We start from the raw sequence: 42027 nt of genomic DNA on the forward strand, positions 1-42027 counted from the left end.
GCCACAGATCGTAAATGTAGGTGAACGGCGTTCGCGCGTTGAATCCCATGAAGACATGGCCGAGCAGGGTGGCCGCGCCCTGGACCGGGTGGGCAAGGTACCACTCCAGCCACCCCCCGGCCGGCAGCGGCGGGGTGAAGAACGGATTGATCGTGTTCCAGGGGGCGGGCAAATTCCAACGCGCCGTTCCGCCGGACACGGTCATGATGGTGTCGTACTTCCACACCAATATCCCATACGCGCCCTGGAAGGCCCCCAGGCGGCAGGCGGGCAGGATCGCCCATTCGCCGACCGACCGGGCCGCATAGGCCGCCTGCGGCCCCCAGACGAGCAGCCCGGCGCCGACGAAGGAGAGGATGGCGCAAGCCGCAAGCCGCCGCCGGACGCCGGACCAAGCCGGCGAGACCACCAGGGCGAGGGCCACAGCGAGGTGCCAGCCGATGGTGACCGGCAGGTTCCCGGGACGGACCATCAGCGCAAGGGCGGCCAGCATGGCCCCGGCGACGAGGGCCGCTTCGCTCCACACCGGGCGATAGCGCCCCGATGCCTGCACGGCCAGGGCGGCCAGGGCGACCGCGATCGGCAGGGAAAGCCCTTCCGTGAGGACGTCCGTGACCAGGGCCAGCCCGAGCGGAAGGAGGAGGAGGCCGCTTACGGCTCCGAGCGCGGCGGCTTCGCCGACACGCCGCAATGCGGCGCCCAGCCACAAGGTGGCGCCGGCGTAGAGGATCCACTGCACGCCCCCCGCCACGGCGGCCAGCCGATCGAACGACCATCCGGAAAGAAAGCTGAGAGCGTACAGGAATAGGGGGTAGCCGTATGTCCGGATGGTCCCGAAGTCATGCATCACCCCGTCTATCCGAAAGCGGAACGCCAGGAACCTGTACACCACGGAGTCGGCAGAAGAAGGATATAGCGCGTACTTATAAATAAAAAGAACTGAAGATATCGCCGATACCACCAGAATGGCCGATAAACACTTTCTGTAATTCATTTCAAGTCCATAACTGGATGGATGGTATGGATCGGGGCACTCCATCTCCGCAAGCTGGTCAATGGGCGGGCCTACACCACGTCGGCGAAGGCCTTGCGGGTCTTCATGAACCAGGCGAAGCCGAGCCAGGCGATCCCATAGGCGACCGCGGTGGACAGCAGCCACTCCAGGGGGTTCGGCACCGTGCCCCAGAACAGCACGTCGCGCGCGCCCTCCAGCAGCAGCGTCAACGGGTTCAGCTGGATGATCGGCCGATACGCCTCGGGGATCGCCGACACCGGGTAGAAGATCGGGCTGATGAACATCAGGATGGTCACCAGGACGCTGACCATCTGCTTGATGTCGCGCAGGAACACGCCCAGCGACGACAGGAACCACGTGACGCCCAGCGCGAACAGGCACAGCGGAAGCAGGATGAGCGGAAAGAGCAGGATGGTCAGGGGCGGCAGGCCGAACACCGCCAGGGCGAAGGCCTCCAGGATGATGAAGCCGATGGTCGCGTTGGCGAGCGCCACCAGCAGGATCACCGCCGGCAGGATCTCCAGCGGAAAGACCACCTTCTTGATGTAGCTGACATTCTCGAGCATCAGCCCGGGCGCCCGGGCCAGGCATTCCGAGAAGATGGTGAACAGCACCAGCCCCGAGAACAGCAGCAGGGCAAACTCCGCCTTGCTTCCCGTGGAGGCTCCCCAGCGGGCCTGGAAGACGACGGTGAAGACGAAGGTGTAGACGGTCATCATCAGGAGCGGCGTCAGCACCGCCCAGACCAGGCCCAGCAGCGACCCCCGGTAGCGCGCCTCCAGGTCGCGCTGCGCCAGACGCAGGATCAGGCGGCGGTGCTGCCAGAGGGATGCCAGGGGAGCCGCGGCCCCCGGGAGGCCGCGGGAGGCGGAGGCCGTGCGTGGTGGCGTGGCGATCACTTCGGAGGGCCTTTTTCAAACGGAACCGAGCAAACCGGACGAGTCCCCGCCGGCTCCCCGACCGGGAGGCGCACTCTAGAATCCCGCTCCCGCAAAGGCAACACACCCCCATCCCCGGCCCCATCCCGGCACAGCCACCGGGCGGGGGCCGCCGGGCAGGATCATTCCGGCGCCGCGACCAACCCCCTGGCGCCGAGAAGGCCCAGCTCCTCCTTCAGGGTCCTGATCTTCTCCTGCGCCTCCCGCCACTGCCGCCGGTTCTCCTCGGCACCGGGTCCGTAGGACTGGACGGTGTTGGAGCCGTCGATGCGCCAGTAGTAGGTGCCGACGAAGCGGTCCAGCCCCTCGAAATCGGCCGGGTACTTGGCGCAGGTGCGCAGCAGGAAGTCGTAGTCCTCCAGCCGCGTCATGGTTTCGTCGAAGCGCAGGTCCTCCGCCGCGATCTTGCTGCGGTCGAGCACGAAGCTGTGGATCGGGCAGAAGTTGTCGAGGAACAGGTCGCTCAGCCCGGACCCTTTGAAGTTGTTGCGCGTGGTGGCCAGCACGAACTCGTAATGCTTCAGGGGCATGACGTGCTTCACCGCGATGCGCCCGAAGGCAATGGCCGCCTCCGACGCCTGCAGGCGGCCGATCAGGTGCGTGTAGGCGTGGGAATAGATGACGTCGTCGTAGTCGAGGATGGCGATGTAGCGCCCCGTCCCGATCCGGAACCCCTCGTTGATGAGGCGCGAGCGGTGGTCGCCCGGCGCCGGCGGAACGTAGTTGTGGACGATCGGCCGACGGTGCCTCTCGTTCCAGGCGAAGCGCGACACCAGCCGCTCCACGGCCTGCACGTCGTCATTGGAGAAGCCCTGCAGCACCAGGATCGGCTGCACGGCCGGATGGGTCTGCCCGTGGAGGCAGAAGAGCGCGCGCAGCAGCGTCTCGCCCTTGCTGGCGTCGTGGAAGCGGACGATGACGTCGATGGTGTGGTTGTCGTTCGGCATGGGGGCGCGGCGGTTCTTCACCAACGGGTAAGGGCAAAGCTGAAGGCGTGGTCGAAGTCGGGAATGTCCCCCGGCGCCTCGATCACGGGCAGGCTTTCCAGGTCGGGCAACTCGGCGGGGCTGCTCGCCACGCCGTTGCTGACCAGCAGCTGTTCGGTGTACTCGCGGAAGGCCGGGTTGCCCCACTTGCGCGCCAGATAACGGCCGGCCAGCAGCATCTCCTTGAAGCGCCACGGTTCATGCCCGCGGTCGGAGACGTCGTGGTGGAAGATGGCGGTCGGGCAGATGCGCGTGCGGAAGCCGGCCAGCCGGACCCGCCAGGAGAGATCCACGTCCTCGCAGTACAGGAACATGTGCTCGTCGAAGCCCTGGGTCGCCTCGAAGATGGCGCGCGGCATCAGGAAGCAGGCGCCCGACACCCAGGGCGTGTCGAACGTGTCCGGCTCGTACCACTTCGGATGCTCCTCGGGAAACTGGATGGCTTCCAACAGGCTTTCGCCCTGGTCGGCCACCGCCATGCGCAGCAGCTGCACCAGGCAGTCCGGGTGCAGCAGGCCGTCCGGGTTGACCCCCAGGTAGAAGTCGGCGCCCGCCTGGAAAGCGCGGCGCATCAGCGCGTTGTGGCCCTTGCCGAAGCCCAGGTTGGCGTCGGGCTTTTCGTAATGCACGGCCTCGGGCAGGGCAGCGGGGTCGAAGGGAGCGCCGCCGTTGTCGAGCAGCGCCACGTCCACCGTGATTCCGTCCGGCAGGGCCGAGGCCGCGAGGCGGATCGAGCCCACAAGCTCGGCGATCTGAGGGGCCTCGTTGTCGTACAGCACGATCCCCGCGGTCAGCCGCAACGGCCCCTTCAGCTCGGTCCCCACACCGAGCGCCGCCGCCACCACCGTCTCATCCACCGTGCCGGGCAGGCAGAAGCCCTTCACCGGACCCTTGGTCAGGTAATGCAGCAGCGGGTTGTCCACCCCGTCCGGCGTGATCTGCGCGTACAGCCTCATGTCGAAGCGCGGGTTCGGGTTGCGCAGTTCGGCGGCGCCGGACTCGATGAAATGCACCAGGGGATTGGCGCCGGACGCCGCCACGTCGGGGTTGGTGCTGAGATAGTAGACGCTGTCGAACAGCGGGTGCGGATCGCGGTTCGCCCAAGCGCCAATGGTCAGGTAGTGCACGAGCGGGTTGACTCCGCTGGCCACCACACCGGGGTTGGTCCGCAGATAGTAGGCGCTGTCGAACAGCGGGTGCGGGTTGCGCCCCTCCCAGGCCCCGTGCTCCAGATAATGCACGAGCGGGTTGGCCCCGCCGGCCGCCACGTCGGGGTTGGTGCGCAGGTAATAGGCGCTGTCGAACAGAAGATGCGGATTGCGCTTCTCCCAGGCCCCATGCGCCAGATAATGGACCAGCGGATCCATGCCGGTCGCCGCCACGTCGGGGTTGGTGCGCAGGTAGTAGGCGCTGTCGAACAGCGGGTGCGGGTTGCGCCCCTCCCGCGCGCCGTGCGCGATGTAGTGGAGCAGCGGATGAGCCCCGCCGGCCGCCACGTCGGGGCTGGTGCGCAGGTAGTAGGCGCTGTCGAACAGCGGGTGCGGGTTCCGGCCTCCCCAGGCACCGACGGCCAGGTAATGCACCAGGGGATTGGCGCCGCTGGCGGTCACATCGGGGTTGGTGCGCAGGTAATGGGCGCTGTCGAACAGCGGGTGCGGGTTGCACCCTTCCCACGCGCCGTGCGTGATGTAGTGGAGCAGGGGGTTGATCCCGTCGGCCGCCACGCTGGGGTTGGTGCGCAGGTAGTGGGCGCTGTCGAACAGCGGGTGCGGGTTGCACCCTTCCCGCGCGCCGCGCTCCAGATAATGGAGCAGGGGGTTGGTCCCGTCGGCCGCCACGTCGGGGTTGGTGCTGAGATAGTAGGCGCTGTCGAACAGCGGGTGCGGGTCCCGCTTCTCCGAGGCGCCGACGGCCAGGTAATGCGCCAGGGGGGTGGTCCCGTCCGCCGCCACCTCGGCCGCCGCGCCGGGGTTGGCGCGCAGGTAATGGGCGCCGTCGAACAGCGGGTGCGGGTTGCGCCCCTCCCGCGCGCCTTGTTCGATGTAATGCACCAGGGGATTGGCACCGCCGGCCGCCACGTCGGGGTTGGCGCGCAGGTAATAGGCGCTGTCGAACAGCGGGTGCGGGTTCCGGTTCTCCCAGGCACCGATGGTCAGATAGTGCACCAGGGGATTGACGCCGGCCGCGGCCACGTCGGGGTTGGTGCGCAGGTAATAGGCGCTGTCGAACAGCGGATGCGGGTTCCGGTTCTCCCAGGCGCCGACGGCCAGATAGTGCCCCAGGGGGTTGACGCCGGCCGCCGCCACGTCGGGGTTGGTGCGCAGGTAATAGGCGCTGTCGAACAGCGGATGGCTCGTACCACCCTCCCGCAAGCCGTGCCACAGCTGCCGCAGCGACGACGACGGGTTGCAGCGCACGATTTCGGCCCAGAGGATCAGGCGGTCGCTCTGCCTTGTCCAGCCGCTCCGGCGCAGCCGTGCGGCAGCCCTGCCCATGCGAAGGGCGGCGGCGTCGTTCCAGCGGCGCTTCGGCAACACCGGCGTGACGGCACCCCTTGAGGCGCCGCTGGACGCTGGGACCCGGCCCGACCCGGCATGTCCGGCTTCGGCGACGAACGCGCGCAGGCGGTCGATTTCCCTCTTGGCGACGAGAAGCACCTCGTGGGTTTCCGCCAGGGCGGCCAGCTCCCGGTCCTTCGCGGCAATGCTTCCGTTCAGCGCCTTGATGCTGGTGTCGCGCTGCTCCAACGTGTGGTTCAGGGCGTCGACGTCGCCGTTGCGCGCGATCAGCGATTGGGTGAGCGTGGCGATGTCGTTGTCGCGCTGTTGCAGGACGGCGGTCAGATGCTCGGCCTGCTCGGTCAGATGGCGCAGGCGCAGCTGGTCGTTCAGCGGCGCGCCGAACCGCGCGAAGATCCGGCGGACGCTGTCGAGGCGCTCCGGATCCTGGGCGGCCTCCATCAGGCGTTTGAAAGGCTCCGGCAGATTCCGGCCGACGGCGAGCACGCCCAGCCCGTTGGAATGCAGGAACAGGAAACCCGGATGGTTCCGGCTGACCTCGTCCCAGAATTGCCAGACGCCGAAGCCGCGTTCGCGCACGTTGGTGTCGTGGAACAGGACCACGGCGCGGTCGCTCAGCTTGGGAAGCCACGTCTCGAAGTCGTGGCGGACCGCCTCGTAGGTGTGCAGCCCGTCGATGTGCAGCAGGTCGACGCTGCCATCGGCGAACTGCGGCAGCGCCTCGTCGAAGGTCGTGCGGACCAGACGCGAAAAGCGGCCGTATCGCGGGTTGTGATAGGCCGACAGCCTTTGATAGATGGCGTCGGCGTAGAAGCCGGCGTGCTCGTCGCCCTGCCACGTGTCCACCGCGTAGCAGGCGGTTTCCACCCCAAGCGCGTCCACCGCCTGACAGAAGGCGAGGTAGGAATTGCCGGTGTGCGTGCCGAGTTCGACGAGCGTGCGCGGACGCAGCGCATCGATGGCCCAGAAGGCGAAGGGGATGTGCCCCACCCAGGCGTCCGGATCGCTCAGGCGCTCCGGAAACCAGAAGCAGGGATCGGACAGCAGGCTGTGAAGATCCCCGCCTTCCGCGCGGTCGGTTTCGGGCAGGGCGGGGGTTTCAGGCATTCTCGGCAAACCCTGACTGATGGTCCGGCTGGTGGACGACGAGGTCGATGGCGTGCATCGGCAGGCCGACGAGGCCGCGCGACACGTGGCTCGACACGACCTTGAGGAACAGGGCCTCGTCGATCCAGTGGTGCTGGACGTGATCGTCCCGCGTGCCGGCCGCGATGGCCACGCTCATGGCGTAGTCGCCGGCCGGCAGGTAGGGGAACTGGAACTGGAAGCTGGCGGAGAAGCCCTGCCCGGCGCGCACCGTGACGGGCGTCTCGCGGAAGGTGATGTAGGTGTTGTCGCCGAACAGCGTCTGCCCCAGCCGGTCCTTGACGACGAAGCCGACGATCGGGCTGTCGATGTCCGTGTGCGCGGCGGCGTCCACGCGCAGGATCACCTCCTCGCCGCCGTAGAGCGCGTCCAGCCTGGCGCCGGCGGGATCCTGGAGGCGCACGCCTTCGATGGTGGCGCCGCGGCTGCCGAACCAGGGGGCGTCCGGGTTGAAGTCGAAAAGCTCGATCTCGTTGCGGGCCGTGGATTCCTTGAGGACGTCGTGCCGCACGTCGGGCTTCGCCCTGACCGGCCCCTCCGGCGGGCGGCGGCTGCCGCCGATGCGGAAGGAGGTGTCGTCCTGCTCGCTGTACAGCGCGGCGAGGTAGCTGTGGCAGACCTCCTTGGCCGGTCCCGTCTCGCGCAGGAAGCCGCGGTCGATCCACACCGCGCGGTCGCACAGGTTGATGACGCTGGAGGCGTCGTGGGAGACGAACAGCAGGGTGCCGCGCTCCTTGAACTGCCGGATGAAGCGCATGCACTTCTGCGTGAAGGCGACGTCGCCGACCGACAGGATCTCGTCCACGATCAGGATGTCGGCGTCCACATGGGCGGCCACCGCGAAGGCGAGCCGGGCGTACATGCCGCTGGAGTAGAGCTTGACCGGCTGGTCGATGAAATCGCCGATGCCGGCGAAGGCCTCGATGGCGGCGTAGCGCTCGTCGATCTGGCTGCGCTCCAACCCCAGCACGGAGGCGGCGAGATAGACGTTCTCGCGGCCGGTGAATTCCGGGTTGAAGCCGGCGCCGAGTTCCAGCAGGGCGGCGATGCGCCCCGTCACCGCCACCTCGCCACGGGTCGGGGTCAGCGTGCCGCAGACCATCTGCAGGAAGGTGGACTTGCCCGACCCGTTGCGGCCGATGATGCCGACCGTTTCGCCGCGCCGGATCTCCAGATCAACGCCCTGCAGTGCCCAATACTCGTCGTAGAACTTGCGACGGTTGCGCCAGAGCATCTGCTTGATGCGGTCTTCGGGCTTCTTGTAGATGGTGTACGCCTTGCCCAAGCCCTTGACGCTGATCGCGATGTCAGACGGCATCCAAAAGGTCCGATTGTGGCGGGGTCGCGGCGGGCGGCCGACGGGTTCGATCCATGGCGTTCGCACATTTATCGAAGCTTGCCTGCCAAGTCCACTCCGGATCATCCAGTCCGGATCACGGGGCAAGGCCGGCCCCCCTTCCACGTCGCGACACCCGCGCCCCGCCGGGGCGCGGGCGCTCGGGATCAGGCCGACCTGATCCAATAGACACCGATTCCGTCGATGTCCTTGATGCTGTCCTCGATGCCGCGGGCGGCGCGGAAATCGTGCACCGCCTGCTTGCAGGCGGCCACCGCCCCGTAGTCGTCCACGATGATCACGCCACCGGGCGACACCTTGTCGTACAGGGCCTCGAAGGTCTCGATGGTGGACTGGTACATGTCGCCGTCGAGGCGCAGCACCGCCAGCCGCTCGATCGGCGCGCCCGGCAGGGTGTCCTTGAACCAGCCCTTGAGGAAGCGGACCTGGTCGTCGAGGAGGCCATACTTGCTGAAGTTGGACTTCACCTCGTCCAGGGACACCGCCAGTTCGGAGAAGGTGCTGTGCACGTCCCCTTCATCGACGGGATAGTGTTCCGGGTCGGGCGGCGGCAGGCCTTCGAAGGAATCCGCCGCCCAGACGAGGCGGTCCGTGACGCCGTAGGCCTTCAGGATGGCCCGCATGAAGATCGTGGTGCCGCCCCGCCAGACGCCGGTCTCGATGAGGTCGCCCGGAACACCGTGCTTGAGCACATGCTCGACGGCGGTGCGCACGTTGTTCATGCGCAGTTCCCCGATCATCGAATGGGCCTTCAGCGGCCAATCGAGGCCACCCCGGCGCCGTTCCGGAGCAAATGTGGGTTCGGACCAGGGATCGTGCGAAGGATCCTCATAGATGGCGCCAACCAGGCACCGGACCATCAGATCCAGGTACAGCGAACGACTCTCGTCCATCATGCGCTCTTTCAGCCGGCAATGTCGGGCAAACGCCCATTCATGGTCTCAGTTGGCGGCACGTTAGCCCGAACGCTTGTCTTTGGTAAGGCCTGAAACGGCGTCCGCAAGCCGGGAACGGACGCGGTCCTCACCGGCCGGGCCGATGCTTCCCATGCACGCGCGTGCGAAGGGTCGCCCTTGTGGAACGCCCCCTCGCACGGCTGTCTCCGTTGGGTTCTTGGCAAGCCGGTCCTGACGAATGCGGCGGCCCGCGCCGTCCCTATTCGGTCAGGCTCAGCAGGTAGCGGCCGTACTCGTTCTTCTTCAGCGGCTCGGCGAGGCGGCGCACCTGCTCGGCGTCGATCCAGCCGGAGATGAAGGCGATCTCCTCCGGGCAGGCGATCTGCAGGCCCTGCCGGTGCTGGATGGTGCGGACGAACTCGGCCGCCTCCAGCAGGCTGTCGTGGGTGCCGGTGTCGAACCAGCCGTAGCCGCGGCCCATCTGCTCGACCGACAGGCGGCCGGCCTCCAGGTAGGCGGCGTTGACCGAGGTGATCTCCAGCTCGCCGCGCGGCGACGGCTTCACCGCCGCGGCGATGTCCAGCACGTCGTTGTCGTAGAAATAGAGCCCGGTGACCGCCCACTTGGAGCGCGGGTTGACCGGCTTCTCCTCGATGCTGAGCGCGCGGCCCTGCTCGTCGAACTCGACCACGCCGTAGCGTTCCGGGTCGCGGACGCCGTAGGCGAAGACGCGGGCGCCCTGGGTGTTCTCGCCGGCGGCGCGCAGCAGGTTGGTCAGGCCGTGGCCGTAGAAGATGTTGTCGCCCAGCACGAGCGCGCAGCTGTCGTTGCCGACGAACTCGCGGCCGATGATGAAGGCCTGGGCCAGCCCGTCGGGCGAGGGCTGCACCGCGTAGGTCAGGTTGATGCCCCACTGCGCGCCGTCGCCGAGCACGGCCTGGAACAGCGCCTGGTCGTGCGGCGTGGTGATGATCAGGATGTCCTGAATCCCCGCCAGCATCAGCGTGCTGAGCGGGAAATAGATCATCGGCTTGTCGTAGATCGGCAGGAGCTGCTTGCTGACCGCCCGCGTCACCGGATAAAGCCGGGTGCCGGACCCGCCGGCCAGGATGATGCCCTTCATGATCGCGCCGCCTGTCGTGAAGTCTTCTTAGGATGCCGGGGAGGAGAGCAGCTCGTCGAGCACGCGGTCCAGGCTGTCTTCCCAGCGCGGGGCCTCGATGCCGAACGCGGTCCGGATGCGCGCGCAGTCCAGCCGGGAGTTGGCCGGGCGGCGGGCGGGAGTGGGATACTCGGCCGTGGTGATGGCCAGCAGCCGCGGACGCCGGCCGGTGGCCGCCTCCAGCCGCTGGAAGACGCGCTCGGCGAAGCCGTGCCAGGTCGTCTCGCCGGTGCCGGTGAAGTGGTAGGTGCCCCAGGGAACGTCGCGTCCGGGGTCCTTGGCGGCGGCGATGCGCCCGGCGATGGCCACGATCGCGGCGGCGATGTCGGACGCCGCCGTCGGCGCGCCGTGCTGGTCGGCGACCACGCGCATCTCCTCGCGCTCGCGCCCGAAGCGCAGCATGGTCTTGACGAAGTTGGCCCCGTGCGCGGCGTAGACCCAGGAGGTGCGCAGGATCACGTGGCACGGGCAGGCCGCGCGCACCGCCGCCTCGCCGGCCTCCTTGCTGGCGCCGTAGGCGCCGAGCGGGGCGACCGGGTCGTCCTCCGTGTAGGGCGCCGGCTTGGTGCCGTCGAACACGTAGTCGGTGGAGATGTGGACCAGCGGCACGCCGCGCGCGGCGCAGGCCGCGGCCAGCCGGGCCGGGCCGTCGCGGTTGACGGCGAAGGCCGCGTCGCGGTCGCTCTCGGCCTTGTCCACGGCGGTGTAGGCGGTGGCGTTGACGACGAGGTCGGGGGCGTGCGCCGCCACCGCCGCGTCCACCGTCTCCGGCCGGGCCATGTCGACGTCCGGACGGGCCAGCCCGACCAGTTCCGTGCCCGGCGGCCAGGCGGCCCGCATCAGCTCGGTGCCGACCTGCCCGCTGGTGCCGAGGACGAGGATCTTCATGCCGCGTCGAGCCCCAGCCGCTCGCCGCGGTAGGAGCCGTTCAGGATGGCTTCCCACCAGGACCGGTTCTCCAGGTACCATTCGACCGTCTTGCGCAGGCCGGTCTCGAAGGTCTCCTGCGGCTTCCAGCCCAGCTCGCGCGTGATCTTGGAGGCGTCGATGGCGTAGCGCTTGTCATGGCCCGGGCGGTCGGCGACGAAGGTGATCAGCCGGTCGTGCGGCGCGCCGGCCGGGGCCAGCTCGTCCAGCAGCGCGCACAGGGTGCGCACCACGTCCAGGTTGGTGCGCTCGTTGTAGCCGCCGATGTTGTAGCTCTCGCCGATCACGCCCTTCTCCAGCACCAGCCGCAGGGCGCGGGCGTGGTCCTCGACGTAGAGCCAGTCGCGGACGTTGTCGCCCTTGCCGTAGACCGGCAGCGGTTCCCCCTTCAGACCCTTCAGGATCATCAGCGGGATCAGCTTTTCCGGGAAATGGTAGGGGCCGTAGTTGTTCGAGCAGTTGGTCAGGACCACCGGCAGGCCGTAGGTCTCGTGCCAGGCCCGGACGAGATGGTCGGAGGACGCCTTGCTGGCCGAATAGGGCGAGTTCGGGCTGTAGGCCGTCGTCTCGGTGAAGAAGCCCTCGTCGCCCAGCGTGCCGAACACCTCGTCGGTGGAGATGTGGTGGAAGCGGAAGGCCGCGCGCTCCTCGGCCGGCAGCCCCATCCAGTAGCCGCGCACCGCCTCCAGCAGGCGGAAGGTGCCCACGACGTTGGTCTGGATGAACTCGCCCGGCCCGTCGATGGAGCGGTCCACGTGGGACTCCGCGGCCAGGTGCATGACGGCGTCCGGCCGGTGCTCCGCGAAGACGCGGCGCAGCTCCTCCCCGTCGCAGATGTCGACCTTCTCGAAGGCGTAGCGGGGGTTTTCCGCAGCGCCCGGCAGCGAGGACAGGTTGGCGGCGTAGGTCAGCTTGTCGACGTTGACGACGAAGGCGTCGGTCTCGGCCAGAAGTTGACGCACGACGGCCGAACCGATGAAACCGGCTCCACCCGTGACGAGGATACGCTTCATCAAGACACCTGCCCCCTTTACCAACAAGTCGTCAACACCGCGTCAGAAACACTCGCCCAGTTCCGCCAGCCGCGGATGCTTGAGATCCTTGTCCGACAGCAGGGCCTTGTCCGTCGCGACCGGCCAATCGATGCCCAGATCCGGATCGTTCCACAGCAGACCCCGGTCATGCGCGGCCGAATAGAAGTTCGTGACCTTGTATACCACTTCGGTATTAGGTTCCAGTGTGCAAAATCCGTGCGCAAAGCCGATGGGAACGAAAATCTGGTTCCATTCCTCGGCGCTGATGACCGCGCTGACGTGCTGGCCGAAGGTGGGCGAGCCCCGGCGGATGTCCACCGCCACGTCCAGGATGGCGCCCCGGACGACGCGCACCAGCTTGTCCTGCGCGAAGGGCGGCAGCTGGAAATGCAGGCCGCGCACCGTGCCCACCTCCGCCGAGAGGGACTGGTTGTCCTGCACGAAGTCGTAATGCAGCCCGGCCGCCTCGAACGCCTTCTTGCTGTAGGTCTCCGAGAAGAAGCCGCGATGGTCACCGAACTTCTTCGGCCGGATGATCTTCACGTCGGGGATGGCGAGAGCGGTGACATCCATGGGTCAGGTGCTTTCCTTGTCGAGCCAGGGCTTGAGGACGCGGGGAGGAAAGGCCAGTCCGAAATCCTCGGCGTCCAAGGACAAATTTGGGTTGTAATACGGATCCTGCGCCAGACGATCGCCCCAGCGCCGGCGCATGTAATTGACCTCGCTCATAAAGCGCTGAACTTTGTCGGGCGCCGTGTCGGGACCGCGCGACGCGGATTCCAGATGGTACAGCTCGGCGAAGGGCGTCCAGACGACCAGATAGCCCCGGTCGCGGATGCGCAGGCAGAAGTCCACGTCGTTGAAGGCGACGGCCAGGTTCGCCTCGTCCAGGCCGTCGACCTCCTCGAACACGGCCCGGCGCATGATCAGGCAGGCCGCGGTGACGCAGGACAGGTTCTGCGTCAGCTGGGCGCGGCTGAAATAGCCGTGGGCGTCGCGGGCCAGCCCCTTGTGCCCATGCCCGGCCACGCCGCAGATCCCGGTGACGACGCCGGCGTGCTGGACCGTCCCGTCCGCATAGTAGAGCTTGGCGCCGACGGCCCCCACCTCGGGGCGCAGCGCGTGGCTCACCATCTCCTTCAGCCAGTCGGCCCCGATCACCTCGATGTCGTTGTTGATCAGGCCGATCACCGAGCCGGTCGCCTGCGCCACGGCGAAGTTGTTGATGGAGGAGTAGTTGAAGGGCGCCTCGTAGCGCAGGATCCGCACCCGCGGCTCGTCCTTCAGCGTGTCGAAGTAGGCGAAGGTCTTCGCCTCCTCGCTGTTGTTGTCCACGATGATGATTTCGAGGTCGGGGTAGTCGGTGCGCTGGAGCAGCCCGTCCACGCAGCCCTTCAGCAGGCCGACCTTGTCGCGCGTCGGCACGATCAGCGACACGCGGGGCAGCGGGTCGGGCAGGGCGTAGCGGATGCGGGTGAAGCGGTGGGTGGAGGGCGAGGTCTCGACGCTGGCCTGGACGCCGCGCCGCTGGAAATGCTCGGTCAGCGCGCGGTGGGCCGCCGCCGTGGCGCGCGGCAGGTCGACCGTGGAGAAGGCGGCGGACTCCGCGAAGACCCGCCAGTGGTACAGGATCGCCGGGATGTGGCGGATGCGGGCCGGCGTGGTGGCCTCCACCGCACGCAGGGTCAGGTCGTAGTCCTGGCTGCCCTCGAACCCCTCGCGGAAGCCGCCGATCCGCTCGATCAGCGAGCGGCGGAACACGCCGAGGTGGTTGACCATGTTCTGGCCGTGCAGCAGGTCGAGGTTGAAGTCCGACTTGAAATGCGGGTCGTGGCGCCGCCCCCTGGCGTCGATCTTGTCCTCGTCGGAATAGAGGATGTCGGCGTCGGGATGGCGGTTCAGCTCGACCGCGACCATGTAGAGCGCGTGCGGGGTCAGGCGGTCGTCGTGGTCCATCAGGGCCACGAACTCCCCGGTCGCCAGCTCCAGGGCGCTGTTGCTGGCGGCCGAGATGTGGCCGTTCGCTGCCCGCCGGACCACCTTGATGCGACGGTCCCGGGCCTGGTACTCGGCGAGCAGCGGGGCGATGTGCGGCGCCGTGGAGGCGTCGTCGGCGATGCACAGCTCCCAGTCGGGATAGAGCTGCGCCAGCACGGAGTCCAGCGCCTCGCGCAGGTAGGCTTCCGGCGTGTTGTAGACCGGCATGACCACGGAGATCAGCGGACGCCGCGCCAGCCGCGCCGCGTCGGCCCGGATCGCCGCAAGCTCCTCGGGATCCAGCGTGTCGTACAGCCGCACCCAGGTCTCGTAATCGGCCGCCCGGTCGCCCGGCAGCAGATCCTGGGCGACCTGCTGCTTGGTCGCCTGCCAGCCGTGCCGCACCAGATGCGCCAGCAGGCGCCGCGGGTTGCGCCGGGCGTAATCCAGCAGCAGGTGGGTCCGCCCGATCTCGCGGATCGTGAAATCGGCGATCTCGAAGGACATCGGCCGGGTGGCGGGGTCGAAGCGCAGCGCGAGGGTCTTCGGCGGCAGCAGGGCGAGCTGGTTGACCTCCCCGATGGTGTCGACCGGCAGGCGGATCGCCGTCCGCTCGTCGAAGCCCTGTCCGCCGTCGGCGTAGAGAAGGGGCGTCAGCGGGGCGGACGCGCGCAGCACCTTGTAGGAGATGACGCACCAGCGGCTGGGCAGCCGCCCGCGGCTGGACTGCAGCAGGAAGGCGGGGTCGCCGCCGGTGCTCTCGTAGCCTCCGCCGTCGGCGGGCTTGATGTCGCTGTGCGGCACCAGGGTCATCCGGTGGACGCAGCGGCGGTAGGCACGGTTCACCTCCTGGTAGACGCGGCCGCATTGGCGCACGGGGGCCGACAGCCTCCAGGAGGTCGAGGAGAGGAGGGAGCCGATCTGGTACTCGCGCTGCGCCAGGAGGTCGCGCAACTCGTCGGTCGTCCGCTTCTGCACGGCCAGCTCCAGATCCTGCCGGCGCAGGCGATCCTCGGCATCGGCCAGGGCGCGGGCGCGGTCGGCGGCCTCCGTGTCCAGATGCCGCAGCCGCTCTTCCAGCTCCTGGACGGCCTCGGCCTGGACCGCGCCTTCGCCCAGCCGCTCGAACAGGCGCCGCACCGTGTCCAGCGCTTCGCCGCCCTCCGCCTGCACCGCGAACAGCGCGCGCACCGCGTCGGGCACGTCCTCGCCGAGGCCGAGCACGCCGAGCCCGTGGGCGTGCAGGAAGGCGAAGGACGGATGCGCCGCCGACACGTCCTCCCACAGCCGCCACACGCCGGCATCGCCCCGTCGCTCCGCGATGCCGTGGAACAGCACCACGCCGCGGCGGCTCATCTTCGGCCGCCAGGTCTCGAAGTCGTGGCGCACCGCGTCGTAGCTGTGCCGCCCATCGATGTGCAGCAGGTCGATCGAGCCGTCGTCGAATTCCGAAACGGCCTCGTCGAAGGTCATCCGCATCAGGCGCGAGAAGGCGCCGTAGCGGGGGTCATGGTGCGCGGCGAAGGTCCGGTAGACCTCCTCGCCGCCATGGCCGGCCTGCGGGTCGCCGGTCCAAGCGTCGTTGGCCCAGGCGTCGTCAGCCCAGGTATCGACCGCGGCGCAAGCCGTCGGCAGGCCAAGATGCCGCACCGCCTGGCAAAAGGCGGCGTAGGAGTTTCCGCTGTGCGTTCCAAGCTCGACGAAGCGCGCCGGGCGCAGCGCGTCCATGATCCAGAAAGCAAAAGGCGTATGACCAAGCCAAGGCGGCGGGGCAGTAACGAGTTCCGGGGAGAGCAGGCTGATCGACCGGAACAAGCGGCCCGGAGCATCGGAAGCCGGAGCCTTCACACGCAAATCCACAGTCGCCTCTTGTTCTGCCCTGCCCCACACGGCAAACGGAGCCCTTGCGGTCTCTGATGGGTATGACGATCACATATCCTGTATTGAAAGGTGCGCTGTCAAACCCGATCGCCTGCCCCTTGCGTCTTCCCGCAGCGGCCGGCGGCAGACATACGCTGACACTCAGGGGAATGCAAGGCGGTGGTCCGCACCCTTGCTGCGATGCGGCATCCGGCCGGCTCAGCCCCCGTTCCCGCCCCGCGAGGCCGCGTCCCGCAAGGCGTCGGCCAGCTGCGGCGCGGTGACGGAAAGCGCGTAGCGGTCTTCCACCAGCCGCCGGCCGGCGGCGCCCATGCGGGCGCGCAGTTCCGGATCGGCGGCCAGCCGGCCAAGCGCGTCGGCCCAGGCGTCCTCGCCCTCGGCCAGGAAGCCGTTCACGCCATGCCGCACCAGGCTGGTGTTGACGCCGACCGGGGAGGCGACGACCGGCCGGCCGGCCGCCATGTACTGGATCAGCTTGTAGCCGCACTTGCCGCGTTCCCACGGGCTGTCCGGCAGGGGCATGATGCCGATGTCGAGGCGGCCCAGCTCCTCGGTCTCGCTCTCCTCGCGCCACGGCACGCAGACCGCCGGCACCGGCATGATGGGGGGCAGGGCGGCCTCGGACGCCCCGATGACCCGCAGCCGCACGGCCGGCCCGAGCCGGGCGAGCGCATCCCCGACCATGCCGAGATAGCGCGCCGTGGACGGCGAACCGATCCACCCCACGGTCGCCGGGCCGTCAGACGTGCCGGGGAAGGGAAGCAGCGGGTAGCGCGCGGGATCCACCACCGTCGGCAACAGGCGGACGTCGGGGCAGCCGGCGCCGCGCGCCCAGTCGGCCAGATAGGGGTTGCCGGCCAGCACGACCCGCGCCTTGCGGGCGAGCGTCGCGAACTTGCCGCCGAGCACAGCCCGCACCGGCGCCAGCCGGTGGCCGGCGTAGCGTTCGAACCAAGCGTCGTCGATGTCCATGACGTAGGGAACGCGGCCGAGCCCCGCCGCCGCTTCGGCCGCGAAGGGCAGCCAGGGCAGGGCTTCCTTCTCCAGCCAGACCAGGTCGTGGCGCCGCGACGCCCGCAGCGCCGTGATGCGCCGGGCGTAGGCGGCGGCGATCCGGCGCCGGTCGGCCGGCCCCCCGCTGTAGAGCCTGCGCAGGTAATCGTCGTCGAGCAGCGGGGCTTCGGTCACCTGGAAACCCGCGTCGCGCAAGGCCGGCAGGTAGGCGAGGAAGCGCAGCCGGCTGCTCGCCCCCAGCCGGCTGTAGCGGGTCAGCATCAGGATCGATGGACCGGTCACCGCGGGCGGTTCCCGTGCCGTCCGTTCCGTTGCAAACCGCGCTTGGTCATCATGGGGGACCGGGTGGAGTTTCTGTTGGAAAGGGCGGTTCGATCGGGCCGTCTGGGGCGGGCCGCCTGGAATGTTGTCGCGACCGGACGGGGGGAGCGCTTGGAGTCTTGTCGCGTCCCCCCGCGGTGGCGGTCAGCGCATCAGTTGCGCCATCTTGCGCTCCGGAATCGGCGGGGGCGAGGGGTGCAGGAGAAGCCCGTGCTCCTCCACGTCGACCCGCGCGTCGGGGTAGACGGCAAGGGCCAGTTGCAGAGCCTCGATGAAGCGCTTCCGGAAATCGCGCAGCCGGGCGTAGCCGGCGCCGAACTGCTCGAACACCGCCGGCCAGGTGATGGTCGTCGACTTGCTCAGGCTGTGCAGCCGGTAGGCCAGCCAGATGTAGATGTCGATGCTCGTGCTGTTGTTCTGGATGTGCCGCAGCGCCGGTTCCCAAATGGGCACCGGATGAGCCTTCAGTTCGCGGAAGAAGGCTTCGGAGAGCAGGACGCGGTCTTCCCACAGCGTGCCTTGCGGGGAATTGTGCTCCGACGAGAAATGGATGCCGCCCTTGACGATCGAGTCCTTCTCGAAGCCCAGGCTGTTGGCGTCCTCCCAGGCGAAGGTCAGGTTGCAGGCGGCGATGCGCGAGGCCTGTTCCCGGATGTCCCGGTAGGTCTGGCCGCCCACGGACAGGCCCATGCGGTCCAGCCAGTCGTGCATGCTGCGGCCCAGCTCGACCTCGCGGCTGTCGGTCTGGAGGGCGCGGGTCTGCAGGTAAAGCAGGATCATCCGCGCACGGCTTCCATAAGGAACGCCGTAGAGCTTGAAGCCGCCGCCGCGAACCGGCAGTCGACCGGGCTCGATCAGCAGACGAATCCGGTGGCCTCGCCTTTCCCAAGGCTGGTCGTCCGGCAGGCGGCGGTGCGGAAGAGCGGTCAAGGCAAAGCCTGAATAGGTAATGCCAAGCTCTTGCCGTTCTTCCTCCAAGACCGCCGCAGCGATGTCGATCAGCGAGCGCTGCTCCGGATCGGTCTGGAGTGCTTTCGCCTGCTCGCGACCCACCTGACTGATCAGGCGATGCAACTGGCCCATAGCGCGCTGTTCTCGCCGTTTGTTCCAGGTCAACTTAGGTTTCGATCCATAACACGGCAGGTAGACGGCGGCAATTTGGAATCTTGTCGCGCAGACTATTTGTAAGGTTACTAGATTCACCTATTTGTTTGAGCGACAAGACTCCAGTAGAGAATCGCGAGTCGCGCGACAAGAGTCCAGGAATCCCGCGACAACACTCCAGGGGATAACCCGTTCCACCTGTGGAAGCTTGGGGTGACGCGACAAAACTCCAGATTTAGCCTTGCGAATCGCGGGTTTGCGGCGACTCGGCCGCTCCGGCGATTCGCCGCGCGACTCGCCGGAGCGGCCGGCGGGCCGCGCGGCGGCCCTGTCTGGCGCGGATTTACCGCGGCAGCGGTCCGGCCGGGCGGGGGAGACGGGGGCGGGGGCGCGACAAGACTCCAACCCTCTCCGCCTCCCCGGGGCCTGCGGCGGCGTCTGGTTTCAGGCGAAGAAGCGGCGGCGGAAATCGGCGATCGTGCGCGCCAGCCCCTCGCGCAGCGGCACCGTCGGCTCCCAGTCCAGCAGGGCCTTGGCCTTGGTGATGTCCGGGCGGCGCTGCCGGGGGTCGTCCTGGGGCAGCGGGCGGTGTTCGATGGCCGAGCGCGAGCCGGTCAGCGCGATCACCTGCTCGGCCAGCTCCAGCATGGTGAATTCGCCGGGGTTGCCGATGTTGATGGGGCCGGTGATCGCCGGATCGCTGTCCATCAGCCGCACCATGCCGTCGATCAGGTCGTCGACGTAGCAGAAGGAGCGGGTCTGCGCGCCGTCGCCGTAGACGGTGATCGGCTCGCCCCGCAGCGCCTGCATGATGAAGTTGGAGACGACGCGGCCGTCGTTGGGGTGCATGCGCGGCCCGTAGGTGTTGAAGATGCGCATCACCTTGATCGCCAGCCGGTGCTGGCGGTGGTAGTCGAAGAACAGCGTCTCGGCGCAGCGCTTGCCCTCGTCGTAGCAGGACCGCGGGCCGATCGGGTTGACGTTGCCCCAGTATTCCTCCGGCTGCGGGTGGACGACGGGGTCGCCGTAGACCTCGCTGGTCGAGGCCTGGAGGATGCGCGCGTTCAGCCGCTTGGCCAGCCCCAGCATGTTGATGGCGCCGTGCACGCTGGTCTTGGTCGTCTGCACCGGGTCGTGCTGGTAATGCACCGGCGAGGCGGGGCAGGCGAGGTTGTAGATCTCGTCCACCTCCACATAGAGCGGGAAGGTGACGTCGTGCCGGATCGCCTCGAAGTGCGGGTTGCCCAGCAGGTGCGTGATGTTGCTCCGCGACCCGGTGAAGTAGTTGTCGGCGCACACCACCTCGTCGCCGCGCGCCAGCAGGCGCTCGCACAGGTGCGAGCCGAGGAAGCCGGCCCCGCCGGTCACCAGGACGCGTCGATTGTAGCTGCGAATTCCGGCCATGGGGCCCCTCTCGGCAACGGTTTGGACCATTCCGGCCGCGCCGTCGTCGGGGACGGCGGCCGGGACTCCGAGGGGGAGGAATGCGCGCGCCGGCGGCCGGATGTCCAGATGTTTGGGCCGCGATATTTTGCGGCGGGATCAGGCGCCGGGGATGCCCCCGGGGATGTCGTCGAGGATGCCCCGGGCGCGCAGGTCCTCCACCACCCGCAGGGCGAGCGCGTCGGCGTCCTCCGCCGTGGTATCGAGCCGCAGGTCGGGCGCGTCCGGCCGCTCGTAGGGGGAGTCGACGCCGGTGAAGTTGCGCAAGGCGCCGGACCGCGCCTTGGCGTAAAGCCCCTTGGGGTCGCGCCGCACGCACTCCTCCAGCGGCGTGTCCACGAACACCTCCAGGAACAGGCCGTCGGGGAACAGGGCGCGCAGGGCCTCCCGCTCGGCCCGGAAGGGGGCGATGAAGGCGCAGAGCACGATCAGCCCGGCCTCCGTCATCAGCTTCGCCACCTCGCCCACGCGCCGGATGTTCTCGACCCGGTCGGCATCGGTGAAGCCCAGATCGCGGTTCAGCCCCAGCCGGACGTTGTCGCCGTCCAGCATCATCGTGTGGTGGCCGAGCGCGTGCAGCCGCCGCTCCACCCGGTTGGCGACGGTGGACTTGCCGGCGCCGGACAGGCCGGTGAACCACAGGACCGCCGGGCGCTGCCGCTTGGCCGCGGCGCGTTCCGCCGACGACACGGCCAGTTCCTGGCGGTGCAGGTTGGCGGCGCGGCGCAGCGGGTGCAGGATCATCCCGGCGCCGACCGTCCGGTTGGAGAAGCGGTCCACCAGGATGAAGGAGCCGGTGTGGCGGTTCGCCGCATAGGCGTCGAAGGCGATCGGCGCCGCCGTGGACAGGTTGCACAGCCCGACCGCGTTCATCACCAGCGTCGCGGCGGCGGTGTGCTCCAGCGACTCCACGTTCACCGCGTGGCGGAGCGCGGTGACGGTCGCCGGCACCCAGCGGGCCCCGGCCCGCAGCAGGTAGGAGCGGCCGGGGATCAGCGGCTCCTCCGCCATCCACAGCAGGTGCGCGGCGAACTGGTCGGCCACCTCCGGGCCTTCTTCAGGGCCGCTCAGCAGGTCGCCGCGCGCGGCGTCCACCGCCTCCTCCAGCGTCACGGTCACCGCGTCGCCGGCCCGGGCCAGGGGCACGTCGCCGTCGAAGGTGACGATGCGGGCGACGCGCGCGCGGCGACCCGACGGCCACACCGCCACCGCGTCGCCGGGCGCCAGGTGGCCCGACAGCACCGTCCCGGACAGGCCGCGGAAGTCCGGATCCGGACGGTTCACCCACTCCACCAGGAAGCGCAGCGGCCCGGCGGCACCGTCCGCGCCCTCGCCCTCCACCGCCGCCGTCTCCAGATGCTCCAGCAGGGCAGGGCCCTGATGCCAGGGCATGGCGACGGAACGCCGGACGACGTTGTCGCCGCGCCGCGCCGACAGGGGGATCGCCGTCACCGCGGCGAAGCCGAGCGGAGCGGCGAAGGCCGCGAAGTCCCGCGCGATGGCGGCGAAGACCGCCTCGTCGAAGCCGACCAGGTCCATCTTGTTGACCGCCAGAACGACGTGGCGGATGCCCATCAGGGAACAGACGACGGCGTGCCGCCGCGTCTGGGTCAGCAGGCCCTTCCGGGCGTCGACCAGCAGCACCGCGAGCGCCGCGTTGGAGGCGGCGGTGGCCATGTTGCGGGTGTACTGCTCGTGCCCCGGCGCGTCGGCGACGATGAAGCTGCGCCGGTCGGTGGCGAAGAAGCGGTGGGCGACATCGATGGTGATGCCCTGCTCGCGCTCGGCCTCCAGCCCGTCCACCAGCAGCGAGAAGTCGATCCCGCCCTCCTCGTCGGCGCGGCCGCGGCTGTCGCGCCGGGCCTGCGCCAGCTGGTCGTCGGGCACCAGCCCGGCGTCGTGCAGCAGCCGGCCGATCAGCGTGGACTTGCCGTCGTCCACCGACCCGCAGGTGAGGAAGCGCAGCAGCCCCCGTTCGGGAATGGGCGCGGCGGCGGAGTTGGAACCGGCCGTCATCAGAAATAGCCCTCCCGCTTCTTGCGCTCCATGGAGGCCGGCTCGTCGCCGTCGATCAGGCGCCCCTGACGTTCGGAGGTCCGCGACGCGCGCATCTCCGCGATGATGTCCTCCACCGTCGCGGCGTCGGACTCGATGGCCCCGCTCAGCGGGTAGCAGCCGAGCGTGCGGAAGCGGACCCGGCGCATCTCCGGCACCTCGCCGGGGTTCAGCGGCAGGCGGTCGTCGTCCACCATGATCAGCGTGCCCGCGCGGTGGACCACCGGGCGCTCCGCCGCGAAGTAGAGCGGCACCACCGGCAGCCCCTCCGCGGCGACGTAGCGCCAGACGTCCATCTCCGTCCAGTTGGACAGCGGGAAGACGCGGACCGACTCCCCCGGCCGGAGGCGCGTGTTCCACAGGCTCCACAGCTCCGGCCGCTGGTCGCGCGGGTCCCAGGCGTGGGCGGCGGTGCGGACGGAGAAGACGCGCTCCTTGGCGCGGCTCTTCTCCTCGTCGCGGCGCGCGCCGCCGATGGCCGCGTCGAAGCCGTGCCGGTCGAGCGCCTGGCGCAGCGCCTCCGTCTTCATGACGCGGGTGTGGACGGCGGAGCCGGAGCGGATCGGGTCGATCCCCCGCGCCACCCCGTCCTCGTTCCTGTGGACGATCAGGTTCAGCCCCAGCCGGCGCGCCGTCTCGTCGCGGAAGGCGATCATCTCGCGGAACTTCCACCCGGTGTCCACGTGCAGCAGCGGGAAGGGCACCGGCCCGGGGTGGAAGGCCTTGCGCGCCAGGTGCAGCAGCACGCCGCTGTCCTTGCCGATGGAATAGAGCAGGACCGGCCGGGCGAAGGCCGCCGCGACCTCGCGCAGGATGGCGATCGATTCCGCTTCGAGCAGCCGGAGGTCGTTTGGCAGGGTCGGCATCGCGTTCCCGCATTCCAAGGGGCAACCCGGCGGCGAACCGGGACGCGTGTGGGCTTACCGCAACCCCGGCCCTCCTGCCAAGGCCCCCGGCGGGGTGCTCAGCTTTGTTCTCGGGCCGGGCCGGTGCGGTCGGACGGCGGCGGGTGCAGCCGGGCCAGAAGGCCCGTCAGCCGCCCGATGGCGAGGCCGGTGAAGAGGCGCGCGGCGACTCCGCGGAAGGCCCGGCCGCGCGGCCCGCGCCGGACCAGGGCGGCCAGCAGGCGGCGGCCAGGGTGCGGGCCGGGCAGGAAGGTGGCCGTCGCCGCAGCTGTCGCCGTGACCGCGGCCGTGCCGCAGGGCGGGACGCGCCGGCGCAGCGTCTCGGCGAAGGCGGCGCGGCAGACCAGCTCGGCATCGGGCAGGCCGATCAGCAGGTGCAGCGGCCCGGCCAGCCGCCGGCGGGCCGTCGCCGACTGGGCCGCGAGCGCCAGGGCCGGGGCAAGCGCGAGCGAGGCCGCCAGCTTGGCCGCCAGCCGCAGGCCGGGCCGCCGCCGGTAGCCCAGGCTGTTCGACCCGTGCTGGACATAGTCGCCCAGCGACTGCGGCAGGTAGGCGATCCTGCCCTCCGCCGCGGCGCAGCAGGCGATCCAGTGGTCGTGGTAGGCGATCCGGCCGAGCGCCGGGAAGGGCAAGGCCAGCCGCAGCAGCGAGGCCCGGAACAGGCAGGCGCAGCCGGTGACGGCGTTGGCCATCAGAAGCGCGTCGAGGCTGTCGTGGCGGCTGTCCAGGCCGGGCCAGAAGGTTTCCGACACGACCCGGCCCGCGCCGTCCACCACCCGCATGTTGCCGAAGGCCAGGACGGCGCCCCCTTGCCCACCATCATCCTTCAGGGCGCCGATCAGGGCGGCGATCCGGCCGGGCGCCCAGCGGTCGTCCTGGTCGGCCAGGGCGACGAACTCCGCCTCCGCCGGGACGCGGCCCAGCGCGCGCTCGAAGTTGCGGTAGAAGCCGAGGTTGACCGTGTTGCGCACCGGGCGGAAGCGGCCGTCGCCGGAGGTCGCCTCCAGGATGTCCCGCCAGTGGGCGTCGTCGGAGCCGTCGTCTTCGATCAGGCAGACCCAGCGTTCATGCGTCTGGGCGCGAATGGAGTCGACCTGCGCCCGGAACAGCGCCGGGTCGGGGTTGTAGGTGGCCATGGCGATGGCGACGAGCGGGCCGTCGCCGTGTGGCAGTGCGTCACTGGAAGCCGTCGCCGCGGGCTCCTCCACGGCGACCGTTCCCGCCGGCCACTCCTCGCGCGCGCCGTCCGTCCACTCCAGAACCAGGGTGGGCCGCAGCGCCTCCCCCGCGCGTGTCCCTGGGAGCGTGGGCGGGAGCGTGGCCAGCCCCCAGAAGCCGCAGGCGAGATCCGGGGCCAGCCCGTGGCGGCTCTGCGCGGCCTCGGCGTCGAGGCGGACGGTGTTCAGCCCCGTGGCCGGGAAGCGCGTCCCGCCGACCGTCACCGCGGCCGCGCGCAGCCGGGCACCCGGACGGGAGGCCCAGCCGGAAAAGCCCCAGATCAGATCATGGGGCGGTGAAATGCGGGGAGGCAGGCCGGGATCGAGATGCAGGAGGGTGGCGGGCATTCCTCGGCCTTTGGCCTTCGGCGGGACCGGTGCGGCGTTGACGGGGTGGACGGGGCGCGCACTGTAACAGCCCTCCGGGAGCGTGGCGAGGACGCTTCGCCATTCCGTCATTCCACCATTCCCAAGGCAGCCCGCCTTGTGGTTCTGTCCGCCGTGGCCCGCCCCGGATCGCGGCCGCCCCACGGAAAAACGGAACAGGGATCGGCGGATGTCCAGCCGTAAGCTCATCGGCCGCGGCTTTGTCGAGCGGGTCTCCATGGCGCCCGCCGGCGCGGCCTTCCGGCTGGAGCCGATCCTGATCGCGGTGCTGGCCGTCGCCTACTTTGCGCTGTTCGGCGGGCTGCTCCTGGCGCGGACGCCGCCCTTCGCCGCCCAGGACGAGGCCTTCCACTGGCAGCGCGTCCTGCAGATCGCCGACGGCCATCTGCTGGCGCAGACGCTGGGCCCCAATTCCTGGGGCGGGCCGATCGACCGGGCCGGCTATCTCCAGATGCTCTACCACATCGACCGCATCCAGAAGCACGGGCCGGTCGACCCGGTGGAGGCCCACGCCCTGTCCGACCACCTCGCCGCCCAGCCGCCGGCCGTCGAGGTGGTGTCCTTCCCCAGCTCGGCCAGCTTCGCGCCGCTCGCCTACCTGCCGCAGGCGGCGGCCGTCGCCGCGGCGCGCGCCGCCGGGCTGGGGCCGCTCGGCCAGATGCAGGCGGGGCGCGTCGGCAACCTGGCCGTCTACGGCCTGATGGTCGCCGCGATCCTGCGGGCGCTGCCGGCCGGGCGGGTGGCCGTCCTGGCCCTGGCGCTGTCGCCGGTGGCGCTGCAGAGCGCCTGCTCGCTGAGCGCCGATCCCCTGAACCTGACGCTGCCCGTCCTGATGCTGGCCCTGGTCTGGCGTCTGCGCGACCGCGGCATGCCGCTCGGCCGGGGGGAAGGGGCGGGGCTGGTCGCCCTGTCGGCGGCGCTCGGCCTGCTCAAGCTCACCATGGCGCCCTTCGCCGGCGCGGTGCTCTACCTGCCCGCGGCGGTCGCGGGGGGCAGCTGGCGGTCGCGTGTCACGTTGGGCGGCCTCTGCCTTGTGGTGGCGGTGGGCATCGCCGTCCTGTGGAACGCGGCCTATCCCTTCGTCCCCGGGCCCTACTGGGGCACCGGCGCCGACCCGGCGGCGCAGCTCGCCCGGCTGCGGGCCGACCCGACGGAGGCCCTGCGGGTGTTCGCCGCCACGGTGCGCGACTGGGCGGTGATGTGGTGGCGCGACGGCTACGGGCGCTACGGCGGCCACCCCCCGCCCTGGCACGGCTACGCGTCCGACCGCTGGGTGCTGCCGGCTTTCTGGGTGCTGATGGGCTTGGCGCTGTGCGACGGCCCATCCCGGCGGGACGCCGGCGACAGACCATCCCGGCGCGACGCCGGCTTCGCGGCCGGCTGCCTTGTCCCGGCGCCGGCCTACGCGCTGCTGGTCCTGGCGGCCTTCTGGGTCGGTTTCACGCCGGTGGGCTCCGCCACCGTGGACGGCGTCCAGGGCCGCTATTTCCTGCCCATGCACGCGCTGGTCCTGCTGGGGCTCGCCGCCGCGGCCGGCGCCTGGCGCCCCGCCGGGCTGCGCCGGGGCCTGCGGCTCGCCCTCTTCGCCGCCGCCCTGGCCCTGGGCGGCGCCGTGCTGGCGGAGGTCCTGGACGTCTGGAAGGGGCTGTGGCCTGTTGGCGGCTGAGGGCGGCGGCCGGCCCCAGTGGCTGACCTCCGGCGGGGACTGCTTCGAAAGGCGGTGGAAAATCGATCTCCGCGGGCATCCTGCGGCGGCGGGTGACGTCAGCGCGGTTGCCTGTCCGGCGATTATTCTGCTATTGCGGCGGTACTTTCCCCGCCGTCCGACACGATCGCCGGCCGGCCCCTTTTCAGGTTGTGAGCAGGATGCACATCGACTGGACCACCAGCAGCGCCGCGACCATCGACGCGGTTTGTCCCGCCTGCACCGATGCCAGCCCGAAGTCCGTCCGCCTGAACGTCCACTCGGCCGTTCCGCCCAACCCGCTGCTGCCCCTGGCCCTGTGCGGCCGCTGCGGCACCGCCTTCTTCCCGACGCTCCAGCAGCCGGAGTATGAGAGCGCGCAGGCGACCGACGCGGCGCTCGCCTTCTACCTGGAGCAGGGTGCGGGCATCGACGTGATGGCCGAGCCGCTGGCCGCCATCGACCCGTCCAAGGTCCGGCGCTACCTGGAGATCGGCTGCGGCTTCGGCTTCTCGCTCGACGTCGCGCGCACGGTCTTCGGCTGGTCGGTCCAGGGCATCGACCCCGGCTTCGCCGCCCGCGCCGGGCGCGAGCTTCTGGGGCTGGACATCTCGTCCATCTACCTGCGCACCCCGGCCGACGCCGGGCCCGAGCCGTTCGACCTCGTCCTCTGCTCCGAGGTGGTCGAGCACATCTTCGAGCCGCTGGGCTTCCTGTCCATTCTGCGCGGCGTCCTGGCGCCGGGCGGCACGCTGCTGCTGACCACGCCCAACGCCGGCGAGATCAAGCCCGAGACCTCGGCCGGCGTCCTGGTGCCGCTGCTCAGCCCCGGCTACCACGTGACCCTCTACAGCCGCGAGGGCTTCGAGGCGCTGCTGCGCCGGGCCGGCTTCACCGCCGTCTCGGTGGTCGAGCACGGGCCGACGCTGCGCGCGACCGCCTCGATGACGGAGGGGACGGCGGACCTGTCGCGCCGGCTCGACCGGGCGCGCTACCTCGACTACCTCGCCGAACGGTCGCGGACCGTCGCCGCCGACACCCCCCTGGGCCTCGGGCTGCGCTACCGCCGCTTCAAGGAGCTGACCCACGCCGGGCGCTTCGCCGAGGCACGGGAGGCGGCGGTCCCGGTGATCGAGGCGTGCCGCGCGCGCTGGGGCCTGGAGCTGGACAAGCCGGACGCCCTGCCGTCCATGGCCGACTGGCCGGCCGACATCGCGGGCTTCCACGACCGTGCCCCGTTCAGCCTGTGCGGCATCCTGTATTGCCTGGGCATGGCCGCATGGCTGCACGACGACGATCGCGAGCGGGCGCGCCTCTACTTCCAGGCGGCGGGAGAGGCCGGCGAGCGGGCGCGCGCCGCGTTGCAGGCGGCCGGCGCCGACGACGGCGAGACCGACGACCTCGCCTGGCGCGCCCGCGGCTACGCCGCCGGGATCCTGGCCTGGAGCGACCCGCTGGCGGCGGCCGGCGGCATCGAGCGGCTGGAGCGCGAGCCCAGCCCCGTTCTGGGCGAGCGCATTCCGCCCGCCATCCTGGGTGGCCTGCGCCGGCAGACCTTCACGGATCTGGTCAATCTGGGGCAATACGCCGCAGCCGACCGGCTCGCCCTGGGCGTCGAGGACGACCTCGTCCAGTGCGGACCGGAGGAAACGGCCTCGGCGGCCTTCGCGCTCGCCATCCTGTCCGTCAACCACCGCAAGGCGCTGAAGACGGCCGCCGGCTGGTTCGGAAAGGCCGCCGAGGCGAGCCGGGAGCGGGGCGGCCCGCTGCTGTGGCCGGCGCTCTACCACCAGGCCGAGGCCCTGGCCGCAGCCGGGCAGAAGCCGGCGGCGGCCGACGCGCTGCGCGGCCTCCTCTCCCCCGCGGCCGGCCTGCCGGCGGTGCCGGCCGACCTGCGCGCCCGCGCGGAGAAGCTGGCCCGCTCCCAACGGCTTTCCCTTTGACCACGCCCCCGTTTGGCCCCGTCCCCGTTTCTGTTCCCGTTTGACCGCGCCCCCCGTCTGATAGCGCCAAGGATGGCACCGTCCCGATGACAAGCACTCTGGTCCGCCTTCTTGTGCGTCTGCGCATCGGCTGCTTCTGGCTGGTCGCACAGATCAAGCTGCTGGGGGGCTGGTTCTCCTACGCGGCCAGCTTCTTCCGCAAGGAAAGCTACGTCCGCGAGCGCTGGGACGGGCACCGGCCGCTGGCCGGCGCGCGGCGGGTGGCGGTGTTCGTCCATTACGACCGCCAGGGCGTGGTGCACGACTTCGTGCGGCATTACCTGCGCCAGCTCCACGACATCGGCTTCGCCATCGTCTTCGTGAGCAACGCGCCGCGGCTGGTCCAGGTCGAGGCCTTGCAGGAGATCTGCGCCCTGGTCATCCGGCGCGACAACGTCGGCTACGACTTCGGCGCCTACAAGGAAGGGATCGCGGCCATTCCCGAGCTGGGCGCCCTGGACGCGCTGCTGCTCGCCAACGACAGCGTCTACGGCCCCTTGTACCATCTGGCCGGCCTGCTGGACCGGATGAGCCCGGAGGAGGCGGATGTCTGGGGCGCGTCCGACAGCTGGGAGCGGTCCTTCCATCTGCAAAGCTATTTCCTGCTGTTCCACAAGGCGGCCCTGACCGCGCCGTCCTTCGCCGCCTTCTGGCGCCAGCTGCGCTACGTGCAGTCCAAGATGTGGATCGTGCGCAAGTACGAGATCGGGCTGACCCGCGCCCTGCGGCGGTCCGGCCTGCACTGCCGGGCCGCCTTCCCCTACCGGCAGGCCGCCGCCGCCCTGATCGAGGCGGTGGTGGAAGGCGACGTCACGGGCGATGCCCTGAAGGACCCCGTGCGCAAGCGCTTCATCCAGCAGGTCTTCCATACGATCAACGCGGGCGTGCCGCTGAACGGGACGCATTTCTTCTGGGACTACCTGATCGCCCGGATGGAGTTCCCGTTCATCAAGCGCGACCTGCTGCAGAAGAACCCGGCGCGCATCCCGCTGCTGAACTACTGGGAGCGGGTGGTCCGGACCTCCACCGACTACGACACCGACCTCATCCTGCGGCATCTCGAGATGTCGTTGAAGAACCGCAGCGTCTGATACCGAAGGTGTTTGATGGCTTCCATCAAACACCTTCGGTTCAAACCCGGCAGCACATGGCGCAGCCATGTGCGAAAGGGGCATACGGCCGGCCGATCATGGAACTGTTCATGCGCCGGCCGTATGATACGGCCGGACACGGATCGTTTCCGTTGGGATCGTTTGCGTTGGTTTTGGTCATGCCGACGGAACCTTCCGGTCCGCCGTTTGTGGGGAGGGCGCCGATGGGGAACCCATTTTGGCCAAGTTGACAGGGTTCCGGCGCCTCCTTTAGTCACCAAGGGTTGCCGTGCGGGAAGCCGGGCGGCAACCTTTTCCGACGCACACGATCGGCGGCCATGACCAACGCTCCGCAGAACGCCCGCATCTTCCCCGTCATCCTGTCCGGCGGCTCCGGGGTCAGGCTCTGGCCGATGTCGCGGGAACAGTATCCCAAGCAGTTCCTGCCGCTGTGTTCGGAACGCTCCATGCTGCAGGAAACGGCCCTGCGGGTCGCCGACCCGGCGCGCTTCGCGCCGCCGCTGGTCGTCTGCAACCAGGAGCACCGCTTCGTCATCGCCGAGCAGATGCGCCAGATCGGTCAGGGGGGCAATCAGGGGGCCGTGCCGGGCGGGGCGCGGATCGTGCTGGAGCCGGTCGGCCGGAACACCGCCGCCGCCGCCGCCATCGCGGCGCTGATCGTCGCGGAGCAGGACCCCGACGGGCGCCTGCTGCTGCTGCCGGCCGACCACGTCATTCAGGACCGGACGGCCTTCCTGGAGGCGGTGTCCGTCGCCGCCCGGGCCGCGGACGCCGGATGCCTCGCCACCTTCGGGATCGTGCCGACCGCGCCGGAGACCGGCTACGGCTACATCCGCCGGGGCCTGCCCCTGGACGGACCCGTGGACGGTCCGGAGGGCGCCTACCGCGTCGCCGCCTTCGTGGAGAAGCCGCCGCGCGCGGAGGCCGAGCGGTATCTGGCCGAGGGGAACGTCTTCTGGAACAGCGGCATGTTCCTGCTGCCCGCGCGCCGCTACCTGGAGGAGCTGGAGCGCTGGGAACCGGCCGTGCTCGCCGCCTGCCGCGCCGCGCTCGCCGGGGGGCGCGCCGACCTCGACTTCTTCCGGCTGGAGGAGGAGGCCTTCGCCGCCGCCCCGTCCATCTCCATCGACCACGCCGTGATGGAGCGCACCGACGCCGCCGCCGTGGTGCCCTGCGCCATCGGCTGGACCGACGTCGGCGCCTGGTCGGCGCTGTGGGAGATCGGCGCCAAGGACGAGGGCGGGAACGTCTGCCACGGCGACGCGATCGCCTGGGACAGCCGGAACTGCTACGTCCGCAGCGAGGACGGGGCGCTCGTCGCCCTGCTCGGCATGGAGGACGCGGTGGTCGTCGCCACCGAGGACGCCGTCCTGGTCGCCGCCAAGGACCGGGCGCAGGACATCAAGCCGCTGGTCGAGCATCTGAAGGCGCAGGGGCGCGACGAGCCGCGCCAGCACCGCCGCGTCCACCGGCCCTGGGGCTACTACCAGTCGCTGCACGCCGGCGACCGCTTCCAGGTGAAGCGGCTGACGGTGGCGCCCGGCGCCCGCCTGTCGCTGCAGAAGCACTTTCACCGCGCCGAGCACTGGGTCGTGGTGAACGGAACCGCCCTGGTCACCCGCGGCGAGGAGCAGATCCTGCTGCGCGAGAACGAGTCCGTCTACATCCCGCTGGGCACGCTGCACCGGCTGGAAAACCCGGGAAAGGTGCCGCTGAACCTGATCGAGGTGCAGTCCGGCGCCTATCTGGGCGAGGACGACATCGTCCGCGTCGACGACCGTTACGGCCGCCCCTGAGGTCGTCGTTCGATTTTTGCAGCGATTTTTTAACGCCGAGGCCCCATAGGATGGGTCTTCCGCCACGGAAGGCCCGTCCAGAAGCCCCGGCATGCGTCCGACACCGATCAGCCCGCCCGACGATTCCGCCATCCTGACCCTGACCTCGCCGGCCTTCGACGCCGCCTACCCGCGCGTGGTCAACAAGGAGCTGATTCCCCAGCCGATTCTGCAATCGATGGAATGGGCGTGGAACACCCCGCGCTTTCCGGAGCGCCCGGTCCGCGTCCTGCGCCTGGCCGATGTGTGGGTGGCCAAGGAAGGGCTGGTCTTCGACCGGGAGGGAAACCTCTACCGCGAGACCATCACCCAGCATTCCGAGGCGGAGGTCGACCAGGCCCACGCGGCCGTGCTGGAGGTGATCGGGCGGGGCGAGGAGGCCGATGCGGGCGGGCCGGTCCTGCTGTGCAAGAAGCGCGGCATCGGCAACTACGGCCACTGGATGATGGAGATGCTGCCCAAGGCGCAACTCGTCCACCGCCACCTGCCGGACCTCGACGCGCGCTTCCTCGTCGCCCACGCGCCGGGACATCTGAACGACAGCATGGCCCAGTCGCTGTCCATGCTGGGGATCGACCTGGCCCGGACCATCGTCGCCGACGACACGCCCCGGCGCTTCGCCGACCTGCTGGTGGTGGACGGTTTGAGCGAGCATGGCGGCTACATGTCGCCGCTCGTCCTCGACAGCGTGGACGCTCTGGTTGCCTGCGTTCCGGCGGCGGGGGCGGAGCGGCTGTTCGTCACCCGCCGGACGGCCGGCTTCCGCCGCGTCGTCGGCGAGGACGCGCTGATCGCCCAGGCCCAGGCGCACGGCTATACGCTGGTCGATCCCGGCACCCTGACGCTGCCCCAGCAGGTGTCCCTGTTCAAGGGGGCCACGCGGATCGTCGGCGTCATGGGGGCGGCGATGACCAACATCGCCTTCGCCGCGCCCGGCGCGCGGGTCGTGACCCTGACGCCCGCCGGCATGCCCGACACCTTCTTCTGGTTCATCGCGACGCTGCGCGGCCTCGACTACACCGAGGTCCGCTGCCCGCAGAGCGGTCCCGTGCGGGGCGTCATGCCCTGGGACACCGACCTGGTCCTGTCCGCGCAAGACCAGGACCGGATTTTCGCGGACTGAGGACGGGGTGGGACGGGAGCATGATGCGATGACCACGCGCGGGACCTTCGCCTTTTTCATCGAGCGCATCGAGGTCGGCGCCGAGCTGCGGGTCGAGGGCTGGGCGTTCCACGACCGGCACGGTCCCTGCGGCTTCGACGTGGTGATCGACGGCGGCCGCCGCCCGCCGGCCATCCACGTCCAGCGGGGCATCGGCCGCCGCGACGTCGCCCTGGCCCGCGGCACGCCGATGGCGGAGCGGTCGGGCTTCGTGGTCGTGGCGGCGCTGCCCCCCGGCACCTCCGCCGTCGTCCTGCGGCTGACCGCCGGGGACGAGCAGGAGGTCGTCCCGCTGATGCTGCGCACCGGCCTGTCGCTGCGCAGCTGGGAGGTGGGCTGCGAGCATTCGGTGCCGGCGGTGGAGCACCGCTTCCTGACCGAGCGCGGCCTGCGCTACGCCACCGCCCTGCCGGCACCGCTGGCGCGGGCGCGCGCTGCGCTCGGCCTGTTCGCCGAAACGCCGCCCGCCGTTCCCCCGCTCACGGCGCCCGTCTCCATCGTCGTGCCGGTCTACGGCGGCAAGCGCTTCCTGACGCCGCTCGTCCACGCCCTGCTGGAGACGGTGGAGCCGCGGCACCGCATCGTCTTCGTCGACGACGGCAACCCGGACCGCAGCATCACGGCCTTCCTGGTGGGGCTCGGCGTCTCGCACGACCATGTGACGGTCGTGGCCAAGCCGCGCAACGAGGGCTACCTGAAGGCGGTCATCGACGGGGTGGAGACGGCGACCCGGCTCAACCCCGACGGCCACGTCGTCCTGCTGAACACCGACGTCGAGGTGCCGGCTGGCTGGCTGGAGCGGCTGGTCGGGCCGATCGAGCGCACGCCGTCGATCGCCAGCACCACCCCCTTCACCAACGCCGGGACCATCTGCGGCTTTCCCGCGATGCCGGAGGACAACGCGCCCTTCCTCGACGCTCCGGTCGGGGAGATCGACGCCGCCTTCGCCGCCCTGGCCGGCGTGGTCCCGGTCGAGGCGCCGACCGGCGTCGGCTTCTGCATGGCCCTGAACCGCCGGGCGCTGCGGGAGATCGGCTTCTTCGACCAGGCGGCCTTCGGGCGCGGCTACGGCGAGGAGGTGGACTGGTGCCGGCGGGCCATGCGGCATGGCTTCACCAACGTGATCGTGCCCAACCTCTACGTCCACCACCGCCACGGCGGCAGCTTCCCGAGCGCCGAGAAGGCGGCGCTGGTCGAGGCGTCCGGCGCCGTCATCCGGCAGCGCTACCCGGAGTTCGACGCGGAGGTGCAGGACTTCATCCGCGCCGACCCGCTGCGCCCCGTCCGGGCCGCGGCGGCCGTCCGCATCCTGGGAACGCGGGGGGCCGGGGGCCGGCCGCGGACGGTGCTGCTGTTCGACCATCCGGGCACGGGCGGGGCCGCCACCTTCCGCGCCAAGGAGATCGCGCGCCTGCAGGCGCAGGGGCTGGCCGTCCTGCTGGTGCGGCCGACGGTGCAGCCGGTCCTCGGCATGCCCGAGGCCGCGCTCGACGTCGAGCTGCTGCACCGCGATGCGGCTTCCCACACCGCCGTCCGCTTCCCGGCCAACGGCCTGGACGATCTGGCCGCCCTGGTCGCCGCGCTGCCGCTGGCGGAGGTCGTGGTCAGTTCCCTGGTCGGCTACGCCGACACGGGCGCGGTCATGGCCTTCGTCCGGGGGCTCCGGCAAGGCGGCGGGGACGGGCGGGGCGTGCTGCTGCGGTTGCTGCACCACGACTATTTCCCGGTCTGCCCGTCCCTGAACCTGATCGACGCGGAGGACCGCTTCTGCGGCGTGCCGCCGCTGGAGCGCTGCCGGGCCTGCGCCCCGGCGAACCCGCATTTCCGCTGGCGGGAGGGGAGCGCCGCCGGAACGGAGTCCGCGGCGGCGGATTCCGCGGCGGTCCCCGGCGTCGACGTCGCCGCCCACCGCCGGTCATGGCAGGCGCTGTTCGACCTGGCCGACCGCCATGTCGTCTTCTCGCGCAGCGCGCTCGCCGTCCTGCGCCGGGCCTTCGCGCTGCGCGACGACCGGGTGCGGATCATCCCGCACCTGGCCGATCATGTGGCCGTGGCGCCGCTGCCGCCGGCGCCGCCGGGCCCCGTCGCCCGCGTGGCCGTCGTGGGCGGGATCAACGTGGCCAAGGGAGCGCGGATCCTGGAAGCCATGGTGCGCCTGGCCGAGGCGCACCGGCTGCCGGTCCAGTTCGAGCTGTTTGGCAACATCGACCGGCTCCTGGACTCGGCGCACTTCCACGACAACGGCTCCTACGAGCCGGAGCGGCTTCCCCGGCTCCTGGCCGAGCGGGGCTGCCACGCGGTCTTCCTGCCCTCGATCTGGCCGGAAACCTACTGCTACGTGCTGGACGAGGTGGTCGGGCTGGGGCTGCCGGTCGTCGCGTTCGACATCGGCGCGCCGGCCGAGCGCCTGCGGTGCTGGTCGAACGGTGTCCTCGTCGCTCCGACCACGCCGGAGGCCGCCCTGTCCGCCCTGCTGCGCGTCACCGGCGCCGTCGTCCGGGGAACTCCGGGACCGCAGCTCGCGCAGATCGATGGATAATCAAGCATTCCGGACCGCAAATAAATAGCGCATTTTTCGATTTCGAAACAATCATGTATTCTTGATAACAAAGCAGCCGGCATCGGCCGGGCCGTTAGGAAGGCGTTGACATCAGAAGGTGAATAGAGCACTGATCTGCCGGTCATGCGCGAGAATTGATACGCCTGCTGAGTGCCGAATATTCTTATATTTCTGAAAATAATTTGGGGTCATTTCCGATGATCCAGCGAGGAATAGTTCGTGATCAGGCGCAGCAGATTTGGGGGAACCCCCAACCGTTGCTGAAATTGATCCCGTTTCCCCTGTCTTCTCGCTTGGCCTCTCGCTGATGCTTATTTGTTTCAAATTCTTCTCGCATTTCGATATTATAAGGAAATTTCGCCCGCTCGGATTTGGGGATTGTCAGATGGGGGCTTTGTCTTGAGGCGTGAGGCTGGCATTGCAGCGATTTCTTCGGAGGTCCCGCTCTGCCTGGCTTGTCTCCCTAAGGTTGTGGCGCCGGCGCTCCCGCGGCTGGCCAGCGTGCGTTGCGGCTAAGACGGCATCTTTGAACAGGGTCAAAGGCATATGGCACGGAAGACGATTGGCAGCCTCGATGCGGTCAACATCAACAAGGGCTTCGGCTTCGTCCTGTCCGGCTGGGCCATCGACATCGGAAACCCCGACACGAAGGTCGGCATCGGCGTCGTCATCGACGGCCAGTGCGTCACGACATCCTGGGCCCGCTATTTCAACCGCGACCTGTTCGCCAGCGGGCGGGGCGGCGGGTTCAACGCCTTCTCCGTCCTGGTGCCGCTGGAGCATTTCTCCCAGGACGTCCGCACCGTCCATGTGGTCGGCAACGGCGAACTGATCGGCAGCGCGTCCATCCGGCTGCCGGAGGACGGCCGCCCGGTCGGCCTGGCCGAGGCCGGCGCGCAGCCGGAGGACATGCCGGTCGACGTCATCGGCGACGTGGCGATGCTGCGCGGCGGCGGCATCTTCGACGCCCATTGGTACGAGCAGGTCTATCCGGGCGTCCTCGACTGGTGCCGCGAGACCGGATCCTCGCCCTACCACCACTACCTGCTCCTCGGCCGCCCCCGGAACCTCCTGCCGCACGTCCCCATGAACGGGACCTGGTACCTGGAGCGCTACGGCGCCATCATCCGCAGCATGCGCGGGGTCGATTGCCGGAGCCTGATCGACCATTACTACAACGCCGGCAGCATCTTCGGCTTCGACGCCGTTCCGGGCTTCGACGAGCAGACCTACCTGCACATCAACGACGACGTCCGCGCCTCGGTGGAGGAGCGCCTGCTGGTCAGCGGCTACCGCCATTACCTGATGTACGGCGCCGCGGAACAGCGCCAGGCGCCGCCGGGCGGCGCGCTGCCGCCGCTGCCCGCCCATGCGTTGCTGGAACGCCCCGAACTGGTGGCTCTCTTCGAGGGCACCGGCCCGCTGCCCGGCCCGACCGGCCGCAACTGGGCGGAGGTCAACGCCCGGCGCTTCCCGCCCCAGACGCCGTCCGACGCCTTCGCCGAGGATCTGTACCGCGCGCTCCGCCCCGACGTGAGCAGCGCGGTCTCCAGCCGCCACATCGCCTCGGCCTGCGAGCACTGGGTGACGTACGGCGTGACGGAGGACATGGCGGGCACCGCCCCGCGCCTGACCGGCTATTGCGAGCACCGCTACCTCGTCAACAACCCGGACGTCTCGGCGGCGGTCGACCGCCGCGCGATCCCGTCCGGCTATCACCATTTCCTCAGCCACGGCCATCGGGAAGGGCGCAAGGGCGGCCTGGACCTCGGCGAGCCGCCCGCGCGGACCATCGCGTCCAACGACATCCTGAAGCGCATCGCGGAGCGGGACCGCTGGCCGACCATCTCCATCGTCATGCCGGTCTACCAGACGCCGGAGCGGTGGCTGCGGGCGACGGTCGAGTCCGTCCTGGGCCAGCTCTACCCGTTCTGGGAACTCTGCATCGTCGACGACGCCTCGCCCAGCCCGCACGTCCGGGAACTGCTGGCCGAGTTCGCGGCGCGCGACGGCCGCATCCGCGTGGCGAGCCTGCCGGCCAACGGCGGCATTTCCGCCGCGTCGAACGCCGCGCTGTCGCTGGCGAAGGGCGAGTGGATCGCGCTGCTCGACCACGACGACCAGCTGACGGCGGACGCGCTGTACGAGATCGCCGCCGCCATCGTCGAGCAGGACCCGGACGTGGTCTATTCCGACGAAGACAAGATGACCGTCGACGGCCGGTTCTACGACGCGACCTGCAAGCCCGGCTGGTCGCCCGACCTGCTGCGCAGCACCATGTACATCGGGCACCTAACCTGCTACCGCGCCTCCGTCGTCCGCTCGGTCGGCGGCTTCCGGAGCGAATGCGACGGGACGCAGGACTACGACCTGGCGCTCCGCGTCGCCGCGGTGACCGAGCGCTTCGTCCACGTCCCGAAGATCCTCTACCACTGGATCGCCATCCCGGGATCGACCGCCGAGGTCCTGTCGGCCAAGAGCTACGCGATCGAGCGGCAGAAGACGGCCATCGAGGGCGCCCTCGCGCCGGGCGCGGCCACGCCCTTCGAGGTGCGGCCCCACTGGTCCACGGGCAACTGGCGGGTCGTCTACGCCCCGCCGTCCCCGGCCCCGCTGGTCAGCGTCGTCATCCCCAGCGCCGGCCGGATGGGCGAGGTCTTCGGGATGCAGGTCGACATCCTGAAGAACTGCGTCGCCAGCCTGTTCGGCAGCGAGTGCTACGAGAACTTCGAGGTCGTCGTCGTGCACAACGGCGAGCTGGAGGCCTCGACCCTGCGCTTCCTGCGCGCCTTCCCGAACGTGCGCGACGTCAATGCCCAGCGGACGAGCTTCAACTTCTCCGACCGCGTCAACCTGGGCGTGGAGCACGCGCGCGGCGACTACGTGCTTCTGCTCAACGACGACATCCAGGCCATCTCGAAGCATTTCCTGCGCGACATGGTCGGGCTGGCCAGCCAGCCGGGCGTCGGCATCGTCGGCCCGCGGCTGCTGTTCGCCAACGGCACGATCCAGCACGTCGGCATCCTGCTGCTGAACGGCTCGCCGACCCACGCCCTGATCGGCGAGCACCGCCTGACGCCGGGCCCGCAGGGGATCGGCCAGCTGGTGCACAACGCGGCCGCGGCCACCGCCGCCTGCATGCTGGTGTCCCGCAAGCTCTACCAGGAGGTCGGCGGCTTCGACACCGGCCTCTGGCTCAACTACAACGACGTCGATTTCTGCAACAAGGTCCGGGCCAGGGGCCTGCGCATCGTCATCGACCCGGCGATCGAGCTTTACCATTTCGAATCCCTGTCGAAGGAAGGCACCTTCAACTGGGAGCTTCAGAACTTCATCCGGCGCTGGGGCATTCCGGCGGATCCCTACGTCAACCCGGCCTACGCGGCCGACAGTCCCTTCTACGAGATCGACCGCTCCCCCGCCGCCCGCCCGGTGCGCGACGTCCAGGAGCAGATCATGGCGCGCATCGCCGCGTCGCGGACCCGGCCGCCGGTGGAGGAGTCGATCCGCTTCTCCTTCTTCATGAGCACCTACAAGCAGCCCATCCGGTTCCTGCGCGAGATCGAGAAGACGATCCTGAACCAGTTCTACCGGAACTTCGAATGGGTGATCGTCAGCGACGGCGACCACCGGCCGGAGCTGCTCGACTGGCTGCGCGAGGTGTCGGCCCACGAGAACGTCACGGTGATCGTCGCCCCGGAGAACCAGGGCATCATGGCGGGCTACGGCCTGGCCTTCCGGGCCACGTCCGGCGACTACGTCCTGCCGGTGGACGCCGACGACTTCCTGACGCTGGACGCCCTCCAGGTGATGGCGGAGCATATCCACGCCCATGGCCGCCCGGCGGTGCTGTATTCCGACGAGTTCAAGAGCAACCCCGAATCCCGGCTGTTCTCGCCCTTCCACAAGCCGGAGTTCGACTGGGTCCTGCACATGAACATCTGCTTCACCTGCCATCTCTGCGCCCTGCGCCGGGACGTGGCGGTGCAGATCGGCGCCTACACGGACCTGAAGGCGACCTGGAGCCACGACTGGGACACCTTCACGCGCGTCGAGCGGGCCGGCCACGCGATCGTCCACGTTCCGCACCTGCTGTACGCCTGGCGGATCAACCCCGGCTCGACGGCGTCGGTCGAGAGCAGCATGAAGCCGGAGGCCCTGCACAGCCAGCGGCACGTCCTGGAGCAGCACCTGGCCCTGACCGGCCGGGACCGGGCCCTGTCCGTGGCCGAGAACACCCTGTTCCCCCATCCCGGCATCTGGCGGCTGGCGCCGGAAGCCGGGGAGCCCCGCCGCGTGGCGATGGTGATCGCAGGCGGCGCGCTGCGCGGGGAGGCCAGGGCCGCGGCGGTGGCCGCCGTGCTGACGCAGCGCGGCCGGACGGCCCAGTCGGTCCGGATCCAGCTGGCGCCGGGCGACGGGGCGGCGTTCCAGGAAGCCCTGGAGCGGCTGGTGGTGGGCTACCACGCCCTGTCCGGCGTGACGCTGCACGACGCCCCCCTCGCGGTCCTGCTCGCGGATGCCGGCGCGGAGGCCGACCAGGTGGTCTTCGTGCAGGCCGACTGCGTGCCGGAGCAGGCCGGCGGCGTGGCGGAACTCACCGGGCTGCTGGGCGGCGTGGACGAGGCGGTGGCCATCGGCGGGCGTGTCCTGGACACCGGCGACCGGGTCGCCTGGGCGGGCGGATTCTTCGGGATCGGCGGCTTCCTGGCCACCGCCGACTATGGCCGCGAGGCCGGCGACAGCGGCTACCACGGCATGCTCTTCTGCCAGAGGTTCGTGGACGGCGTGTCGCCCAGCCACTGGGCGGCCCGCAGCGGCTTCCTGCGCGATCTGCTGAAGACCGTCGGGCCGGACGTCTCGGCGGCGCAGATCGCAACCGCCATCGCGCTGCGCGCCCACGCCGACGGCAAGCGCGTGCTCTACACGCCCTTCAGCCTGTGGCGCCTGACGGAGCGGGCCAACGTCCAGCCGCCGCCGCCGTCCGACGCGCTGCTCGCAAGCCTAGGGGTCGAGGTGCCACGGGAAAGCCGCTGGTACAGCCCCCGCCTTTACCCCGTGGCGGCGTTCAGCTACCAGCCCCGCGGCTACGCCACCGGAGCCGTTCGGGCCTCTTAAAGTAGATTGCGATCCGCTTTGGACCGCGACCGCAGGCCCGGTCGCGGCCGGCCCGTCGCCGTGGATGCGCCGTGCGGTGCGACGGCCGGCAAATTGGGATTGCTGACATCTGCAAACAGAGATAGCGTGCCTCCGGCGATATCGGCGGGGATAACTTGAGCATTTTGCTAAAATACAACTTTCTTAAAGCCTTTCGTGCTTCGGCTTTCGACCGTCGATTGTCCGAAAAACGATAGAGTTTGAACAATAAATTCTGCTGAAAGAGGCAGTCGGACAAGGGTGGAGTCTGTTGTGGCTCTTGAGCTTCCCAATTCAATCTTTTTCCACGTTGGCCGCACGGCGGGACATTGGGTGCGCCACGTCATCCGGCAAATGGACATCCCCGTGCGGGAGGTCGGTGGCTTCCACGATTGGCCGTCGCGGATCGCCATGGTCGAGGAGCAGCAGAGAAAGCTGAAATTCTGCTTCATCCGCCATCCTCTGGAGTGGCTGCGCTCGCTGTGGATGCACGAGATGTATTTCGGGTGGGAGGACAACCACTTCTCCCGTTCGACCGCCTCCGACAATTTCGCGGAGTTTCTGCGGAACGCGATCCGTGCCTTTCCGGAGGGGCCGGTGTCGGCGGCTTACGCCCCGTTCCTCAAGGAATGCGATGCCGTGGGCCGGCAGGAAAACCTGATCGGCGACATGCTGACCATCCTGGGGCGTGCGCGCGAGGATTTCGTCCCCGGCGTCCTGTACCGGACGGGGAATGTGGGCATCGGGATCCCGGAGGAGTTCCGGCGCGCCGCCGTGGCTCCGGAAGATCTCCTGCGGGAGGTTCTTGCCAGCGATGCAGCGCTCTGCAAAGCCTGGGGCTACGACGGCGTCCCAAGCGCGATGATCGGCGAGCCGGCGACGATGACCGCCGCCTACGTGCCGCTGGTGCCGTGCCCCAGCGCGCCGGCGGTGGACGCCGGTGATGGGATGGCCGGTGATTCGGCCGAGTTGGCGGACGGGCCGACGTTCGACAACGCCTTCCGCATCGGGGACCGGCTCGTGCCGGGCCGGAAGGAGTTCCGCCGAACCACGAAGATCCTGCGCGATTTCCTCGATACCCTCGACTTCACCGGCCGGACGGTTCTCGACACCGCCTGCGGCGACGGTGTCTTCGCTCAATACGCCGCCGGACGGGGAGCGGAGCGGGTGGTCGCCATCGACCGGACGGTCAAGGAGGCCGCGGTCACGCTCGACCGCCTGATCGGTCGCGGCGTCGCGCTTCGTGAGGAAGGGCTCTACGGGCTCGACGCCGTCCTCGGCGAACGGTTCGACGTGGTGTTCTGCTTCAGGCAGCTTGAGACGCTGCGCTACCCGTTCCTGGCCCTGCGCGCCCTGAGCCGCCTGGTCAAGGAAGGGGGAACCCTGGTCCTCGAATGCGGCTACCTGGACGCGATGGCGGACAAGCCGTTGCTGATGTGCCCCCTGGGCAGCGAGGCCCCGGCCTCCGCCCTGGAGTGCAGCTATTTCAACAGGAAAGGGCTGCTCGACAGCCTTGCCTCGTTCGGCTTCACCGACATTGGGGTCGTCAGCACGTTCCAGCACGGGCTGGATCCCGGCCGGGACTTTTCCGCTCTGAATTTCGAAAACAAGGCGGAATGGAACGACTCCGAAACGGTGATCGGCCGGCTGCTGCTGACCTGCCGGTGGGAGCCGGGCAAGGCCGAGGCCGATCCGCGTCTGAAGCATGAGACGGAGCGGCTGCCCCTCCTGCTCGACCGCTGGGACAGCCAGCTGCCGTTCGGCGGAGTGCCCGCCCACACCGTGGACCCGCAGCTCGTTCGGGAGCTGTATGGAGCCATCTTCGCCCTGCAGGAAGAGGTCAAGACGTGCAAGGCCCAGGTCCAGGGGCTGGAGGTCGGGATCAAGGACCGTGAACGCGACCTTCAGGAGGCGTGGATGCAGCGCGATGCCCTGGGCCGCGACCTCGTCGAGCGGACCGAGGAGCTGGTGGCGACGCGCGAGGAACTCCGCGACCGGACCCTGCGCCTGGAGCAGGCCCTGACGGCCCTGGAGGAGCTGCGCCGGCCGACCGGGGAGCCACCGGCGTCCGACGCGTGAGGGCCATGCGTGAAAGCGCGGGCGGTGTCCGTTCCCGGCACCACCCGCGATCGCGCCTCTTACGGGGTGCCGGCCAATCGGGCGGCCAGTGCGTCGCGCTCCGCCAGGGCGGCGGTCAGCGTCTGGTCGAGGATGTCGGACAGCGGGAAGCCGTCCGCCCCGGCCACCGCCACCGGTTCGGCCGCGCCGATGA

At 69.8% G+C, this 42027-nt stretch carries 25 protein-coding genes (1 of these 25 running past the window's edge); 8 read left to right on the forward strand and 17 right to left on the reverse strand.

Annotated features, from left to right (window positions below):
• From J2851_RS20635 to J2851_RS20715, 17 genes are all read right to left on the reverse strand, one after another.
• On the reverse strand, positions 1 to 994 hold the 5' portion of the coding sequence (locus tag J2851_RS20635) for a hypothetical protein (RefSeq protein ID WP_209768554.1). It extends 491 nt beyond the left edge of the window; the window shows 994 of its 1485 coding nt (coding positions 1–994); the start codon lies at positions 992 to 994; the stop codon falls past the left edge of the window.
• A 71-nt stretch (positions 995 to 1065) separates the two neighbouring features.
• Positions 1066 to 1914, reverse strand: a complete 849-nt coding sequence (locus J2851_RS20640; RefSeq protein WP_307419984.1) for an ABC transporter permease — start codon at positions 1912 to 1914, stop codon at positions 1066 to 1068.
• A gap of 161 nt (positions 1915 to 2075) precedes the next feature.
• Positions 2076 to 2900 carry a glycosyltransferase gene (locus J2851_RS20645; RefSeq protein ID WP_209768555.1) on the reverse strand — a complete coding sequence of 275 codons (825 nt, stop codon included), beginning with the start codon at positions 2898 to 2900 and terminating at the stop codon, positions 2076 to 2078.
• Positions 2901 to 2917: 17 nt separating this feature from the next.
• Entirely contained in the window at positions 2918 to 6565 is a 3648-nt protein-coding gene (locus J2851_RS20650; protein ID WP_209768556.1) for a class I SAM-dependent methyltransferase, read from the reverse strand.
• Positions 6558 to 7922, reverse strand: a complete 1365-nt coding sequence (locus J2851_RS20655; RefSeq protein WP_209768557.1) for an ABC transporter ATP-binding protein — start codon at positions 7920 to 7922, stop codon at positions 6558 to 6560. Before J2851_RS20655 ends, J2851_RS20650 begins: the two co-directional genes overlap by 8 nt.
• Before the next feature lie 185 nt (positions 7923 to 8107).
• Positions 8108 to 8857, reverse strand: coding sequence for a TylF/MycF family methyltransferase (locus J2851_RS20660; protein ID WP_209768558.1), 750 nt, complete (start codon positions 8855 to 8857; stop codon positions 8108 to 8110).
• Between the two features lie 259 nt (positions 8858 to 9116).
• Positions 9117 to 9980 carry a glucose-1-phosphate thymidylyltransferase RfbA gene (gene rfbA, locus J2851_RS20665; RefSeq protein WP_209768559.1) on the reverse strand — a complete coding sequence of 288 codons (864 nt, stop codon included), beginning with the start codon at positions 9978 to 9980 and terminating at the stop codon, positions 9117 to 9119.
• A gap of 27 nt (positions 9981 to 10007) precedes the next feature.
• Entirely contained in the window at positions 10008 to 10907 is a 900-nt protein-coding gene (rfbD, locus tag J2851_RS20670; RefSeq protein ID WP_209768560.1) for a dTDP-4-dehydrorhamnose reductase, read from the reverse strand.
• The gene (gene rfbB, locus J2851_RS20675) at positions 10904 to 11959 is read right to left on the reverse strand and encodes a dTDP-glucose 4,6-dehydratase (protein ID WP_209768561.1); all 1056 of its coding nucleotides are present in this window, start codon (positions 11957 to 11959) and stop codon (positions 10904 to 10906) included. The genes rfbD and rfbB overlap by 4 nt, the downstream gene beginning before the upstream one ends.
• A gap of 42 nt (positions 11960 to 12001) precedes the next feature.
• Positions 12002 to 12553, reverse strand: coding sequence for a dTDP-4-dehydrorhamnose 3,5-epimerase (gene rfbC, locus J2851_RS20680; protein WP_209768563.1), 552 nt, complete (start codon positions 12551 to 12553; stop codon positions 12002 to 12004).
• A gap of 3 nt (positions 12554 to 12556) precedes the next feature.
• Positions 12557 to 15685, reverse strand: a complete 3129-nt coding sequence (locus tag J2851_RS20685; protein ID WP_246500805.1) for a glycosyltransferase — start codon at positions 15683 to 15685, stop codon at positions 12557 to 12559.
• Positions 15686 to 16036: 351 nt separating this feature from the next.
• On the reverse strand, positions 16037 to 17134 hold the full coding sequence (locus J2851_RS20690; protein WP_307419988.1) for a glycosyltransferase family 4 protein: 1098 nt from the start codon (positions 17132 to 17134) through the stop codon (positions 16037 to 16039).
• A gap of 183 nt (positions 17135 to 17317) precedes the next feature.
• Positions 17318 to 18256, reverse strand: coding sequence for a replication protein RepA (locus tag J2851_RS20695; RefSeq protein WP_209768565.1), 939 nt, complete (start codon positions 18254 to 18256; stop codon positions 17318 to 17320).
• 465 nt (positions 18257 to 18721) lie between these two features.
• Complete coding sequence (locus J2851_RS20700; RefSeq protein ID WP_209768566.1) at positions 18722 to 19681, reverse strand: UDP-glucuronic acid decarboxylase family protein; 960 nt, start codon at positions 19679 to 19681, stop codon at positions 18722 to 18724.
• 138 nt (positions 19682 to 19819) lie between these two features.
• Positions 19820 to 21736 carry an adenylyl-sulfate kinase gene (gene cysC, locus J2851_RS20705; RefSeq protein WP_209768567.1) on the reverse strand — a complete coding sequence of 639 codons (1917 nt, stop codon included), beginning with the start codon at positions 21734 to 21736 and terminating at the stop codon, positions 19820 to 19822.
• Positions 21736 to 22641 carry a sulfate adenylyltransferase subunit CysD gene (cysD, locus tag J2851_RS20710; RefSeq protein WP_209768568.1) on the reverse strand — a complete coding sequence of 302 codons (906 nt, stop codon included), beginning with the start codon at positions 22639 to 22641 and terminating at the stop codon, positions 21736 to 21738. The genes cysC and cysD overlap by 1 nt, the downstream gene beginning before the upstream one ends.
• A gap of 98 nt (positions 22642 to 22739) precedes the next feature.
• Positions 22740 to 24245 (reverse strand): glycosyltransferase, encoded by a 1506-nt coding sequence (locus J2851_RS20715; protein WP_209768569.1) that lies wholly within the window; start codon positions 24243 to 24245, stop codon positions 22740 to 22742.
• Between the two features lie 208 nt (positions 24246 to 24453).
• On the opposite strand from J2851_RS20715, the gene J2851_RS20720 reads away from it, so the two are divergent.
• The 8 genes from J2851_RS20720 to J2851_RS36590 all read left to right on the forward strand — a co-directional run bounded on the left by J2851_RS20720 (position 24454) and on the right by J2851_RS36590 (position 41834).
• On the forward strand, positions 24454 to 25950 hold the full coding sequence (locus J2851_RS20720) for a DUF2142 domain-containing protein (RefSeq protein ID WP_246500806.1): 1497 nt from the start codon (positions 24454 to 24456) through the stop codon (positions 25948 to 25950).
• 200 nt (positions 25951 to 26150) lie between these two features.
• Positions 26151 to 27911, forward strand: coding sequence for a class I SAM-dependent methyltransferase (locus J2851_RS20725; protein WP_209768570.1), 1761 nt, complete (start codon positions 26151 to 26153; stop codon positions 27909 to 27911).
• 86 nt (positions 27912 to 27997) lie between these two features.
• Positions 27998 to 29041: a rhamnan synthesis F family protein gene (locus J2851_RS20730; protein WP_209768572.1), complete on the forward strand. Its 1044-nt coding sequence runs from the start codon at positions 27998 to 28000 to the stop codon at positions 29039 to 29041.
• A gap of 338 nt (positions 29042 to 29379) precedes the next feature.
• Positions 29380 to 30858, forward strand: a complete 1479-nt coding sequence (locus J2851_RS20735) for a mannose-1-phosphate guanylyltransferase/mannose-6-phosphate isomerase (protein ID WP_209768573.1) — start codon at positions 29380 to 29382, stop codon at positions 30856 to 30858.
• Positions 30859 to 30949: 91 nt separating this feature from the next.
• Positions 30950 to 32020, forward strand: coding sequence for a glycosyltransferase family 61 protein (locus J2851_RS20740; protein ID WP_209768575.1), 1071 nt, complete (start codon positions 30950 to 30952; stop codon positions 32018 to 32020).
• A gap of 28 nt (positions 32021 to 32048) precedes the next feature.
• Complete coding sequence (locus J2851_RS20745; RefSeq protein WP_209768578.1) at positions 32049 to 34598, forward strand: glycosyltransferase; 2550 nt, start codon at positions 32049 to 32051, stop codon at positions 34596 to 34598.
• Between the two features lie 567 nt (positions 34599 to 35165).
• A complete protein-coding gene (locus J2851_RS20750; RefSeq protein ID WP_209768579.1) occupies positions 35166 to 39737 on the forward strand; it encodes a glycosyltransferase family 2 protein in 4572 nt (1523 codons plus the stop codon).
• Positions 39738 to 40088: 351 nt separating this feature from the next.
• Positions 40089 to 41834, forward strand: coding sequence for a methyltransferase domain-containing protein (locus J2851_RS36590; protein ID WP_209768580.1), 1746 nt, complete (start codon positions 40089 to 40091; stop codon positions 41832 to 41834).
• Positions 41835 to 42027: the final 193 nt, after the last annotated feature.

Origin of the sequence: Azospirillum rugosum (genome assembly GCF_017876155.1) — a bacterium.
GTDB lineage: Bacteria > Pseudomonadota > Alphaproteobacteria > Azospirillales > Azospirillaceae > Azospirillum > Azospirillum rugosum.

Coding starts and splice junctions, on each gene's coding strand:
- J2851_RS20685 (WP_246500805.1), bottom strand. CDS start 15,685: ATGGACGCGCTGCGCCCGGCGCGCTTCGTCGAGCTTGGAACGCACAGC.
- rfbB (WP_209768561.1), bottom strand. CDS start 11,959: ATGAAGCGTATCCTCGTCACGGGTGGAGCCGGTTTCATCGGTTCGGCC.
- cysD (WP_209768568.1), bottom strand. CDS start 22,641: ATGCCGACCCTGCCAAACGACCTCCGGCTGCTCGAAGCGGAATCGATC.
- rfbD (WP_209768560.1), bottom strand. CDS start 10,907: ATGAAGATCCTCGTCCTCGGCACCAGCGGGCAGGTCGGCACCGAGCTG.
- rfbA (WP_209768559.1), bottom strand. CDS start 9,980: ATGAAGGGCATCATCCTGGCCGGCGGGTCCGGCACCCGGCTTTATCCG.
- J2851_RS20650 (WP_209768556.1), bottom strand. CDS start 6,565: ATGCCTGAAACCCCCGCCCTGCCCGAAACCGACCGCGCGGAAGGCGGG.
- J2851_RS20695 (WP_209768565.1), bottom strand. CDS start 18,256: ATGGGCCAGTTGCATCGCCTGATCAGTCAGGTGGGTCGCGAGCAGGCG.
- J2851_RS20660 (WP_209768558.1), bottom strand. CDS start 8,857: ATGATGGACGAGAGTCGTTCGCTGTACCTGGATCTGATGGTCCGGTGC.
- J2851_RS20645 (WP_209768555.1), bottom strand. CDS start 2,900: ATGCCGAACGACAACCACACCATCGACGTCATCGTCCGCTTCCACGAC.
- J2851_RS20730 (WP_209768572.1), top strand. CDS start 27,998: ATGACAAGCACTCTGGTCCGCCTTCTTGTGCGTCTGCGCATCGGCTGC.
- J2851_RS20745 (WP_209768578.1), top strand. CDS start 32,049: ATGACCACGCGCGGGACCTTCGCCTTTTTCATCGAGCGCATCGAGGTC.
- J2851_RS20740 (WP_209768575.1), top strand. CDS start 30,950: ATGCGTCCGACACCGATCAGCCCGCCCGACGATTCCGCCATCCTGACC.
- J2851_RS20715 (WP_209768569.1), bottom strand. CDS start 24,245: ATGCCCGCCACCCTCCTGCATCTCGATCCCGGCCTGCCTCCCCGCATT.
- J2851_RS20720 (WP_246500806.1), top strand. CDS start 24,454: ATGTCCAGCCGTAAGCTCATCGGCCGCGGCTTTGTCGAGCGGGTCTCC.
- J2851_RS20655 (WP_209768557.1), bottom strand. CDS start 7,922: ATGCCGTCTGACATCGCGATCAGCGTCAAGGGCTTGGGCAAGGCGTAC.
- J2851_RS20735 (WP_209768573.1), top strand. CDS start 29,380: ATGACCAACGCTCCGCAGAACGCCCGCATCTTCCCCGTCATCCTGTCC.
- J2851_RS20725 (WP_209768570.1), top strand. CDS start 26,151: ATGCACATCGACTGGACCACCAGCAGCGCCGCGACCATCGACGCGGTT.
- cysC (WP_209768567.1), bottom strand. CDS start 21,736: ATGACGGCCGGTTCCAACTCCGCCGCCGCGCCCATTCCCGAACGGGGG.
- J2851_RS20700 (WP_209768566.1), bottom strand. CDS start 19,681: ATGGCCGGAATTCGCAGCTACAATCGACGCGTCCTGGTGACCGGCGGG.
- rfbC (WP_209768563.1), bottom strand. CDS start 12,553: ATGGATGTCACCGCTCTCGCCATCCCCGACGTGAAGATCATCCGGCCG.
- J2851_RS20750 (WP_209768579.1), top strand. CDS start 35,166: ATGGCACGGAAGACGATTGGCAGCCTCGATGCGGTCAACATCAACAAG.